The sequence below is a fragment of the Blautia sp. JLR.GB0024 genome (genome assembly GCF_037000545.1).
Taxonomy (GTDB): Bacteria; Bacillota; Clostridia; order Lachnospirales; family Lachnospiraceae; genus Blautia; species Blautia celeris.
The window spans coordinates 57,672-115,342 of record NZ_JBANBF010000002.1; the positions used below are offsets into that span (position 1 = coordinate 57,672).

At 46.6% G+C, this 57,671-nt stretch carries 39 protein-coding genes (2 of these 39 cut by a window edge); 35 read left to right on the plus strand and 4 right to left on the minus strand.

From position 1 onward, the window contains the following. From V8Q34_RS04570 to V8Q34_RS04590, 5 genes are all read left to right on the plus strand, one after another. Nucleotides 1–689: the 3' portion of a hypothetical protein gene (locus tag V8Q34_RS04570; protein ID WP_335834931.1), read on the plus strand. It extends 313 nt beyond the left edge of the window; the window shows 689 of its 1,002 coding nt (coding positions 314–1,002); its start codon lies off the left edge, out of view; it ends in the stop codon at nt 687–689. 92 nt (nt 690–781) lie between these two features. Continuing rightward, nucleotides 782–982 carry a hypothetical protein gene (locus V8Q34_RS04575; RefSeq protein ID WP_148392044.1) on the plus strand — a complete coding sequence of 67 codons (201 nt, stop codon included), beginning with the start codon at nt 782–784 and terminating at the stop codon, nt 980–982. Nucleotides 983–1,019: 37 nt separating this feature from the next. Next, nucleotides 1,020–2,651: a CTP synthase gene (locus tag V8Q34_RS04580; protein ID WP_148392043.1), complete on the plus strand. Its 1,632-nt coding sequence runs from the start codon at nt 1,020–1,022 to the stop codon at nt 2,649–2,651. Further along, nucleotides 2,638–7,179 (plus strand): glutamate synthase large subunit, encoded by a 4,542-nt coding sequence (gene gltB / locus V8Q34_RS04585; RefSeq protein WP_335834932.1) that lies wholly within the window; start codon nt 2,638–2,640, stop codon nt 7,177–7,179. Before V8Q34_RS04580 ends, gltB begins: the two co-directional genes overlap by 14 nt. A gap of 3 nt (nt 7,180–7,182) precedes the next feature. Next, nucleotides 7,183–8,667, plus strand: a complete 1,485-nt coding sequence (locus V8Q34_RS04590; RefSeq protein WP_335834933.1) for a glutamate synthase subunit beta — start codon at nt 7,183–7,185, stop codon at nt 8,665–8,667. A 149-nt stretch (nt 8,668–8,816) separates the two neighbouring features. Here the strand turns inward: V8Q34_RS04590 and V8Q34_RS04595 are convergent, their stop codons facing one another. Then, complete coding sequence (locus V8Q34_RS04595; protein ID WP_335834934.1) at nt 8,817–10,082, minus strand: uroporphyrinogen decarboxylase family protein; 1,266 nt, start codon at nt 10,080–10,082, stop codon at nt 8,817–8,819. Between the two features lie 210 nt (nt 10,083–10,292). Here V8Q34_RS04595 and recQ point away from each other — a divergent pair, with 210 nt between their 5' ends. The 25 genes from recQ (at nt 10,293) to V8Q34_RS04720 (ending at nt 47,735) form a co-directional block, all read left to right on the plus strand. Next, nucleotides 10,293–12,611 (plus strand): DNA helicase RecQ, encoded by a 2,319-nt coding sequence (recQ, locus tag V8Q34_RS04600; protein WP_227209895.1) that lies wholly within the window; start codon nt 10,293–10,295, stop codon nt 12,609–12,611. A gap of 349 nt (nt 12,612–12,960) precedes the next feature. Continuing rightward, on the plus strand, nt 12,961–13,386 hold the full coding sequence (locus V8Q34_RS04605; protein ID WP_052099338.1) for a prepilin-type N-terminal cleavage/methylation domain-containing protein: 426 nt from the start codon (nt 12,961–12,963) through the stop codon (nt 13,384–13,386). Nucleotides 13,387–13,547: 161 nt separating this feature from the next. Then, nucleotides 13,548–13,862 (plus strand): hypothetical protein, encoded by a 315-nt coding sequence (locus V8Q34_RS04610; protein WP_033140688.1) that lies wholly within the window; start codon nt 13,548–13,550, stop codon nt 13,860–13,862. Between the two features lie 167 nt (nt 13,863–14,029). Then, entirely contained in the window at nt 14,030–14,809 is a 780-nt protein-coding gene (locus tag V8Q34_RS04615) for a prepilin peptidase (protein ID WP_033140687.1), read from the plus strand. Nucleotides 14,810–14,824: 15 nt separating this feature from the next. Further along, a complete protein-coding gene (locus tag V8Q34_RS04620) occupies nt 14,825–16,024 on the plus strand; it encodes a type II secretion system F family protein (RefSeq protein WP_033140686.1) in 1,200 nt (399 codons plus the stop codon). Between the two features lie 14 nt (nt 16,025–16,038). Then, nucleotides 16,039–17,517, plus strand: a complete 1,479-nt coding sequence (locus V8Q34_RS04625) for a hypothetical protein (protein WP_335834935.1) — start codon at nt 16,039–16,041, stop codon at nt 17,515–17,517. Further along, a complete protein-coding gene (locus tag V8Q34_RS04630; RefSeq protein ID WP_148392037.1) occupies nt 17,514–18,215 on the plus strand; it encodes a hypothetical protein in 702 nt (233 codons plus the stop codon). The genes V8Q34_RS04625 and V8Q34_RS04630 overlap by 4 nt, the downstream gene beginning before the upstream one ends. Nucleotides 18,216–18,226: 11 nt before the next feature. Continuing rightward, a complete protein-coding gene (locus V8Q34_RS04635; RefSeq protein WP_207727852.1) occupies nt 18,227–19,912 on the plus strand; it encodes a GspE/PulE family protein in 1,686 nt (561 codons plus the stop codon). Nucleotides 19,913–19,923: 11 nt separating this feature from the next. Further along, nucleotides 19,924–20,988 (plus strand): type IV pilus twitching motility protein PilT, encoded by a 1,065-nt coding sequence (locus V8Q34_RS04640; protein ID WP_278308736.1) that lies wholly within the window; start codon nt 19,924–19,926, stop codon nt 20,986–20,988. An 83-nt stretch (nt 20,989–21,071) separates the two neighbouring features. Then, entirely contained in the window at nt 21,072–33,056 is an 11,985-nt protein-coding gene (locus V8Q34_RS04645) for a prepilin-type N-terminal cleavage/methylation domain-containing protein (protein ID WP_335834936.1), read from the plus strand. A gap of 24 nt (nt 33,057–33,080) precedes the next feature. Beyond that, nucleotides 33,081–33,749, plus strand: coding sequence for a hypothetical protein (locus V8Q34_RS04650; protein ID WP_335834937.1), 669 nt, complete (start codon nt 33,081–33,083; stop codon nt 33,747–33,749). After that, nucleotides 33,712–34,083: a hypothetical protein gene (locus V8Q34_RS04655; RefSeq protein WP_256139765.1), complete on the plus strand. Its 372-nt coding sequence runs from the start codon at nt 33,712–33,714 to the stop codon at nt 34,081–34,083. The genes V8Q34_RS04650 and V8Q34_RS04655 overlap by 38 nt, the downstream gene beginning before the upstream one ends. 36 nt (nt 34,084–34,119) lie before the next feature. Next, nucleotides 34,120–35,295 carry a pilus assembly FimT family protein gene (locus tag V8Q34_RS04660; RefSeq protein ID WP_335834938.1) on the plus strand — a complete coding sequence of 392 codons (1,176 nt, stop codon included), beginning with the start codon at nt 34,120–34,122 and terminating at the stop codon, nt 35,293–35,295. A gap of 206 nt (nt 35,296–35,501) precedes the next feature. Next, a complete protein-coding gene (gene glnA, locus V8Q34_RS04665) occupies nt 35,502–36,833 on the plus strand; it encodes a type I glutamate--ammonia ligase (protein ID WP_103732294.1) in 1,332 nt (443 codons plus the stop codon). An 18-nt stretch (nt 36,834–36,851) separates the two neighbouring features. Further along, nucleotides 36,852–37,403, plus strand: coding sequence for an ANTAR domain-containing response regulator (locus V8Q34_RS04670; RefSeq protein WP_103732295.1), 552 nt, complete (start codon nt 36,852–36,854; stop codon nt 37,401–37,403). Between the two features lie 47 nt (nt 37,404–37,450). Then, nucleotides 37,451–38,665, plus strand: coding sequence for an LL-diaminopimelate aminotransferase (locus V8Q34_RS04675; protein ID WP_298076404.1), 1,215 nt, complete (start codon nt 37,451–37,453; stop codon nt 38,663–38,665). An 84-nt stretch (nt 38,666–38,749) separates the two neighbouring features. After that, nucleotides 38,750–40,081, plus strand: coding sequence for an aspartate--tRNA(Asn) ligase (aspS, locus tag V8Q34_RS04680; protein ID WP_335834939.1), 1,332 nt, complete (start codon nt 38,750–38,752; stop codon nt 40,079–40,081). 18 nt (nt 40,082–40,099) lie between these two features. After that, on the plus strand, nt 40,100–40,396 hold the full coding sequence (gene gatC / locus V8Q34_RS04685) for an Asp-tRNA(Asn)/Glu-tRNA(Gln) amidotransferase subunit GatC (protein ID WP_033140675.1): 297 nt from the start codon (nt 40,100–40,102) through the stop codon (nt 40,394–40,396). 13 nt (nt 40,397–40,409) lie between these two features. Continuing rightward, complete coding sequence (gatA, locus tag V8Q34_RS04690; RefSeq protein WP_335834940.1) at nt 40,410–41,879, plus strand: Asp-tRNA(Asn)/Glu-tRNA(Gln) amidotransferase subunit GatA; 1,470 nt, start codon at nt 40,410–40,412, stop codon at nt 41,877–41,879. After that, entirely contained in the window at nt 41,879–43,345 is a 1,467-nt protein-coding gene (gatB, locus tag V8Q34_RS04695; RefSeq protein WP_335834941.1) for an Asp-tRNA(Asn)/Glu-tRNA(Gln) amidotransferase subunit GatB, read from the plus strand. Before gatA ends, gatB begins: the two co-directional genes overlap by 1 nt. 156 nt (nt 43,346–43,501) lie before the next feature. Further along, nucleotides 43,502–44,284, plus strand: a complete 783-nt coding sequence (locus tag V8Q34_RS04700) for an RNA polymerase subunit sigma-70 (RefSeq protein ID WP_148392031.1) — start codon at nt 43,502–43,504, stop codon at nt 44,282–44,284. Between the two features lie 15 nt (nt 44,285–44,299). Continuing rightward, nucleotides 44,300–44,965 carry an MBL fold metallo-hydrolase gene (locus V8Q34_RS04705; RefSeq protein WP_335834942.1) on the plus strand — a complete coding sequence of 222 codons (666 nt, stop codon included), beginning with the start codon at nt 44,300–44,302 and terminating at the stop codon, nt 44,963–44,965. A gap of 136 nt (nt 44,966–45,101) precedes the next feature. Next, nucleotides 45,102–46,973 carry an ATP-dependent zinc metalloprotease FtsH gene (gene ftsH / locus V8Q34_RS04710; protein WP_335834943.1) on the plus strand — a complete coding sequence of 624 codons (1,872 nt, stop codon included), beginning with the start codon at nt 45,102–45,104 and terminating at the stop codon, nt 46,971–46,973. Nucleotides 46,974–46,996: 23 nt separating this feature from the next. Beyond that, nucleotides 46,997–47,338, plus strand: coding sequence for a nucleotidyltransferase domain-containing protein (locus V8Q34_RS04715; protein WP_103732289.1), 342 nt, complete (start codon nt 46,997–46,999; stop codon nt 47,336–47,338). Continuing rightward, nucleotides 47,325–47,735, plus strand: a complete 411-nt coding sequence (locus tag V8Q34_RS04720) for a HEPN domain-containing protein (RefSeq protein ID WP_033140669.1) — start codon at nt 47,325–47,327, stop codon at nt 47,733–47,735. Before V8Q34_RS04715 ends, V8Q34_RS04720 begins: the two co-directional genes overlap by 14 nt. Before the next feature lie 151 nt (nt 47,736–47,886). Here V8Q34_RS04720 and V8Q34_RS04725 read toward each other — a convergent pair whose 3' ends face one another. After that, a complete protein-coding gene (locus tag V8Q34_RS04725; protein WP_103732288.1) occupies nt 47,887–49,218 on the minus strand; it encodes a uracil-xanthine permease family protein in 1,332 nt (443 codons plus the stop codon). Between the two features lie 287 nt (nt 49,219–49,505). Between V8Q34_RS04725 and V8Q34_RS04730 the strand changes: the two genes are divergently transcribed. Further along, nucleotides 49,506–50,462 carry a 3'-5' exonuclease gene (locus tag V8Q34_RS04730; RefSeq protein ID WP_033140667.1) on the plus strand — a complete coding sequence of 319 codons (957 nt, stop codon included), beginning with the start codon at nt 49,506–49,508 and terminating at the stop codon, nt 50,460–50,462. Nucleotides 50,463–50,537: 75 nt separating this feature from the next. On the opposite strand, the gene V8Q34_RS04735 is transcribed toward V8Q34_RS04730, so the two are convergent. Together V8Q34_RS04735 and V8Q34_RS04740 are read right to left on the minus strand one after the other, a co-directional pair. Further along, on the minus strand, nt 50,538–52,055 hold the full coding sequence (locus tag V8Q34_RS04735; RefSeq protein WP_186971030.1) for a response regulator: 1,518 nt from the start codon (nt 52,053–52,055) through the stop codon (nt 50,538–50,540). 20 nt (nt 52,056–52,075) lie between these two features. Beyond that, nucleotides 52,076–53,818 (minus strand): cache domain-containing sensor histidine kinase, encoded by a 1,743-nt coding sequence (locus V8Q34_RS04740; protein ID WP_335834944.1) that lies wholly within the window; start codon nt 53,816–53,818, stop codon nt 52,076–52,078. Between the two features lie 294 nt (nt 53,819–54,112). On the opposite strand from V8Q34_RS04740, the gene V8Q34_RS04745 reads away from it, so the two are divergent. The 4 genes from V8Q34_RS04745 to V8Q34_RS04760 all read left to right on the plus strand — a co-directional run. Further along, nucleotides 54,113–55,441 carry an ABC transporter substrate-binding protein gene (locus V8Q34_RS04745; protein ID WP_033140665.1) on the plus strand — a complete coding sequence of 443 codons (1,329 nt, stop codon included), beginning with the start codon at nt 54,113–54,115 and terminating at the stop codon, nt 55,439–55,441. A gap of 82 nt (nt 55,442–55,523) precedes the next feature. Next, nucleotides 55,524–56,411, plus strand: coding sequence for a carbohydrate ABC transporter permease (locus tag V8Q34_RS04750; RefSeq protein ID WP_335834945.1), 888 nt, complete (start codon nt 55,524–55,526; stop codon nt 56,409–56,411). After that, nucleotides 56,412–57,254 carry a carbohydrate ABC transporter permease gene (locus V8Q34_RS04755; protein WP_018595299.1) on the plus strand — a complete coding sequence of 281 codons (843 nt, stop codon included), beginning with the start codon at nt 56,412–56,414 and terminating at the stop codon, nt 57,252–57,254. Nucleotides 57,255–57,258: 4 nt separating this feature from the next. Continuing rightward, on the plus strand, nt 57,259–57,671 hold the 5' portion of the coding sequence (locus V8Q34_RS04760) for a glycoside hydrolase family 65 protein (RefSeq protein ID WP_335834946.1). 1,927 nt of this gene lie beyond the right edge of the window; only the first 413 of its 2,340 coding nucleotides appear in the window; the start codon lies at nt 57,259–57,261; its stop codon lies beyond the right edge, outside the window.

Genomic DNA, 57,671 nt, shown 5'->3' on the forward strand with positions numbered 1-57,671 from the left:
ATGCAATGGATTATACAAGGCAGGTAGAGCGTATGGTAAAAAAGAGAAGAGAGGAGGGAAAGCTGGAAAAGGGAGCAGAGTATCTATCCGGAATGAAGAGGGAAGACAGGCTGCTGCCGGTGATCACGATTGTATTTTATTATGGGGAGGAACAGAGCTGGGATGGGCCGCTGTGTCTTCATGATATGCTGGATATTCCGCCGGAGCTGGAACCGTGGGCAGCGTGTATCCAGGATTACCGGGTTAACCTGGTATGCAGCGGTACGGTGGAGAGCAGTCATTTCAGGACCGGACTTCGGGAGGTCTTTGAACTGCTTCCGCTTCTGAAGGATAAAGAAGGGATGAAAAAATTCCTGGAGACCAGAAAAAGGGAGTTCATGCATCTGGATGCAAAAAAAGGCTGGCTGGCGTCAAAGTTTCTGAATGTTCCTGCTTTGAAGGATTTAAAAGAAAATGAGAAGGGAGAGGTTAATATGTGTACTGCAATTGAGGAGATGCTGGAGGAAAGAGAAACGCAGGGAATTGAGAGGGGAATTGAGAGGGGTATTGAGCAGGGAGAAATACGAGTGAATCAGTTGATTGAAGTATTGCTGCGGCAGTCAGAACGGGATGAGGCTTATAAGCAAATCAAGAGGGCTGTTACGGATCGGGATTATCAGAAGAAGCTGTTTGATAAATATGGTATATAGGAGGATTTATATCCGGACCCACACGGGCTGTATGTCAAAAGGCATCTGCAAAATGAGAGGAGGCTGCAGAAAAGTCCTCCGGAGACCCTCTGATGAAAAAAAATAATTTGGGGATTTACAAACGCGGAGAAATGAGATATAGTAATTCCATAATTTTTGCAGTGTTTCATTTGAAGCAGGCAAAAAGGAATGGAAGAAGTAAAAAGCATATTGGAAAAATAACGACAATGGCGTCGGTAAACCTTATATATCAAGGTTACCGGCGCCTTTTTGATGTGTGGAAAATGTTGTAATTATTCCATAAGTCAGGCAACGCAGGAGGAAAATGTGATGGCAGTAAAGTATGTATTTGTTACAGGCGGCGTGGTGTCGGGATTGGGAAAGGGGATTACAGCGGCGTCGCTTGGGCGGCTTTTAAAGGCCAGAGGATATCAGGTGACCATGCAGAAATTTGACCCCTACATCAATGTGGACCCCGGTACTATGAATCCGATCCAGCATGGGGAGGTTTTCGTAACAGATGATGGGACAGAAACGGATCTGGACCTGGGACATTATGAACGGTTTATAGATGAAAGTCTGGATAAGAACTCCAATGTGACCACGGGTAAGATATACTGGTCGGTTCTGCATAAGGAACGCCACGGAGATTACGGCGGCGGGACAGTGCAGGTGATTCCTCATATCACCAATGAGATAAAGGGATGCTTCTACCGAGCTAAGACACCGGATGAAGAGAGAATCGCTATCATTGAGGTGGGAGGAACGGCAGGTGATATTGAGAGCCAGCCTTTTTTGGAGGCAATCCGGCAGTTCCAGCATGATGTGGGACATGAGAACGCGGTTTTGATCCATGTTACCCTGATTCCCTATTTGAAGGCTTCCGGGGAGCTGAAGACAAAACCTACCCAGGCAAGCGTGAAGGAGCTTCAGGGTATGGGACTGCAGCCGGATATTCTGGTGTGCCGGTCAGAATATCCTATTTCCCGGGAAATCAAAGATAAAATTGCGCTGTTCTGTAATGTACCGGGAAGTCATGTACTGCAGAACCTGGATGTGGAATATCTCTATGAAGCACCTCTGGCAATGGAAAAAGAAAATCTGGCTCAGGTGGTTTGTGAATGTCTGCGCCTGCCCTGCCCTGAACCTGATCTGGATGACTGGAAAGCCATGGTTGAAGACCTGCGGCATCCGAATACAGAGGTTGAGATAGCCATTGCAGGTAAATATATACAGCTTCATGACGCCTATTTAAGTGTTGCGGAGGCGTTAAAGCACGGTGGTATCGCAGGGCATGCCAGCGTGAAGATCCGTTGGGTGGATTCTGAAGATATCACGGAGAACAGTTGTGAAGAACTGCTGGGCGGTGTGGATGGAATCCTGGTTCCGGGCGGTTTTGGAACCAGGGGGACAGAAGGAAAAATACTGACAGTGAAATATGCCAGAGAGAACAAGATTCCCTTTTTGGGAATCTGTCTGGGAATGCAGACCGCGATCATTGAATTTGCCAGAAATGTGCTCGGTTATCATGATGCCAACAGCATGGAGCTGAATCCTGATACCCTGCATCCGGTCATTGCGCTCATGCCGGAACAAAACGGAGTGGAGGACCTGGGCGGGACCCTGAGACTTGGGTCTTACCCCTGCAGGCTGAAAATAGGAACAAAATCCTATTCCCTGTATGGGAAGGAGGAAATCACAGAGCGCCACAGACACCGCTATGAGGTAAACAATGACTACAGGGAGAGGCTGGAGGAGAAGGGAATGACATTGGCAGGCCTTTCACCTGACGGAAGGATCGTGGAGATGATTGAGATCACGGACCATCCATTTTTTATCGGAACACAGGGACACCCCGAATTAAAATCCAGACCGAATCATGCGCATCCCCTTTTTGCGGGACTTGTGTGTGCGGCTGTTGAATATAAGAAAGCAGAGGGATTTGACTATGAGAAAAGATGAAGGACTGTATCGGCAGCAATTTGAACACGACAACTGCGGTATCGGAGCCGTAGTGAACAGTAAAGGTGTTAAGAGCCACAAAACCGTGGAAAATGCATTGAAGATTGTGGAAAACCTGGAGCACAGGGCAGGAAAGGACGCAGAGGGAAAGACCGGTGACGGCGTCGGTATTCTGCTTCAGATTTCTCACAAATTCTTTGAAAAAGCCTGCAAAAAAGAGGGGATTGCGATTGGAGGAGAACGGGAATACGGAATTGCCATGCTGTTCTTCCCCCAGGATGAACTGAAATGCAACCAGGCAAAGAAAATGTTTGAGATCATTGTGGAGAAGGAGGGGCTGGAGTTTCTGGGATACCGCAAAGTGCCTGTATGTTCCCGGGTCCTGGGTCACAAGGCACTGGAGTGCATGCCGAATATAGTGCAGGCATTTATTAAAAAACCGGATCATGTGGAGAAAGGGCTTCCTTTTGACAGAAAACTATATATTGCCCGCCGTGTGTTTGAGCAGAGCAATGACAATACATACGTGGTGTCCATGTCCAGCAGGACCATTGTGTATAAGGGCATGTTTCTGGTAAATCAGCTTCGCACATTTTTCTCGGATCTGCAGGATACGGATTACGAATCAGCCATTGCCATGGTGCATTCACGTTTCAGTACCAATACTAACCCGAGCTGGGAGCGGGCACATCCGAACCGGTTTATTGTGCATAACGGAGAGATCAACACAATCCGCGGAAATGCTGATAAAATGCTGGCAAGAGAGGAGACCATGGCGTCAGATTATCTGAAGAATCAGCTCCACAAGGTGCTTCCGGTGGTGGACACCAGAGGATCTGACTCTGCCATGCTGGATAATACACTGGAATTTCTTGTGATGAACGGCATGGATCTGCCGCTGGCAGTCATGGTGGCTATTCCTGAACCCTGGGCTAACAATAATACGCTTTCCCAGGAGAGAAGGGATTTTTACCAGTATTATGCCACCATGATGGAGCCGTGGGACGGTCCGGCTTCTATCCTCTTTTCCGATGGCGATGTGATGGGCGCCGTTCTTGACAGAAACGGGCTTCGCCCGTCCAGATATTATATTACAAAAAACGGGGATGTTATTCTCTCCTCAGAAGTGGGGGTCATGCCTGTGCCGGAGGAGGAGATCGTACTGAAGGAACGTCTACATCCCGGCAAAATTCTGCTGGTCGATACGAGAAAGGGACAGATTTTCAGCGATGATGAAATAAAGGAGATTTATGCAAAAAAACAACCTTACGGTGAGTGGCTGGACAGTAACCTGGTGGAACTGCACGACCTGAAGATTCCCAACATCCGGGTGGAGGAGTATGAAGGGGAAGAGCTCACCAGAATGCAGAAGGCATTTGGATATACTTATGAGGACTACAGAAAATCTATTTACAGCATGGCCCTGAATGGTTCTGAGGGAATCGCGGCAATGGGAACAGATACACCACTTGCTGTGCTCTCGCAGAAGCATCAGCCTCTGTTTAACTATTTCAAACAATTGTTTGCACAGGTGACAAATCCGCCAATTGACGCTATTCGTGAAGAAATTGTCACCAGCACCACCGTATATGTGGGAAAAGACGGAAACCTGCTGAAGGAGCAGCCGGAAAACTGCCAGGTATTGAAGGTTAACAATCCGATTCTGACCAATACAGATATGCTGAAGATCAAAAACATGAAGGTGGACGGCTTCAAGGTAGCAGTGGTGCCGATCACGTATTATAAAAGCACCCGTCTGGACAGAGCCATTGACAGGCTGTTTGTGGAGGTGGATAAGGCGTACAAGGATGGTGCCAATATACTGGTTCTCTCGGACAGAGGAATTGATGAGAATCATATGCCGATTCCGTCACTTCTGGCAGTCTCCGCAGTGCATCAGTATCTGGTAAAGACAAAGAAGAGAACATCCCTTGCCATTATTCTGGAATCCGGTGAGCCGAGAGAGGTGCATCATTTCGCAGCACTTCTGGGGTATGGAGCATGTGCGGTCAACCCCTATCTGGCACAGGATACCATAAAGGAGCTGATCAATGATAAGCTTCTGGATAAAGATTATTATGCGGCTGTGGATGACTATAACAATGCCATTCTGCATGGGATTGTCAAGATCGCTTCCAAGATGGGTATTTCCACCATTCAGTCTTATCAGGGATCTAAGATATTTGAGGCGATTGGTATATCAGAGGAAGTGATCGGGAAGTATTTTGCAGGGACTGTGAGCCGCGTGGGCGGAATCACGCTGAAGGATATTGCAGATGATGTGGAGGTGCGCCATTCCAAAGCGTTTGACCCGCTGGGACTGCCAACGAATCTGGAGCTGGAGAGCATGGGAATCCATAAGATGAGGAGTGAGGGGGAGAAGCACCGCTATGATCCCCAGACCATCCATATGCTGCAGGAATCCACAAAACGCGGTGATTACGAAATGTTCAGACAGTATACGGAACTGGTAGACAGGGAACAGAGCGGATATCTGCGGAGTCTGATGGACTTTCGGTATCCGGAAAAGGGAATTCCCCTTGAGGAAGTGGAAAGTGTTGACGATATCGTAAAACGCTTTAAGACAGGTGCAATGTCCTATGGATCTATTTCCGAGGAGGCACATGAGACTCTTGCTGTTGCCATGAATATGCTGCATGGCAAATCCAACACCGGTGAGGGCGGAGAGAGTGATGAGCGTCTGGACAGTGCGGGAAGTGCTGTGGACCGCTGTTCCGCGATCAAACAGGTGGCATCCGGGCGTTTTGGCGTTACCAGCCGTTATCTGGTAAGTGCAAAGGAGATTCAGATTAAAATGGCGCAGGGAGCAAAGCCCGGCGAGGGAGGACACCTGCCTGCAAGGAAAGTCTATCCCTGGATTGCAAAGACCAGGCATTCCACACCCGGCGTAAGCCTTATCTCTCCCCCGCCGCATCATGATATCTATTCCATTGAGGATCTGGCAGAGCTTATCTATGACTTGAAAAATGCCAATAAATATGCCAGGATATCCGTGAAACTGGTGTCTGAGGCAGGTGTGGGAACCGTGGCAGCAGGTGTGGCAAAAGCCGGTGCGCAGGTGATCCTGATCTCCGGATACGACGGCGGTACCGGAGCAGCGCCGCAGAGTTCTATCCATAATGCAGGGCTTCCCTGGGAGCTTGGTCTTGCTGAGACTCATCAGACACTTCTTAAAAACGGGCTTCGCAGCCGGGTTGTGATCGAGACGGACGGCAAGCTGATGAGCGGTCGTGATGTGGCAGTGGCAGCACTGCTGGGCGCGGAGGAGTTTGGATTTGCAACTGCCCCCCTGGTGACCATGGGATGTGTCATGATGCGTGTCTGCAATCTGGATACATGCCCTGTCGGTGTGGCTACACAGAACCCGGAGCTGAGGAAACGTTTTAAGGGCAGACCGGAATACGTGGTAAACTTTATGCGTTTTATAGCAGAGGAACTGCGGGAGTACATGGCAAAACTGGGTGTCCGTACACTGGATGAAATGGTAGGACGCACGGACCTGCTGAAAGTGAAGGAGAATGCCGAGAATCCAAAGGCTTCTCAAATTGATTTAAGTGCAATTTTGAATAATCCGTATATGAAAAAAGGCGCAAAGGTCACATTTGATCCGGCACAGGTGTATGACTTTAAGCTGGAAGAGACAAAGGATGAAAAGGTGCTGCTGAAAAAGCTGGGAAAAGCGGTTGAGAAAGGTGAGAAAGCCGGTGTGGAGATCCAGGTGACCAACACGGACAGGGCATTTGGAACTATTCTGGGTGCGGAGATCACAAGGCAGCATAAGGACGGGCTTCCCGAGGATACCATAACTGTTTCCTGTAATGGAGCCGGAGGGCAGAGCTTTGGAGCATTTATTCCAAAAGGACTTACCCTGACGCTGTGCGGGGACTGTAATGACTACATGGGCAAGGGTCTGTCCGGTGGAAAAATTGTACTGTATCCGCCGAAAAAAAGAAACTATAAGGCAGATGAAAATATTATTACCGGTAATGTTGCACTCTATGGGGCGACCAGCGGAACTGCTTATATCGGCGGTGTGGCAGGGGAACGTTTTGCGGTCCGAAACTCAGGCGCCTGTGCTGTAGTAGAGGGCGTGGGAGAGCACGGCTGTGAATATATGACCGGTGGACGTGTGGTCGTGCTGGGAAAAACGGGCAAGAACTTTGCTGCAGGAATGAGCGGTGGTATTGCCTATGTGCTGGACGAGAAAAATGATCTGTACAAAAATTTGAATAAAGAAATGATTTCCATTGAAAAGGTGGAGACAAAGCCGGATATTCAGGAGCTGCACCATATGATCAAAGCTCATGTGGAGGCTACCGGCTCCGGGAAGGGACAGGAAGTGCTGGCGCATTTTCAGGAGTATCTGCCTAAATTCAAAAAGATCATTCCGGATGACTATAAAAAGATGACCACTCTGGCTGCGAGAATGGAAGAGCAGGGTATGTCGCCGGAACAGGCAAAACTGGAAGCGTTTAACGAGAATTTTAGTCAGAAAGGGGCAGAGTAAGTCATGGGAAAGCCTACAGGATTTTTAGAATATAACAGAGAAAATGCCCGGATGGAGGAGTCAAAAGAGAGGATTAAGCATTTCAGAGAATTTAAAAAATATCTGTCCAGAGAAGAACAGCAGAAACAGGGGGCGCGCTGCATGGAGTGCGGCATTCCCTTCTGTCAGTCAGGTGCTATATTGGGAGGTATGGCTTCCGGGTGTCCGCTGCACAATATGGTGCCTGAGACAAATGATCTGGTATATACGGGAAACTGGGAACAGGCATATCTGCGCCTTTCAAAAACACATAGTTTTCCGGAATTTACGTCCAGAGTATGCCCTGCGCTGTGTGAGGCTGCATGCACCTGTAACCTCAACGGGGAGCCTGTGGGGACTAAGGAAAATGAACACGCCATCATTGAGACGGCATATGAAATGGGATGGGTAAAGCCACAAATTCCAAAAGTGAGGACAGGAAAAAAGGTGGCTGTCATCGGAAGCGGGCCCTCGGGTCTGGCGGCTGCGCAGCAGCTCAACCGGAGAGGACATCAGGTGACTGTGTTTGAAAGGAACGACAGAATCGGAGGGCTGCTGCGCTACGGCATTCCGAACATGAAGCTGGATAAGTCTGTAATTGACAGAAGAGTGAGGCTGATGGAGGAAGAGGGCGTTGTCTTCAAAACGGGCGTGGATGCAGGGAAGGATATTAAGGCGTCCGAGCTGCAAAAAGAGTATGACAGGGTTGTGCTCTGCTGCGGGGCTTCCAACCCCAGGGATATAAAAGTTCCGGGAAGAGATGCGGGTAATATTTATTTTGCGGTGGATTTTCTTACTTCCGTGACAAAGAGTCTGCTGGATTCTGATTTAAGGGATAATAAGTTTATATCTGCAAAGGGAAAACATGTGCTGGTGATCGGCGGCGGCGACACGGGAAATGACTGCGTGGGAACAGCCATCCGTCTGGGTGCCAAATCTGTGACACAGCTTGAAATGATGCCAAAGGCGCCTGATACAAGGGCTGATAGCAATCCCTGGCCCCAGTGGCCCCGCGTCTGTAAGACGGATTACGGACAGCAGGAGGCGATCGCTGTGTTCGGGCATGACCCCAGGATATATCAGACAACAGTGACGGAGTTCCTTAAGGATGAAAAAGGGGATGTGCAGAAGGCTGTGACCGTTAAGCTGGAGAGTAAGAGAGATGAGAAGACAGGCCGCATGAATATGGTTCCTGTTAAGGGGACAGAGGAGGTAATCGAGGCACAGCTTGTCCTGATCGCAGCGGGATTTCTGGGGAGCCAGAAGTATGTGACGGAAGCCTTTCGCGTGTCTGTGAACGAGAGGAGCAATGTGGCCACAAAGCCGGGCGAGTATGAGACCAGTATACCCGGTATATTCACTGCGGGGGATATGCACAGGGGGCAGTCCCTGGTCGTCTGGGCTATCCGGGAAGGACGGAAGGCAGCGGAGGCAGTGGATGCCTCGCTGATGGGGTATTCTAATCTGTAGATAGTATGTAAATGATTTTGTGAAACGCCGCACCGGGAACGGCAGTATACCCGGTGCGGCATTATATTTCTGCAGACTGCTGATTTTCTCATTTTTTTATTGTATCAGTGGGCCTGCTGTGTTATGATAAATGCATCTGAAAGGATGTTTTACTTCTTGCCGTAGGTAAGTACGGTGTCATACATCGCTTCTATATTTTCGCGTTTCGCATTGTCAATACTTCCATTTGTATCAAAAATATACCCGCCGCCTGGGGCACAGGTGTCTATGAGTGATTTGCAGGCGTCAATGACCTGTTGCCTGGTTCCGTGTTCCAGCAGATAAATGGACATGTTGCCGGAGATGCATGCTATGCTGCCCAGAACCTTTTTCGCCTGTGCCATATCCACACTCTCAAAGTGATAAATAACCTTGCCGGCCGGAACGTCCGCAAGCTGTTCCAGGCGGCTGTTGTATTTTCCTTCTGTGTAGATAAAAGGCGTGACACCCATATCTATGAGGGCGAGCATGATTTTTTTCAGCGGATTCCAGTAAAGTTTTTCATATTGTTTGGGGCTCATGAATCCGTCCATGCCTTTGTGGAGCGGGAAGAAGACACGTTTTACAGGGAGAGGAGCAGTTTTAAAATACCCGTAGGAGGCTATCTGTATGTCTGCCAGCATATCACAGGCCTTTTCTATCATGTCCGGGCATTCAATCTGGTCCGTGAGCGCTCCCAGGGTTCCCCTGTAATAATCCCCGATAATATCAAAGGGAGCTTCCCCGACTCCTGTCATCATAGGAGGGATTCCCATGGCTGCAATCCGGGCTGAGAGGGCATTGCTGGCCGCAGCAGCTTTTGCATCCTCTTCCCCAATCTTCGCCAGAATGGAAAACGCCTCCTGTACATCCGGGGAATAGAAGGAAGCCAGGGGTGTGGTGCTCAGTACAATGGAAGGAACAAAGTGAATGCCGGAAAGGCCCTTCAGATTGGGAAACGCGCGCGGGATGTATTTGCGCAGGGTAAATCCCATAAAATCATTGATAAACTCCGGATATTCATCCTGAGACATATATTCGTGTTCGATCACCTGATGGGTGGAAAAGTCAGGCACTCTTGTTCCGGGCCTTCCGGGCCAGTCAATCATGGTGGAACCGGCAAGTTCGTTGGACCTGCCGCTGGTGAATGCCAGGTGGATGTCTGCATCGGGCTGGAAATCCTGATAGAAGCGGAGGATACACTGAGATGCTTTTTCGTAGTCATACATGCTGTCACGGAAGGTGCCGCCATAGAGGAAATAGGGAAGTGCGCTGTTGAAGGGGGCGAATGGAACCCTGTCACCTTCCTGCAGTGCAATGGCATCGTCTACCCTTTTGATACGTTCCCGGAACAAGTCCTGAGGGTTTTGTGATGATGAGGGTGTTTCATTAGTCATAGAGACTCCTTTCCCACATTTTATCTGCTTTTTGTGGAAAACCATGTCCATTTGGCAGTAGAATGTGTATAAACAGGTTCCGTGCAAAGTTTATAACTTTATTATAATAAATTGTATGGAAAAGTAAATGGAAACAGGCGTTTTTGCTTGCATTTTTATCGGCTGAATGATATGGTTTGCGGGCATGTACAGATAACAGGAGGATACAGTATGGATAAATATCAGATACTGAAAAAATATTTTGGTTACGATACATTTCGGGAGGGGCAGGAGCCGTTGATCGACAGTATTTTGTCCGGAAGGGACGTACTTGGGATATTGCCGACAGGTGCCGGAAAATCACTCATATATCAGATTCCGGCTATGCTTATGGATGGCATTACGTTGGTGATCTCGCCTCTGATCTCTTTAATGAAGGACCAGGTGGGGTCTCTGAATCAGGCGGGGATTCATGCGGCCTTTCTGAATAGTTCACTGACAACTGGCCAGTATTATAAGGCACTTGAGCTTGCCAGGCAGGGGAGATATCCCATTATTTATGTGGCACCGGAGAGGCTGGTGACAGAGGAATTTCTGGATTTTGCCCTTCATGCAAAGATAGCTATGGTGGCTGTTGATGAGGCGCACTGCGTTTCCCAGTGGGGGCAGGATTTTCGACCAAGTTATCTGAAGATCGTAGAGTTTATTAAGAAACTGCCCAAAAGGCCGGTGGTGAGTGCCTTTACTGCTACAGCCACCAGGGAGGTGCGGGATGATATTATGGATATTCTGCTGTTGGAAAATCCGGAGGTTCTGACCACGGGATTTGACAGGCCAAACCTGTATTTTGGAGTGCAGTCTCCGAAGGATAAGTATGGAGTGCTGAAAAATTATCTGGAGATGCATCCGGGAGAATGCGGCATTGTGTACTGTCTCACCAGAAAAGGGGTGGAGGAGGTGTGCGGGAAACTTAAGGAAGATGGATTTTCCGTTACACGGTACCATGCAGGCCTTGGGGACGCGGAGAGAAAGAAGAACCAGGACGATTTTATATATGACAGGTATCAGATCATTGTGGCGACAAACGCGTTTGGTATGGGAATTGACAAGTCAAACGTGAGATTTGTAGTGCATTACAATATGCCGAAGAACATGGAGAGCTATTATCAGGAGGCAGGACGTGCCGGGCGTGACGGGGAGCCGGCGGAATGCATTTTACTCTATGGGGGACAGGATGTTGTGACAAACCAGCTCTTTATTGACAACAGCCAGGAGAACCAGGAGCTGGACCCGGTGGCCCGGGAGCTGGTGGCAGAGCGGGACAGGGAGAGGCTTCGTAAAATGACATATTATTGTTTTACCAATGAGTGTCTCCGGGATTACATACTGCGGTATTTTGGGGAGTATGGGGAAAATTACTGTGGGAACTGTTCCAATTGTCTGAGCCAGTTCGAGACCGTGGATGTGACGGAGATTGCCAGAGCGCTTGTCGGATGTGTAAAAAGCAGCAGGCAGAGATATGGGGTAAACGTTATTATTGACACTGTACACGGTGCGAATACGGCAAAGATCAGGAATTACAGGATGAATGAAAATCCCAATTACGGGGAACTGGCAAAAGTGCCGTCATATAAATTGAGACAGGTTATAAATTATCTGCTGCTGAATGAGTTCCTCACGGTTACCAATGATGAGTATGCGATCGTGAAGCTGACGGCAAAATCGGAAGAGGTTCTGGGTGATGAGGCGCAGATCACTATGAAAATGGCAAAGGAACAGGAGCATCAGGCAAAGGAGAAGAAGGAGAAAAAGAGCAGAAAAGGAATTGCAGCCGGGCTTGCCGGAGCTGATTTTACCGAGGCAGACGAACAGCTCTTCGAGGTGCTGCGCAGTCTTAGGATGGAGATAGCAAGGGAGGAGAAGGTGCCGCCTTATATTGTCTTCTCTGACAAAACATTGACGCATATGTGTATTGTAAAACCAAGAACCAGGAGTGCAATGCTGACGGTTACCGGCGTTGGAGAATTTAAATATGAAAAGTACGGGGAGCGTTTTGTGGCATGTATCAGGGAGCATGTGCCGGATGACGGCGAAAATGAAGATGTGACAGGGGCAGGAATTGTTGGAGAGGAAGCGGGAATCTTTATAGAAAATGGTATGAATGATGAGGGGAAAGGTACTGGGAAAAATAAGGGGAAGGCAAAAGGAAAACAGGAATTTTCTCTGACAAAAGATATGGAGCAGGCGTTTCCGTTTGCCGATAAGATGACACTCAGCGAGCTGGTTGCTAAGTTGAATGAACTGCGTGATGAAAGCACCATGAAGCGTCTGACAAATAAGGCAGTGCAGCAGAAGCTGCTGGATGAAGGATATCTGGAGACATTTGGATTCCGGGGGATTCCCATGCAGCGTGCTTCTGAGAAAGGAAAAGAAACCGGGATCACTGCCGAGAGACGTGTAAGTGAAAAGGGAAATGAATATGATGTGCTGTATTATTCTGCGGAGGCACAGAAAACATTGCTGGAGATGATAAAGAATGGGTTAAAGTAAGGGGTAAAAATACGTCTTTTGTGAGTGGTTAGGGAATTTAATTAAGTTTGTTTAACCTCTTTCGCAAACAAATGACATGAAAGTATAAGAAATAAAGTGAATATTACAAATTTGCAAAAATTAAGAAATAATTAATTTGATTGTTAATGGTTTTGTTGACAAAAGTAGTCAAAAATTATATAATAAATTAATGCAGAAGTTCAGGTAATTGCGGCATATAAGCAGCATTTAACACAATATATATAGTACAGCCAGTTAATGCAGTTTTGCTGTTTTATCCGCGGATTTCACCCATAGTAAGGTGCAAGGTATGTGGGTGGCAAATAAAAAAAGATGGAGGGATTCACGGATGTTGAAAAGGTTGAGAGAAAATCGAAAGAGTAAAAAGGGTTTTACTCTGGTGGAATTGATTGTTGTTATTGTTATTATTTTGGTTTTGGCGGCGGTTATGGTGCCGAGTGTTTTGAAGTATGTTGATAAAGCTAATCAAGCTAATACTAAATCTGATGCAGCAACTATACTAGTTGATGTTCAGGCACAGATAGCAGATGCTTATTCAGCAACAACTGTGGCTACACCAGGAGAATTAAAATCCAATGGTGTAGTAGTTGAAAAAGCAACTACGCTAATAGCTGCTAAAGGGACGAAAGCAGCAACATATAATGAAACTAATGGAGATCTTGAATCATTTTCTTATCGTGATACTAATCATTGGATTCAGTGGAGTAAAGAAAAGGGTTGGTCTGAAGTAGATAAGGCGTTGCCAACAACGTAAAATAAAAAAGGGGGTTTCATAATTAACAAATGCACACAGATTATGAAACACTCACCCAAAAACTAAATTTCCGCAGACTACTAAAAATTTCCCTACTAACGCTCCTAATCAGCATAGCTGTTCTTGCACCAGCGCTATGGTATTGGGAACAATCGATTCAAATGCGGTCTGCATTTAGAAGCGCCAAAAATGTGCTCCTGAACACAGAATTGCTCTCCATCCAATATAGTGGTTTGGAGGAGCCGCTTTTAGACAGTTCCCGTGAAAGCGGTATGTCAAAGGAAGCGGAAGAGGAAGTGAAGAGTTATTCCGGAGTGGAAGGTGAGATTCATCTCATCTCCTGGGATAAGGCCAAATGCCGTGTGCTGAGCATGACATATCAGGAGGGAAAGTATTTAGTTATCTACGAAGCAGATGACAAGGATTCCGGAACATGGACAATTTACCGGAAGACCCGACAATATGAAAATCAATAACAGGAGGGGATTTCGTTTGGTATAAACCAGGTGAAATCCCTTTTTGTCATTTACAGGCATATAGATGCGATTTTGTTCGGAATTGTCTTTTTAGGAGGATGAATATTGATGTACAATAAAAATAACTTCGTCCTTCTAAAAAAATAATTTGGAACAAAGAGGCTGATATGGACGTATATAATAGTTATCCGGCAATGATTGCCGTAGTGATATTCTTTATGGGAACCTGCATATTTTCTTTTCTGAACGTGATCATCTACCGTGTTCCCAGAAAAATGGATTTTGTCAAAGGACATTCCTTCTGTCCTTCCTGCCGTCACCAGTTGGGGGCTTTGGATCTGATTCCTCTGTTCAGTTATATTTTCCTGGGCGGAAAGTGCCGTTACTGTAAGAAGAAAATAGGTGCCAGGGATACGCTCATTGAACTGTTCGGCGGCGCGGCGGCCCTGTTCTGCGGCTGGTATTATAAGGAAAAACCGGCTGCCGGATTGACCGTGTTCCTGTTTTTCTGTATTCTGACTGTAGTGACATTTATGGATATGGACACCATGGAAATAGAGGACGGGTGCTGGATTGCCGTATACATACTGGCAGCGGCAGCCTGTTTTACAATGCCGGAAACATCTCTTATCTCAAGGCTTATAGGAATTGTCTGTGTAAGCGTCCCCATGCTTCTTCTGACTTTAGCCATACCGGGAGCTTTCGGCGGCGGAGATATGAAGCTGATGGGTGCCTGCGGCGCGTTTCTGGGGTGGAAGATCACACTGATATCCACAGTGCTGGCTGTATTGGCTGGTGGAATATGGGGAATCTGGCTGCTGATAGGTAAGAAAAAGGACAGGAAGGACCATTTTGCATTCGGCCCGTTTCTGTGTATGGGAATGGCTGTGGGAGTTTTGTATGGGGAACAGATTATTTCCTGGTATCTTGGATTTTTAATTCTGTAAATGGGAGGCCGCGTTATGGCACAATACAAATATAAGGCAAGAACTTTAGAGGGCAAGGTAATAAAAGGTATCATGACCGTGGCGGATGACACGGAGCTTCAGCAGAAACTGCATGAGCAGGATGCCTTTCTGCTGTCCGCCAAAGCTGTTAAGAGTTCAAAGGGGATGCGGCAGTTTAAGCCAAAGGTTCTGGCGGATTTCTCCAGACAGATGGGGACTCTGATTGCGTCCGGTGTTACTCTGGTCAGGGCTTTGAATATTATGGCGAACGGCGAATCCGTAAAGCCCAAGGAGAGAGGCGTCTATGAGGATATCCTTAGACAGATTCGCCAGGGTATTGCCCTTTCCGATGCTATGGAGGCACAAAACGGGGCATTTCCGCCTCTGATGATATATATGTATCGTTCCGCAGAGACCAGCGGTAATCTGGATAAAGTCTCCATGCAGATGGCGGAGCACTACGAGAAAAGCCACAAGCTCAACGCCAAGATTTCCAGCTCCATGACATACCCCAAAATACTGGGGGTTATGGTGGTGGCAGTTGTTCTGATCTTGACCAAATTCGTTCTGCCCCAATTTGCAGAGCTGTTCGCCCAGATGGATGAACTTCCCTTATCCACCAGGATACTGATGGGATTCAGTGACCTTCTGCAGGAACACTGGATTCTGGTATTGATAGCTGTGATCCTCCTGGTGGTCGGAGTCAGAGCGCTGATGCTCATTCCGAAAGTGCGTATGAAATGGCATAGATTCAAGCTCTGGGTGCCTCTGTTCGGAAAGCTTCAGAAGACAATCTGTACGTCCAGATTTGCCAGAACTTTAAGTTCCCTGTATTCCGCAGGTATCCCTATTGTATCGGCACTGCAGATTGCCAGAAAGACAATCGGAAATGATTACATAGATGCCCAGTTCGACCAGGTGATCCCCTTTGTGCGGGCAGGAAATAATCTGAGTGACGGCCTGGACCTGATTGATGGATTTGTAAGAAAATTATCGGATTCCATAAGAGTGGGTGAGGAGACAGGAAGCCTGGATTCCATGCTTTCCTTTACTGCGGATTCCATGGAATACGATGCAGATATGGCTATAAGCAAAATGGTCTCTTATGTGGAGCCCATCATGCTCCTGATCATGGGTGTAGTTGTGGCATTTGTTATGGTTTCCGTATTCAGTGCCCTTTACGGTTCTTATGACTCCATTGCAGGCATGTCTTAGAAAGGGGAAACAAAATGCTGACAGTCTATTTATCAAACAAATATATCAGAATCGTCACAGGCGAATCCACCTCCGGAAAGGTCAATATCCGGGGGATGTACTATACAATAGATACCACAGGATGCCTGGTAAACGGCTCCATTGTGGATGAAGAAGCCCTGCTGGATATTCTGAAGGAACAGTGGGAAATGCAGAACCTGCCGAAAAAGGATGTGTATCTGGTGCTGGACAGCAGCCAGTTCAATTCCAAAGTTGTTCAGGTTCCGGTGATGAATGAAAAGAAAATGATGGAATATCTGAGCCGTGAATTTACGGATGTGGGGAGAATCTCCAATCCTGTTTACGGCTATTTCCCGTTGAACGGGACGGATAAAAAAGCGAAGATCAGACAGATATTTGCCATGACAGTGCCCAGGGACTATGCCCTGCAGTTCTCTCAGCTTTTCGCAAAGCTGGGGGTAAAGCTTTCAGGCATTGAATGTGCCAATGGAGCCATGATAAGGCTTCTGGAAAAAATGGTACAGTTAAAGGGGAAGACCTGTATTGTCCAGTTTGTGGATGAGATGAACCTGACCAATGCGCTGCTGGTAGATGGAAAATATGAGACCTTTAACAAAAAACGTCTCTTCTCAGAACCGGGAACTCCGGGATACGCAGTGGAGACTGCCAGGGCAGCCAACAACCTGATGCAGTTCGCAAAAGCTCAGAATATCCCCCAGAAAATTACGGACGTGTACATTGCCGGACTGACAGATGAGGATTATGCGGTCTATGAGGACGGGATTGCCCAGATCAACCCGGAACTGGGCGTGGAACAGTTGGAGACGGGCGGAAGTTTTGTCTACTCAAAGACGGATGACCCGTATATCAGCTTCGCAAATTTTGCGCTGGCCATAGGCGGTATGCTGAAAACGGACCCCAAGGGCAATATTATCACCCAGCTAAAATATACGCCGGAACAGATAGAAAAGAGAAAAGCGAGAAGAAAGATCACCATACCTGTGGGAGCCGTTGTGGGTGTGCTGGTACTGGCGTCCCTGATTTTTCTGGTGAGAAAGATCATGCTGGGCAGTGAACTGAAGGCGCTGGAGGAATACAATCAAAGGGAATCCGTACTTGAGGCCTGTGAGGAATATGATGCGGCTCAGGAGAGAATGTCCGCCATTTCTGCCATTCATACAGGCATGGAATCTCTGGGAGATGAGATTGGTGAGTATCCCCTTGTGGACAGCTCTGTAGAAGCTGTGATCACATCCTGCGCGGAAGGGCTTGTCTCCGCGGAGATCAGTTCTTATGATTCCACCACAGGAATTCTAAGCTTTAATACCAGTGCCGGGAATGTAGAGCAGATCAACCGGTTCATTGAACTTCTCATGGAGGAGGAGATATTTGCGTCTGTGGATTACACGGGATATTCACAGAACCAGGACGGAGACTGGAGTGTAAATGTAAACTGCACCATGGCTCCGGTACAGGGGGAGGCGGAAGAATGACACTGAAAGTGACGGAGAGAGATAAAAAAATTCTGATCGTGCTGGGAATTGTTCTCGTTATCCTTGGCCTGACAATCGGCGTTCTTATGCCGCTTGCGGAGGATACCCAGGAACTCAGTGAGAAGATCACAGAGGCAGAGATAGAGAAACAGGAAAAAGAGATGAAGGTGGTCTCGCTGCCGGGAATCAGAACCAGGGAGGAGCAGTCCCAGAAAGACCTTACAGCTATGCAGGACAAATACTACCCGGTGATGAAGAGTGTGGAGATTGACCGTATGATGACCAATACTGCAGTGAACTGCGGCATTCAGGTCACCAATATGGACATTAAAATGCCGGATTTTACTGCTTACACCACGCTTCCCAATTACTCGGATCTTGTATACGGAACAGAGCAGGAAAACAGTGAAAATACCGCATTTGACGGCATGTATACAGCCAGCCTGACCATGAATATGACCGGTTCCAGAGAGAACCTGCAGGCCATGCTGGATGTGACGGTCAGCCAGAACCCCAGACAGAGAGTAACGGATTTTTCATGGCAGAAGAATCAAAAAGAGGGCAGCAGCGAATATACATTAAGTATGTCAGTTGAAATATATATGTACGAGGACGTTGAGACGTATGTGCAGAAACAGCTTTTAGGCGCTGTTCTTGGAGATGCGGAGGCAGAAGAGAGCAGTGAGACTGAGGAATAGTAGGAGTTAGCATGGACAATAATATCAGAAATGTTCGTATCGGAGATGTTTTAAAAGAATATGGATATGTCACAGAAGAACAGATAGATGCGGCACTGGCCTATCAGAAGGAACACAAGGGAGTGAGGCTGGGAGCTGCCCTGACAGATATGGGATTTATTTCAGAGGAGCAGCTTTTGGAGGCGCTTTCCACACTTCTGCAGGCGCGTATTATTGATATTTCCACCATAGAGGTGGATGTGGAGGCAGTACAGAAGATTCCGAGGCAGCTTGCGGAAAAATACGATATGCTGGCTGTAAAACAGGCCGAGGGCGTGCTGACCATTGTATTAAATGACCCGCTGAACTTCTACGCTATTGAGGATATCCGGCAGCTCACAGGCATGCAGCTTGAAATCTGTTTAAGCGGACTTTCCAGCCTCAGAAATGCCATAGGATACTATTACAGTGAGGTGGAAGCCAGAAAAGCAGCCAGTGTGGCGAACGAACAATTTGAGGATCTGGCACTCACGGATGAATTTAATATTGAGGAGGAGGGGGATGACGATACACCGATCATCAACCTGCTCAGCCGGCTGATCGACAGGGCGTATAATACCAATGCATCGGATATTCATATTGAGCCGTTTGAGGATAAGACCACGGTTCGTATGCGTATCGACGGTGTCATTGTTGAGTTTGTGACTCTGCAGAAAAACCTTCATGCTTCTCTGATCGCCAGGATTAAGATTCTGGGAAATATGGATATTGCAGAGAGAAGGATTCCGCAGGACGGGCATTTCCGTATGAAGGTTGCAGGGGAATATGTGAATATCCGTGTTTCCGTGATCCCTACCGTATTTGGGGAGAAGGCAGTGCTTCGTCTTCTGGCGAACAATTCCAACATTGATTATCCGGAGACCTTCGGTATGCATGAGGAGGATTATAAGAAGCTGAAATCCATGCTGGGGTCACCAAACGGGATCATTTATTTTACAGGCCCGACAGGGTCAGGCAAGACAACGACCCTTTATATGATACTTTCGGAGCTGTCAAAACGGGCGGTGAATATTTCAACCATAGAGGACCCGGTGGAGAAGAATCTTCCGAAGATCAATCAGATGCAGGTAAATAATCAGGCAGGACTGACATTTGAGGCAGGGCTTCGGGCGCTGCTTCGTCAGGACCCGGATATTATCATGGTCGGTGAGACCAGGGATGTGGAGACGGCATCTATTTCCGTGCGTTCGGCCATCACAGGACATCTGGTATTTTCCACTTTACATACAAATGACGCGTCATCCTCTGTCATCCGTCTGGAGGACATGGGACTGCAGCCCTATATGGTGGCAAACTCCCTGGTTGGTATTATAGCCCAGAGGCTTATGCGAAAAGTATGCCCCGACTGCGGGGAGGAGAGCATTCCCACAGCGGAGGAGAGGAGAATACTGGGAACGGATATTAAAAAAATCATGCACCCAAAGGGCTGTCCCCAGTGTAATTATACAGGTTACAAAGGCAGGGTTGCAATACATGAGGTTCTCATGATAGACAGACAGGTGCGGCAGATGATCATGGACGGTGCCTCCGCGGAGGCAATCCAGGATTACGCTGTGGAGAACCAGAATATGAAGACACTGAAGGATGCCGGCCTTAAGATGGTGGAGGACGGAGTCAGCAGTGTGGAAGAGTTGAGAAAAGTGGCTTACTATAAATAGCAGAAATGAAAATGGAGGATAAAAGAATGTACGACCTGAATCAGCTGATCATGATGGGAAGGGAAGAGAAGGCTTCTGACCTTCATATTTCTGCGGGAATGCCGCTTATGATGCGTGTCCACGGTAAACTGGAGCAGACATTGGTCCAGCCGGATGAACAGGAGACAGAGGTTATGCTGTACGGGCTTCTGGATGAAAACCAGAAGACACGTCTGGCAGAAGGGTATGATATTGATTTTGCCCTGGAGACACCGGACCACAACAGGCAGAGGGTCAATGTTTTCAGGCAGCAGGGAAAGATTGCCGCCACGATCCGTCTGCTGAACAGTCACATTCCCACATTGGAAGAACTGCATATGCCGAAGCTTCTGTACAAACTGGCTGAGGAGCCCAGGGGGCTGATTCTGGTCACAGGACCTACGGGCAGCGGTAAGTCTACCACACTGGCCGCTATGATCGAACATATCAACCAGACCAGGGCAGAACATGTGATCACGATTGAGGACCCTATCGAGTACACGTATCAGAGCAAAATGGCCCTGATCCATCAGAGGGAGACGGGAAGAGATGTTGTGGATTTTGCCTCTGCACTGCGCAGTGCGCTGCGTGAGGACCCGGATATTATCCTTGTGGGTGAGATGCGTGATTATGAGACCATTATGGCAGCGCTTACTGCCGCTGAGACAGGACATCTGGTTCTGTCTACGCTCCATACAACAGGTGCGGCGCAGACCATTGAGCGTGTCATTGACGCCTGTCCGGCAGGCAGCCAGAACCAGGTAAGAACGCAGCTTGCCGGTGTTTTGAAAGGGGTTATCACACAGTGTCTTATGCCTGTGGATGACGGGACAGGAAGGATTGCGGGAACCGAGATCCTGCTGGGCACAGATGCCATCACGAACCTGATCCGTGAGAATAAGAGCCACCAGATGGGAAGTATGATGCAGTCCGGCGGTGCTACAGGAATGCATACGCTGAATATGGATTTGATGAGACTGGTGCGTGAAGGATATATAAAGAAAGAATCAGCGCTTCAGTATACGAATGATAAGAGGGATTTGGAACAGTATTTCTAGAGCGTGTTTCAGACGTATTTCTGCACATGTGGTTCCCGGTGAAGACAGCGGGGGCGGGTTGGAATAAGGAATGAGTGGATTATATGGAAAAAGGGGTATTGCACGGGAATATTGATAAAAACAGAAAAGGCGGGAATAAAAACCAGGGTGGATATACGCTGGTTGAACTTATTGTGGTCATTTGCATTGTGCTGATACTGGCTGGAGGGGCAGTGTTTGGTGTGATGACGTGGATACGGTGGTCGCAGTTTAAGGAGCAGAATGAGTATGCGAAGACGCTTTTCAGTGCGGCGCAGAATCAGTTGACAGAGTACAGTGAGAATGGACGTCTTGATAAATTCCGGAGAGTGCTGGCCTCAGACGGCGGCTATAAAAACAAGGTTAATGTAAAAGATTTGTTTTACAGTGAAGAGGAAGGCAGTGAAGCCTATGAGAAGAGACTGGATCTTCTCTGGCCTGCAAGTGCCGGCAAGACAGACAAGGAAAAATACAGAGGTGAAATCTGTTATCTGAAGGGCAACGGGGAAACCTATAAGCAATATCAGGAGTATAAGGCCGGAAAGGGAGAAAAACCGGATGAGGAGATTCTTGCGCTTTACGACATGCTTCTGCCTTATGTATATGACTCGTCTATTTTAAATGCAGCAGTCTGCGTAGAGTTTACTCCGGAAGAAGGTCAGGTTTTTTCTGTTTTATATAGTAATCAAAACGATGATTTTGAATATAACAGCAGTAATCATGCAAAAAGGGGAACTGTAGATATCACCAACCGTGAGACGAGTGTGAGAAAAGAGCGGATGGTAGGGTATTACGGTGTGGATTCCCTGGCCGTTGCAACTACGCCTAAGGCGGAACAGCCGTCAATCAAAAAGGTAAAGCTTAACAATGAGGGGACCCTTAACCTTTCCTTTATGGTAACGAATAAAGATGGAAATGCTGTCACGAATATGGATTACACAATCCTGGTGCTTGACAAAGATACAGACAATGATAAGGAAACACAGCGGCTTAAAATTGTACTGGATGGCAGAAAACTTACCAAAAAAGAGAATACAACGGAACCTATAACATGCAGTGTGACCCGGTATGATACTGACGGGAAAGAGTGGACTACCAGTGATTACCCCATGCTTGCCTGGCTGGAGAATGAAAACACGGTACGTCTGATTCTGGACGCCGCAGATTTAAGTGCTGCCACCTATTATTATAATGAGCTTTATGGCAGCTACCAGGATAACCCGAAGACGACCCCGATTTTAGATAATCTGAAAAATACATATAGCTTTCACAGATTCTGCGTGGATACAGAAAACATACTCTGTAAAGTGAAGGGAGTAGGAAAAGATTATAAGCCTACGGCTGTGAGAAAAAGCAATGTATCCCATACATATTTTGGGGAATATACAAAAAAAAGCAGCAGTGGGACTGACAAGGTCACATATACACTTAAAAATGCACGACATCTTTATAACGTACGCTATGTGGAGGATTTTACTCCTAAAAAAGCTGTGAGTGGTGCAGCGGACAGGGAGTGTACATATCAGCTTGCAGAGAACATAAACTGGCAGAAATTTATTAAGGACGGATATCTGTACGATACAGATAATATTTACAAAAAGAAGGATTGGAATTCTCTCACGGCACAAGTGGCGCCTGTCAAGGATACAGCCACGCCTTTTCCGTCAGTTGGGATCTTGAAAAGCACATCTGTTTTAGAAGGTGCAGATGAGAAGACCAATACGATCAGCGGACTGATCATAAAGGAAGATGCGAACAGCAGCACAGCTGTTTATGGTACTGAGATTAATAATGGCAAAGACGGCAAGAGTACAATACAGTATATAAAAAATGGTCCGGCTGGTTTGTTTGTAAAGAACGAAGGTAAGATCACCAATATGGTACTGGACCAAATCTCAGTGGAGGGAAGTGCTTCTGTCGGTGCTTTCTGCGGAGAAAACAAAGGCACTCTTGTGGATTTAACGGTTGCCAATTCGGATGCAAAAAATATGCCAAGCACTGTAGTGGGCAAAACAGATGTAGGAGGCATCGCAGGAAAAGATACAGGGTCTTTGCAGATGCAGTATAAAAATCTGGTAAATCGCGCATCTGTCAGAGGTGTAACTTATGTAGGCGGTATAATCGGGCAGTTGAAAGTGGAGAAGGACGATAAGACTGCTCTTATAGAATGGTGCAAAAATTATGGTGCAGTGGAAGCTGCGCCTGTTAACCTTGAGAAAAACCAGGATAAAAAGAAAATGCAGGAAATGCTTTCTCAGGCGAAATATATCGGAGGAATCGTGGGATTATGCAGCAACAAAACGAATAAGGCCGATAATCTGCAGGTGAGCAACTGTGTCAGTTCTCCTCAATATTTACAAGAAGACATGGAAGAGCTTTTTGCAGCAGATGAAAAGCTTCTGGAAAAGCTCAATGGCGTCTATGTGGGCGGCATTGCAGGATATAATGAAAACAGTAAGATCATCAATTGTAACACGGAACAGGAAAAAAACAAAGAAGGTTATATATTTGGTTATCAGTATGTGGGGGGAATTGTAGGGTTCAATGAGAGCCTTGCAGAGGCAAACCTGGATGGTAAGGATGAAAGTAACCGAGGGGAAAAGAACACCAACGAAGCGAATGTGATCGGCTGTGATTATGTGGGAGGAATCTGCGGAATCAACGCGGCACGAAGCGGGGAAGATAACGAGTTTCATGTAGCAAATCCGGATTATACTCGAAACGAGGAAAAGATTGTAGCGAACTGGATAAATGAAGGTATTGTTGCGGGGTATGGGAACTACGTGGGAGGTATTACGGGACTGAACACAGGTATTGTGGAGAACTGCAGCAGTGAGGTAGCTGCTGATGATACCGCAAGGAATATTACAGATGCGGCCAGTCTGAAGGGAGATTATGTAGGCGGCATTGCGGGATATAATAACGGTAAGATAACATCAGGTACCGTTTCCGATTATCTGAATACAACCATTCGTATGGTATGCTACATAACAGGCAGGAATTACGTGGGCGGAATCGTGGGTTACAATGACGTGGACGCGTCTGTGGAAAATTATGAACTGGAAGGCGGATTTATCAAGGGTACGGGTGTCTTTGTCGGAGGATATGCCGGATTTAATTCCTCTGTTGAACTGCTCAGAGATAATACGTTGAAATCCAATCCCAATGAGGTGACCGGCGGCTATTGTGTCAGCGGTACCATTGGAGGGAATATTATTTCTACAGATGACCGGATCAGCACAGAGTTTACAACAGATAATTTCCTGGGCAAGGTTTATGCAACAGCGTTTACCGGCGGTTTTATTGGGTATAACAGAATTCTGCCTGATTATGATGAGGATGCGATAAGTTATATTAGAGATTTAGCTGCCCTAATAGCACAAGCTGTTTCAGGAGAAAAGAGTCTCAGCCAAAATGTCGAATATATTGATGAGAGTGATAGAGACGCCGAAGGAAATACAAGCGATGGCATGTTGACAATAGAAGGAGTCCAGGAACATGAGACGGAACAATCTATGCGTTTCGGAAGTTTGACCGGGCAAATCTATGTAGGCGGAGTTATAGGCTATAATTCCATTCATACACCATTGACCATAAAGAATGTAATAAATAAAACTCCTATAACAGCAGAAGATGCCATTGTAAACAATAAAGAATCCAAGAATGGAGAGCAGGATGACTTCCTATATTCCTATGCAGGTGGTGTGATTGGAAGAGCTGGAAATTTAGTAGAGATTGATAATTGCCGTAACATGGATGTGGGAGATGTTGTGACCCAGGGCACTTATCTGGGCGGCATTTGTGAAGTCAACGAAGGCCTGATCAAGAACTGCAGTGTGTCCAGTATCGGAACTGCAGGGCGCAGCTATGTGGGTGGAATTACAGGGTTTAATAAGGGAGAAATAAAAAACTGTTCTTTTACAAACAAAACCATAACCGGAAATGATTATGTAGGGGGAATAGCTGCCCAGAATTACGGAACCATAAGCGGCACCTGGTTATTCGGTGGAATCGTTAATGCATCCGGTTCTTATGTAGGGGGAATTGCAGGGGCAAACAGTGCAGAAGGGAGCATAATACTCATACAAGACGGTGATTCCGTATCTGATACGAGTATGGCAACTGCAAACGCCGAAATCAAAGCTGGCGGGACTTACGTCGGTGGTATTACTGGTTATAACGCCGGTCAAATTCAGAATAAAAGGAATGTTAATGATAGTGAAGATTTTGAATTCTTCACATTTACAGGCAGTATAATAGGCGATAAAATGGCAGGCGGATTTGTGGGGGAGAGTGTAAGTGAAAATCAGGTTATACAGAATGTGAAAAATGCTGCCATTGTAGTTGCCGGGAACGGAAATGCCGGGGGAATAGTTGGGATAACTTCAGGCGGGATTGACAATTGCTGGAACGCCGGGAATATTTCTGCAGCAAGTGAAGGTGATGCAGGTGGAATTGTGTCTGTAAATTATTCAGATATTAAGAACTGTTCAAATACAGGAACTGTTTCTGCAGCAAATGGCATGTGCGGAGGAATCACAGGAGAAAACAGCGGTATTATAGAGGATTCTTTTGTACTGGCAGGAAATGAAACGCTTATTTTTGAAGGTATGAAATGTGCCGGAGGAATTTCAGGTATTAATAAGGGTACCATATCCGCATGCAAGATTACCGGAAATCAGGGAATGCCCGTTATAATATCCAATACGGTAAACAGCAAAGTCAGTGATGTGGGTGCGGTGACCGGAATTAACTATGGTAATATATTGCTGACAGAAGACGCCGTGGTCTTATGTGAAGTGAAAACCTACACCTCAGGAAGCAGCATAGGCGGTATTGCCGGAAGTAATTTAGGAACAATTGCAAATTCAGGCATCAAAGATATTGAAAGTAATTCGGCAGTGGTCCGTGATACAAAGATCGGTTTTGCAGGAACAAATGCAAATTATGCCAATATTGGCGGTGCTGCAGGAGTAAATGATGGCAGTATAAATCGTTGTAATATTTCTGCAGATATAACAGGAGACCTGGGAACAACTGACACTGGATATGGAGGTATAGCAGGTGTAAATAACAGCAGTATATCAAAATGTGCCTACAGCGGAAATCTTCTTACCAATGGCTCAGCAGATAATATTGTAAATCTGGGAGGTATTGCCGGAAGAAATAACGCAGGCGGAAGTATCAGCAATTCCTATGTTGGATTCCGTGATAATACCCTGATTGAGACGGATAAAGACGCAAAAAAAAGCGGCGTCGGCTATGCAGGAGGGATTGCAGGTTGGAATGACGGGTATGTGGCAGGCTGTGATAATTACTCCAATTCAACGAAGAATGTGCAGATAAATAACCGAAGCGGCCACACCGGCGGCATTGTGGGATACCAGACCAGCGGCGCGGCAGCTACGGGAAGCAGTGAGAAGCATATACTGTCTACAGGAGAAAACTGGAGTGTGAAAACAACAGCGTACTCCAATGATTTCGGAGTCGGCGGTATTATCGGGTACAGTGCCTCCGGTGTCAGTATGCAACATGTGACCAATTATGCGGCAGTAGTGGCAGGAGGAAATTCAGAGAATGTTACAGCAGGGGGGCTGATAGGGCGTTTGGAAAATAAAGACAGCAGTTCTATGACTGTCAGCGATTTTTACAACTATGGAAATATAAGCGGTAAGCTGAGTGCAGGAGGAATCGGCCGGTTAAAGTATAAGGGAATCACTATGTCCAACTGTACCAACTATGGTAATATCCAGTCTAATGGCTCTGCAGCGGCGGGTATCATTGCAACATTTTATCAGACGGACCAAGGTGCAGCCGTGGTGTTTGATTCCTGCAAAAATTATGGAAATATCAGTGCCGGAAGTAATGCCGGTGGAATAGTGGGGTATGCCCATGATACAGCAGGAAATATCAAAGGAATCTATACAGACTGCGTGAATGAAGGGTGTATAACAGGTGGTACGGCAGGAGGAATACTCGGGAACGGAGATAAGCAGGATGCCAGTTTTTACCGATGCAGAAATTATGGAAACAATGGAAACACCAACTCAAAAATGGTTGGAATTGTAAATAAGAAGTATACGTCTATGTTTGACTGCATCAGTATAGGTGATTCCAAGAATGTGGCAAATAGTTCATCAGGAAATATTACGGACTCTTACTATCTCGGAACAGGTGAACTGGAACCACCGCCAGTAGATGATAAGACAGTGTACATCAGTGAGGTATCGTCAAATTCTGCAATCAATAACTATCCGTCAGATAATCTTTGGAAAGAGATGGACGGAGAGGCTGCTGGTCAAAGAAGATTTAAATTTAGTAAAGTGAATAATAATAAGTTAACATTTAATTTCTACAAGGGATATCCTTTGACTAATTTTGGAGTATATTGGGCTAATGATGATACGAATGCAAACCCCAATATAGTCAGACAATATAAATTTAAAATATCCTGTAATAATGGGGCTTACTATTTGGGTCGGGATGGTAAATGGATCGCAGGAGAGAATAACGGCTACGAGTTCATCGCTTATGGACAGAATAAACCAAATGCATCCTACTGGAGCACAAACTTAGATGGAAATACCATCATAAAAAATATTAGATTTGAATTTACAAGAATTATGGACGGTACAATAAAAGAGGGGGTTTTTAATGCTGAGGGCACTGAGAAAAATTATATCTGTGTTTACGCAGTAAGTGCATCCCAAGGAGATACAAGCGAAAATGGCTTTACTTCAACAGTGGATAGCTATCTTGAGAGTCTGAAAGGATATATCTCTGCTAAAACAAAACTGGAAGAGTGTCAGAAGGAAGAACAGGCTGCAAAAGATGAATGGGGTAGAATGCAGGAGTATCTGAAGGACTGGACGGTTCAATCCACAACGCTGGACGGGAAAAAGGTACTGGAGGAAAATGGGACGTATATATTTAATAATTTAAGTAAGGACGTCAGCGGGCAGGACAGAAAAAGATATATCTTAGATAATAGATCCGGAGGAAATGGATTTTTGATAAAACTGTCACCGCCTGAATCTGGTGCGGAAAAAATAGACAGTCTGAAAATCCTGTGGGCAGGAAGCAGTAGTTTAGAGGACGACTATAATAGCGCCAAAGCAGAAGTACGCCAGTATTCTTACAAGGTAAAAATTAATTACAAAGACGGGACCTTTTCCGGAGATTCAGATAGTGACAGAATAAGCCATGGAGATTTCTACGATCCCAGCAAAGAAGTGGACCTTTCCGATTTACTGACTAAAGAAAAAGAAGTTTCTTCAATAGAAATTATGATTTCAAAAGTGACCGGGAATAATAATGTCAAAAAAGGATTTGCATGTCTTTGGTATGTGGCACTCGGAAACACCGATTTTGTGGGAGAAGGGAACTTTACTGAGGAGAAGTATCAAGAGGCAAAAACCCAATATGAGGAGAAGGCAGCAGCCAGACAGAAAGCACAGGATGATTTCAATAAAGCATCCGAAGATCTTGAGAAAAGTCCAATATTTACAGGAAGTATAAAGAATGCCGGTCTGTGCAGTAAAAAATCAGAGACGGAAGATTCTGGAAAAGAGGATTCTCTTTTAGGATATAAGTCAATCGTTATCCAGAATGAGGATGGAACATATGAAATAAAAGGAAGTGAAGCTGTTTCCGAATCGCCGTTTAATATTACTGGTTTGAAACTTAACCCTGCCAGTGGATGGAATGATAAATCTTCGGATAAATCTCAAAACAGATATAAAGTGTACGAAGAAGTAGACCCTAAAATAGTGGAGTATTATCTTAATAAAACGCCGGAAAATCCCGATGATATAAAGGGCATCAGCATAGATAATACAGGGGGTGAACTGAAGATTACATGGGGCCATACCGGCAGGAAATACTATGCCGATCAGTTTGTATTTAGGGTGACAGATAAAAACAATGCGATTGTATCTGATACATTTAATAAACCGGAGGAAATTTCTTATGGGATAGAAAAGAAAACCATCAGAGTTCCTGAAGAATGGGTTGGATGCAAAATAGAAGTCTATATCAGGTCAATAGGCCGTTCCTATGTTGAGACAGAATATACCGAGGAAAAATATGGACCGGAAGTTATTGGGGTTATCCAAAAAGGAGCTTCTGCATGGGCAGGCAGCAGCAGAGAACTGCTCATGCCGCAGGCTGCACCGAAGATACATCTGGAATTGGGAGCCTATGATGTGAATGGAAAGGCAGGCTGGGATAAATTTGTTGCAGTTCTGGAGAATAAGGATGATTACAAGGATGACAAAGCAACAAAGATAAAGTTAACTATATTGAATAAAAATATAACGATTGATACTGAAAAAGGCATTTCAGAAGGCTTTGTCATTTCGAGCAATGGCAACCAGGTAATGACCTCATACGCTGAAGCAGTACCAGGTAAGTATGAAAAATCTACATCTGTATCTGTACAGTCGGCAATTTACGGTTGGGAGGCATTAAAAGATAATGACTATGTGAAAACAACCTTTCATGACTTTTATGGTGATCGTCCGGGAAACCTTTATAATCAGGTGATGATGGAGAAAATAGGAGATGTTACAGAACTGTACATGAATTCCGAGCTTCTTGTAAATGCTCCATTTGATTTAGAGAATGAAGAAATATTCCATTGCAATTTGACCCTGGCTTCCGGCAATTCCCATGTTGCAAGTAATGGAGTGGAAATGACCAGTAAGCTGAATCATCTTCCGGATAATTTATTGGACTATGACAGTATTACGGTTCGTACTTACCCATGGCGCAGCCAGTCCGACGTATGCTGGTATGGACATCAGGTTGCAGAAAATATAACAGAAGAGGAATTGCTCCGGTATATTAAAGACAGAAATTCAGAAGATAAGAGTCTCTGTCTCAGAGACACTTCCAGAAATAATGAACCTGTTTTCGGCGAGGATGGCCTTGCAAATGGATATATACTGCGGCGGGATACAGACGGAAAATACGAAATCATTTACAGCAGTATCCTGGCATACGGTGATGAGCAGCATTACCTGAAACAGGTAGATCAGAAGAAGTACACCGTAGACCAGAATGCATGTAAAGTAACCGCTGGATCATATTCTCGTGATATACAGCCAAAGCCCGTTATAGAGAACATCATACCGCTTCAGGAAGACGGGGTAAATTATGTATTTACCTGGGATGTCGGTATTGGAGAGCAGGATGCGGTATACGACATTACATTAAAGGGTTATATCTCTAAGGAAGACAAAACAGGAGTTCTGCTTGGTACATCCACAGTAGATAAGAATACTCCCGGCAGTTATCAGGAATCGGAGAAAAGCTGGAGTGTCTCATTTGAAGACAAAGAGAGGACCTGGAATTATCCGAGAGTGAGTATAAGTATTGTTCGTGCAGGCACAGCCAATGCAGTCAGTGGGTCAACGATAAAGTTCCCTTCTGGTTCTGAAATGGAATTTGCAGTTCCGTTAAGGCTTTCCCAGATCTCAAAACCAGTCCTCCAGCTCCACACAAAGGAGGAGGGAACGGAGAAGAATTCTTTATTGTATGACACAGTCTGGAATGCCGTTCCGAAAGAAGAGCGTCCTTATACAGCCGCGTATGAAGTCTGCGTACAGCGGGCAGAAGGTGATGAAGGTGCGGTCAGCAGCTATACGGAAAAAGCAGGATTAGATGCCGCACTTGAAACAGCCGGGAAACTTTATGGAAAGAAACCGGAAGTAGATGTTACAGAAGGGGAACAGGAAAAAGTCTATAGCTGGGTGGAGAATGTTGACGGCAATAAAGTTGAAAAAACCATGGCTCTTATCTGGACTACAGAGGGCACCTATACATTAACAAAAAATCTTACGGAAATCTGGACATTTGCTTCAGATGACGAAATGAGAGACAGCGATACATGGAGCAGAATACTTGATTTGAATGACTATGAAAGAGGTGAAATGATAACTGTTTCCGTACGGGCATGTGCGGACGAGACAACAACAGAATACCGTGACGGAATAGACGGTGTAGCCAGAGAACTTACACTTCCGAATCGTCTGACAGTGCCGGATACAGCAAATCTGACTGCATCACCGGAGTATTTGCCTCATGAGGATGGAGTAAGAGATACGTTTGTCACTCTTCAGGAGTTTATCAGAGACGGAGTCACCTTGTCTATGTCAGATACAGGAGAGAATTATTACAGAGGAAAATACCAGATAGCAGCAGCAGTATTTGACGAGAGAGAGGCAGACGATGTGAGCGTAATGCCTGCCGGTGATGCGCCTTCAGAAGAGGATGCGGGAGGATACTGGAATTCCGGTGCAGTGGCAACACTGAAGGGCAAGGCAGCAGAGACTGCTATGACAGGAGATTTTGCAGACAGTACTTATACACTGGAAAATATCGACCCCGCATATGCCGGAAAATGGCTGAAGATCGCGCTTAGAAGTGTTTCAGACAGCAATATCAGTTCCTGGTGGTCAGACGAGGATGATACAACGGAGAATACGGTGAACTATCAATGGATCCGCATACCGCGTATCAGAGTGGAAGAACCTAAAATAACGGAAGGTGCAGCATCTGTCTATTATGATCTTACCAGTGGGAATTGTACACTGGAGTCAGTGCCGGAGTATGTTCCTGCCGTGCAGACAGAGCTGGATTTCAAACTGCAAAGTTATTCAGATGGTTACAGGATTCAGCGTATCCGCAAGGCCAAGGAATCGAACACAGATGAACTGAATGCTTACCGATATGATGCGGACTGGATCTATCTGGAGGACGACAATAACGGCGGTTATAATATTTTCTGCAGTACATCTGCAGATACACCGCTGGATATACGGTCTGACGGGGAAGAACCTGTATGCAGGGAAGATGAGACTGCAGTGTTTGTGCAGAATATTCAGGCAGGAGACACAGCTGTACTGCCTGTAAAAGAAGAGACAGTACAGAACATACTGGATAAGCCGGTATCCACACAGATGATTCTCTCCTGGATGCCGAAGGAGGAGGAAAAGGAAGCTTACTTCCGTTTGATTCTTCCGGATGCGGAGACGATCATGGACTATGGAGATGAAGCCAATCTGTTTACTTCACAGGCATCTGTCCAGGCAGTCATACTGGGAGATGACCCGGAACAGGAGCGGCTGGCAGGTTATGAGAGTTCTGAAATTTCCAGTTGGTACAGGTATAAGCCGACTCAGATTGAGCAGGCAACCGCAGTCACAACGCTTTATGATTATTCTGACGCTGTTGAGGTGCAGAGTGGTGTATCTATAGAGGCTTCTTTATGGAAAGACACCGCCTATAAGCTGACTGAAAAGACAGCAGACGGATACAGTATATATCAGATTAAAATTCTGGACAGTGATCAGGAGAGGGTGCTGGATCTTCGTAACCTCAGCGCTTATTATGATATAAGCAGTGAGACAAATATTCTGGCTCTGAAGGATGCAGTTTATGCACAATATGCAGGAAAATGGATCTCATTCAGGGAGGCCAGGGTTACAGAGGCCAATGGTGGAAATATCAGCAGATGGAGTGACTGGACAGTGCCCATAGTGCTGCCGAAGCTGATAGTCGAAAGTCCTGAGGTGACAGAAACTACGGCGCAGGCAGAATATATCCTGCATCGAACACAGGGAGATGATGTGCCGAAGCAGTTTGATGCCAGACAGTATAGCTGGTTATGCGAGAGAGGGATTCATGACAAAATAGAGGGATATCAGATACAGATCGGGCAGGGAGAGGATTCTTTCTATGCAGAGATTAAAAGAGATGAAGACAATATCTGGTATTACACCAGTCCCGCTGGCGAACAGATTGCTGTGACGGATACTCTTACTTTACTTCAGACAGAGAGTACGGTACAGGAAGGTGCGGAAACGTATACATTGTCAGCCGAAGTGATACTGAATCTGACACAGACAGAAAATGGCTGGCAGTTTACTGTGACAGTACCTGTACAAGAGATAAGTGTGAAGGAAGAGAACAACCGACTTAGTTTTACATTCGACTGTAATATGATTTTAGAGCCAATTCCGGTAAACGATAATTACGAAACAAATTAATGCAGAACGAAGAGGAAATCAGATATGAGAAAAAAATCTTTAAAAAACAAAGAGGGATCCGCAATGCTCATTGCAATAGCTATTATGGCTGTATTGGTCATGCTCGGGCTGGCTTTGCTTCTGGTTTCCTTTTCTCTTCATGCAACGGCAAACCGAGAGCATGATGCGGCTCAGTGTAAGGAGATAGTCCAGACACTGAGCCGGGAATTGGAACGGCAGATAACAATCACAAGAGAGGATGCCTATGAGAAGGGAGCAGCCGAGAAGTACCCTTTCTGGTTCTACATACGTGATAATGTGTGGCGGGAGGAAAAATGGCCTCCTTATGGCGAAGCAGAATACCTGAATGACCGTGCATTACGCCGTCTGCAGCTTGGGCAGAATAGTTCTGAGACCGGTGAAGTGGTAGAGAATGCGGCTGAATTACTGGAAAATACATATGTGGAAGCATACTGGACAAGGGAAGATAAGCTGGCGGACAAAGGAGAGGGGACTACTTTGGTGGTGACAGTTTCCTGCTCGGCCGGCAAATCTGAGAGTTCCATGACAAAGACCTATGTATTAAGCGTTGAAGAGATAGAAGGCAAAGCGCTCTCCGATGGGGAATTTGTACCAAAGAATCCAAAGATAGATGAAAAAGAAGGGTGGCAGTGGGATGAGGGAGATGAACTGCAGGAAGATTCAGGAGAATAAAGACGGCTCCACGATGATTGAAACACTGGTTGCCTTTCTGGTTGTTGTACTGGTGATTCTCATGTTTTCCAAGGTAGTATCTGTATCTTCGCAGGTACTGAACCGCACGCGGCAGATTATGAAGGAGAATGAAGCATTTAACGCGGAATATTATAAACTGGACAGTTCCGGCAAGGGAACCCGGCGTACCCCGGTGAAAAGTGATGTTATCCTTTTTGAAGCAGATGAGGACGGGAAAAAAACAGGAGAAGAAATATCTCTTGGTAAAGATTCGGGTATGCAGTATTATACAGATGGGAAAAGATACATGTATTCGTTTAAGGTAGCTGAGTAACGGTTCCGCGCAGATAACAAGAGGGGTTCTGGTAATATGAAATGTAATAAGGACAAAAAAGAGTACAGAAAAATACTTAACAGCAGACAGGGTGTCACGTTAATTGAACTTATAGTTACGTTCGCACTTATTAGTCTGTTTGTCATTCTTACCAGCCAAGCTATCTCATCTGCTATGAATGTATATTATCATATTCAGGGGATTAATATGGGCCGTCAGGTATCGGACACCCTGATGGATAAAATAACAGGCCAGATTTCAGGTGCACAGGCTACAGTAAATAAAAAAGAAACAAATGTTATTATTTCAAATGGTGAATATACAGAAAAAGAGAGTAAGAATGAAGACTCCTCATACTTATCTGTAGCAGAGGGTGAAAAGGGGACCATGGTTGATTTCTATAACCAGGGAAACAGCCATGTGACCATTAAAACAAAGGCGTTTAAGGATGAGTCTCCGGATGAAAAAAAACTTGTTATTTACTATTACCCGGTACGTGCATATGAGGAAGTTGACTGGGAATTTGACCAGAAAATGTATATGGGATACAGTATAAAAGATTTATCTTTTTCATGGGCAGACAGGAGTGAATATCCTGAAAATATTATGAAAGTAGAGCTGACGATTTCCGGGAAATACGGGGATTATTCTACTGTCAGGTATGTAGAGTGCTATAATCTGGACAGCGGAAGTGAGTCGGAAGAACCGCCGTCTGGTGGTGGTGATGATGGAAAAGATGATGGAAAAGACGATGACGAGGATTACGAGGATGGAAACGGATCTATTCATCTGAAAAAAAACGGTAAAGATGTTCTAAATATAAAAGCAGGGAAAAAGAAGTACAAAGATTACTATCAAGAATTTTTAGATAATGGTAAAAAGGTATTTACGCTGCCGGCAGGTGTATTTAAAACCGGAGGCGAATACTATATCATCCCTAAACCTGTAGAAATATATGCTGATGATATGCCCGATAGTTTAGAGAAATTTATAACGCGGTATGGAAAAGATAAATGTTTGTATGTGAAGAAGAATGCTGAGATCTATACTACTGATAATTGGGATAATAGAGTAACACCGGGTTTGGGAGACATTTATTTTTATAATAACCGGTATTATCTATGCTACAATCAGGGTCCGACAAAAGATCCGGTTACAAATGTGGGGGCTTGGGCGGATATCACTGATTTTGTGAAAATAGGTAATAAATAATAGTTTCCCATATTGACAACCCCAACAACCCTTGCTATAATACCAACCATAAATAAAAGAACAAGGGCGTTCTTATTCGGAGGGTACTCTGGATAAACACGCCCTTTTTTCGTACCCAAAATTACACAACCACCCGCCCCCGCCTTCTACCAGGCGCCGGCCCCCGGGTTTCACCTTATCATCCTATCAAGAGAGGAGATACCACAATGCAAAATTACACCAGGGAAGCAATCCTGCGCATGGCGGAGGAAGAGGACGTGGAGTTCATTCGCCTGCAGTTCACCGACATGTTCGGAACATTGAAAAACATTGCAATCCCATCCAGCAAGCTGGAAAAAGCCATGGATAACCGCTGCGTCATTGACGCGTCTTCCATCGGCGGCTTTATCCGGAATGAGGAGGCAGACATGTATCTGCATCCCGATCTATCCACGTTTACAATCCTGCCGTGGCGGCCGCAGCAGGGAAAAGTTGCCCGTTTCATATGTGATATTTATCAGGAAGACGGTACACCCTATAAAGAAAGCCCGCGTTTCATTCTCAGCCGCGTTGCGGCCAAAGCTGCAGATATGGGCTATTCTCTGATGGTAAACCCGGAATGTGAGTTTTTCCTTTTTCACACAGATGACAACGGCATGCCCACAACCACAACACATGAAAAGGCCGGATACATGGATTTAAGTCCCGTGGATCTGGGTGAGAATGCCAGACGTGATATGGTGCTGACCCTTGAGGAGATGGGATATGAAATCGAATCTTCCCATCACGAAATATCCCCCGGACAGCATGAGATTGACTTCCAGTTCTCCGACGCATCGGAGACAGCTGATAAAGTAATGACCTTTAAGGTGGCTGTGAGAACCATAGCCAAACGCCACGGCCTCCATGCCACTTTCATGCCGAAACCCAAAGCAGGCGCCAATGGCTCCGGCATGCATGTAAACATGTATCTTATGAAAGACGGAAGAAATATTTTCTCAGACCCGGAAGATGAGCTTGGACTGAGCAGGGAGGGGTATTCTTTCCTGGCAGGAATCTTTGCACATATCAAAGGTATGACAGCCCTCTGCAACCCTCTTGTGAATTCCTATAAAAGACTGGCACCGGGATTTGAGGCGCCTTCAGACATTACCTGGTCGTCCAGGCAGCGTACTGCGCTGGTGAGGGTTCAGACCCAGCGGGAAGAGGGGGCAAGGCTGGAATTGAGAAGCCCCGATTCTGCCTCCAACCCTTACCTGGTATTCGCGCTGTGTCTGGCAGCGGGGCTGGAGGGAATGGAAAAGAATCTGCAGGCGCCAAAAGAACTGAAAGAAAATATCCGTAAACTCTCCAGGGAGGAGAAGGAAAATGCAGGCATTGATACCCTGCCGGAAAACCTGAGTGAGGCGCTGGAGGAATTTAACAAGGACCCGCTCATGAGAGCCGTACTTGGTGAAACTTTTACAAAGTGTTATGTGAAGGCGAAGAAGAAGGAGTGGAAGAGCTACATGGAACAGGTTTCTGAATGGGAGATCGAACAGTATCTGTACCGTGTATAGAGGAACAGGAGGCAGTGCATGAGCATCATCATTATTGTTTTGCCAAAATCGGAAGATGCAAAGAAAATACGGAAAATCCTCATGGAGCATGGATTTGAAAATACCGTAGCATGTACAACTGCCGCTCAGGCTTTGATGGAAATAAATAAGTACCCGGCAGGGCTGGTCATCAGTGGTTATAAACTGCCGGATATGTATTATCGGGAACTGGCTGGCTCCCTGCCCAGGTTTTTTGAAATGCTGCTCATAGGCTCTGCAAATGTGGTAAGTTCCGCTGAGTCAGGAATCATGGCAGTCACCATGCCGATTCGCATTTACGAGCTGGTAAATACTGTAGAAATGCTGCTTTACCAGCTTGAGCGAAGGCTGAAAAGGGAAAAGAAGAAGCCCAAAGCCCGCAGCCAGCGGGACCAGAACTATATTACCAACGCAAAACTCCTTCTGATGGACAGAAACCATCTCACAGAGGAGGAAGCGTACCGTTATATACAGAAATGCAGCATGGACAGTGCCACCAGCATGGTGGAGACAGCACAGATGATACTGACACTTATCTACGACGAAGTATAGTAACTGTTCAGCAGTCTGAACAGTTAAGTATAAAGGAGAAATGTGATATGTTTACGATCAATGATAATTATTTGAAGCTTCAGGGAAGCTATCTGTTTTCCAACATAGCGAAAAAGGTAGCTGACTATCAGCAGAAAAATCCAAATGCGGACATTATCCGACTGGGAATCGGTGATGTGACACAGCCCCTGGCGCCGGCAATTATCCGGGCTCTTCACAGCGCAGTGGATGATATGGCAAATGCGGAGACCTTCCATGGCTATGCGCCGGACAAAGGATATGATTTTCTGAGAAATGCCATAGCTGACAATGACTACCGAAACCGGGGCTGCGATATCGAAGCGGATGAGATATTTGTATCCGACGGCGCAAAGTGTGACTCCGGAAATATCCAGGAGATTTTCGGGCTGGACAATAAGATTGCTGTGTGCGACCCTGTGTATCCGGTATACGTGGACACCAATGTGATGGCAGGCAGAACAGGAAATTATAATCCAAACGCGCAGAATTATGACGGCATGATCTATATGCCCTGTGTGGAAGAGAATAACTTCGTTCCGGAGCTTCCGAAAGAGACACCAGATATTATTTATCTGTGTTTTCCCAATAATCCCACAGGCGCAGGTATTACAAGAGCGGAACTTCAGGAATGGGTAGATTATGCAAACCGCGTCGGCGCAGTGATCATTTATGATGCGGCATATGAAGCATATATAACAGAACAAGACGTACCGCACAGTGTGTACGAATGTAAAGGTGCCAGGCATTGTGCCATCGAACTTCACAGTTTTTCAAAAAATGCCGGGTTTACCGGTGTCCGTCTCGGATACACAGTAGTGCCCAAAGACTTAAAATGCGGCAGTGTGTCCCTGCATGACCTCTGGTCCAGAAGACACGGAACAAAATATAACGGCGCTCCCTATATTGTGCAGCGTGCAGGGGAGGCCGTCTATTCACCGGAGGGAAAAGAGCAGCTCAGGTCCCAGGTGGATTATTATATGAAAAACGCGAAGGTGATCTACGAGGGCCTGAAAAATGCAGGATACTCTGTATCCGGCGGCATCAATGCCCCGTATGTGTGGCTGAAGACACCGGGCAGGTTAAGCTCCTGGGAGTTCTTTGATGAACTTCTCCGTAAAGCAAACGTGGTTGGAACACCGGGCAGTGGTTTTGGTGCACATGGAGAAGGCTACTTCAGATTATCAGCCTTCGGAACCTATGAAAATACAGTGAAAGCGATTGAACGGATCACAAAGATGTGATCAAGAATATCCTGTCCCGAGGTATCTGGATTTTTCTGGATATCCCCGGGACTTTTTTATTTCTGGAAAAAGGAGAGATGTGATATGGAATTTGTGGAAGGCATCAGAGAAAAGGATACCCTGGAGCTTACGGAACTGCTGAAAAAGCAGGAGACAGACGGTGAAATCCTGGTGGAGGGAACCGTGCACAGCATTCGCAAAATGGGTGAGATCGCGTTTGTAATACTGAGAAAAAGAGAAGGCCTGCTGCAGACTGTCTGGGAGGAGGGAAAGACAAATATATCAATTTCGGATTTAAAAGAAGGAGACTGTATCCGGGCCGCAGGCACAATACGCAGAGAAGCGCGTGCGCCTCATCAGAAGGAACTCCGCCTGTGTGCAGTCCGAATACTTTCATCACCTGCAGCGCCCCTTCCCCTTGCCATAGACAAGTGGAAGCTGAATACCTCCCTGGAGACAAAACTGAACCTGCGTCCCATATCACTGCGGAATATAAAAGAGCGTGCCCGTTTTAAGATCCAGGAGGGCGTGTGCAGGGGATTCCGTGAATTTTTATATACTCGGGGATTTACAGAAGTACACACACCGAAAATCGGAGCCAAGGGGGCAGAGGGCGGCTCCAACCTGTTTAAACTCAGTTATTTCCATAAACCTGCAGTTCTGGAACAGAGTCCGCAGTTTTATAAACAGATGATGGTGGGGGTTTTTGATCGGGTATTTGAAACCGGCCCGGTGTTCCGAGCGGAGAAACACAATACAAGGCGGCATTTGAACGAATATACCAGCCTGGATTTTGAGATGGGGTATATTGATGGTTTTATGGATATCTGTGCCATGGAGACCGGATTTCTGCAGTACACAATGGAATTGCTGAAAAGGGAGTATGCGGAAGAATTGAAGATTCTGGGGGTGAATCTGCCGGAGACAAGGAAGATTCCTACCGTTCGTTTTTCCCAGGCAAAGGAGCTGGCAGCAGAAAAATACGGAAGGAAGATTAAGAATCCTTTTGACCTGGAGCCAGAGGAGGAAGCGCTGATCGGACAGTATTTTCAGGAGGAATACGGTGCGGATTTTGTATTTGTTACGCATTACCCATCGAAAAAAAGACCGTTTTATGCCATGGATGACCCGGAAGATGAACGTTTTACCCTTAGCTTTGACCTTTTGTTCAGAGGACTGGAAGTGACAACAGGCGGACAGAGGATTCATGATTTCCATATGCTCACAGAAAAAATGGAGAAAAGGGGGATGAGCCAGGAGGGAATGGAGCAGTATCTGGATACATTCAAGTACGGCATGCCGCCCCACGGAGGCCTGGGCATCGGTCTGGAAAGGCTCACTATGCAGCTTTTAGGCGAAGATAATGTAAGAGAGGCCTGCCTGTTTCCGAGAGATATGAACCGCCTGGAACCGTAGAGAGAAGGAGAAAAGATTATGGCAAAACAGATCATAGATGACACAGTCATGGAAAATATAGAGATTCTGGCAAAGCTGGCCCTAACCTGCGAAGAACGGGAAAAGGCCAGAGAAAAAATGCAGGAAATGCTGGATTATATAGATAAATTAAACGAGCTGAATACGGAAGAAACGGAACCTCTTGCCCATACGTTTCCTGTGGAAAATGTGTTCCGGGAAGACGTTGTGACAAACGGTAACAGCCGGGACGCTATGCTCGCCAACGCGCCCAAAAGCAAAGACGGCCAGTATCAGGTCCCCAAAACTGTGCAGTAAGGAGGATAGACAAATGGAAATCAGAGAAATGACAGCTCTTACCCTTGGCTGTGCCATAAAAAGCCGTCAGGTAGGGGTCCGGGAAGCGGTAAAAGCCTGCCTGGATGAGATTGAAAAAAAGGACAGTACGCTCCACGCTTTTCTGGAGATAGATGAGAAGAAAATATATGACAGGGTAAAAGAGGTGGAAAACGGCATAAAAGCAGGGAAATACACAGGCCCTCTGGCTGGTGTTCCCATTGCGGTGAAGGATAATATCTGCACCAGAAACAGAAAAACTACCTGTGCTTCCAGAATTCTGGAAAATTTTATTCCTCCGTACGATGCGGAGGCTGTCCGCAGAATAGAAAGTGCAGGAATGATTGTTATGGGTAAAACCAATATGGACGAATTTGCCATGGGAAGTACCTCTGAGACATCTGCATACGGTATTACCAGAAACCCCTGGGATACTGAAAAAGTACCGGGGGGCTCCTCAGGAGGTTCCTGTGCGGCAGTGGCGGCAGATGAAGTGTTTGCAGCATTGGGAAGTGATACGGGAGGCTCCATCCGGCAGCCTGCCTCCTACTGCGGTGTGGTCGGCATGAAGCCCACATACGGTACCGTATCCAGATACGGACTTATAGCTTATGCCTCGTCCCTGGACCAGATAGGTCCTGTGGGAAAAGATGTCTCTGACTGCGCGGCACTGCTGGAAGCGTCTGCGGGATATGACGCTAAGGACAGCACGTCTGTGCTGCGCAAGGACCTGCAGTTTACCCGGTATTTGAGGCAGGACCTGCATGGTGTGAAAATCGGTATCCCCAAAGAGTATCTGTCAGAGGGACTTGACGAGGACGTGAAAAAATCACTGGCGGACGCAGTGCAGTTAATGACAAAAAATGGCGCTGTAGTGGAATTCTTCACCCTGGGACTGGTAGATTATGTGATTCCGGCCTATTATATTATTGCCTCTGCGGAGGCCAGTTCTAACCTGGCCCGTTTTGACGGCGTGAAATACGGTTACAGGGCAGAGGAGTTTGAAGGGCTTCACGATATGTACAAAAAAACAAGGGCGGAAGGATTCGGGGAGGAAGTCAGGCGCCGGATACTGCTTGGCTCTTTTGTACTGAGCTCAGGATATTACGATGCGTATTATCTGAAGGCGCTGAAGGTAAAAGCCATGATAAAGAAAGCATTTGACGATGCATTTTTAAAATACGATATGCTGATCGCTCCCGCAGCTCCATCCACGGCACCCGCTGTGGGAAGCAGCCTTGCTGATCCGCTGAAAATGTACCTGAGTGATGTCTATACTGCAGGTGTCAATCTTGCAGGCCTCCCTGCCATAAGTGTTCCCTGCGGCCTGGACAGCAGCGGTATGCCTGTGGGACTGCAGTTTATCGGGGATTGTTTTCAGGAAAAGAAGATCATACAGGCAGCATATGCTTATGAGAAAATCAGGGGAGAGTTCCCGAAAGCATACGGAAAGGGGGTAAAATAATGGCTAAGCGATATGAAACAGTCATTGGCCTGGAGGTTCACGTGGAGCTTGCCACAGCCACAAAAATATTCTGCGGCTGTTCCGCAAAATTCGGAGGAGCACCCAACACCCATACCTGCCCCGTATGTACCGGAATGCCCGGCTCTCTCCCGGTTCTGAACAGACAGGTGGTTGATTATGCACTGGCCCTTGGAATGGCTGCCAACTGCCGGATAAACCAAACCTGTAAATTTGACAGAAAGAATTATTTCTATCCTGACAATCCCCAGAACTACCAGATTTCCCAGCTCTATCTTCCCATCTGCCATGACGGATTTCTGGAAATCAGGACTGCATCAGGGAAAAAGAAGATCAGGATTCATGAGATGCATATGGAGGAAGATGCCGGTAAGCTGATTCATGATGAGTGGGAAGACTGTTCCCTTGTGGACTACAACAGAAGCGGTGTCCCTCTGGTTGAGATCGTATCCGAACCGGACATGAGAAATGCGGAGGAGGTTATTGCCTATCTGGAAAAGCTGCGTTTGATCTGTCAGTACCTGGGCGTTTCAGACTGCAAGCTGCAGGAAGGCTCCATGCGTGCGGATGTGAATCTGTCTGTCATGGAGGCAGGAAGCGGAAAACTGGGAACCAGGACGGAGATGAAGAATTTAAATTCCTTCAAAGCTATCGCCAGGGCGATTGAAGGGGAACGGGAACGGCAGATTGAACTTTTGGAAGAGGGAAAATGTGTGCAGCAGGAGACAAGGCGGTGGGATGACAATAAAGAAATTTCCTATGCCATGCGTTCCAAAGAGGATGCAAAGGATTACAGATATTTTCCGGACCCTGACCTGCCCCCGGTAGTGATCAGCGGGGAGTGGCTGGCACGGATAAAAGAGCGTCAGCCGGAGCTTCAGGAAGAAAAGGCAGAACGCTATGAGAAAGAGTTTGGCCTCTCAGCCTATGACGCCTCTCTTTTAACACAGTCAAGGCATTTGGCAGATTTGTATGAACAGACAGTCAGCCTGCTTCAGCAGAAGGAGGTTGCCGGTGCTCCGAAAAAGGCAGCCAACTGGTTTATCGGTGAAACTCTGAGACTGTTAAAAGACAGGGGAATGGAGACGGAAGACCTGCATTTTACACCCGGACATCTGGCAGATTTGATCGTGGTCTGCGAGAGAGGGGAAGTGAATAATCAGACCGCAAAAAAGGTGTTTGGGCGGATTTTTGATGAGGATGTGGAGCCTGTTTCTTATATTGAGGAAAATGGGCTGAAAACCGTTGTGGATACAGGAGTACTGGAGAGTATCGTGGAAAAGATCCTTGCATCAAACCCGAAAACCGTGGAGGAGTACCAAAGTGGAAAAACAAAAGTTCTCGGCTTTCTGGTGGGCCAGGTTATGAAGGAGATGAAAGGAAAAGCAGACCCGCAGACGGTGAACCGGCTGCTGATGGAAAAACTGCAGCGCGGCCCTTCGCTATAAGACTTTACAAGTTTTTTCTAATCAATTATACTGTTTTTAAGACAATCCCCGGCAGTGAGCTCGTCTGCCGGGGATTTGTAATGGAACAGTTTGGTTGATGCATCTATTCAGAGAATGATTCGAGTCTTTGGATGGTGATAAAATAAGGAGGCAGATATGGAGATTAAGGAATTTCAGGCGAAGCTCAGTGAAGCACTGGGATTGGCAGTGGAAAATGGAAAGAAAATACATGCAGATACAGTGGAAGGGATTTTCGCAGGCAACGGCCTGACAGAAGGCCAGATGCAGAAAGTGTATGAATATTTGGCTATACAGGGAATCCAGGTAGACGGAAGAGGACCGGGAAGCGCAGCGGCAGACGGCCAAACCGGCAGCGAAGCACCCGTCACAACAGCCGCCGGTATCCCGGCAGACAGCGAAGCAGTACCTCTCACCCAGGAGGAAACAGAGTATCTGGAAGAATACGAGAACACGCTGAAGGATATTCCTCCCGAAAAGCCGGGAGAAAGGGAAATCCTTTTTGAAAAGGCTCTGAAACAGGAAGAGTCAGCAAAAAAGCGCCTGGCCGAATTATACATGACAGAAGTGGTGAAAACAGCCAGAGAGCTGAAGCAAGAGGAGATTTTCATCGGAGATATGATTGCCGAAGGGAACATCGGTCTTCTGACAGCTATCGAAATGCTGCATGAAGCAGGAGATTATCACACCTTTTTGTGTGGCGAGATCAGAAATGCAATGCTTCTTATGGTGGAAGAGCAGACAGACCAGAAGCAGAGGGATGACATTCTCGTGGAAAAGGTCCGTGACCTGGAGACAAAAATAAAAGAGCTTCTGGAGGACGATGATGTCAAATACAGTGTAGACGAACTGGCCGCGTTCCTGGACATGGACGTGGAGGAAATCCAGGCCGTACTGCGCCTGACCGGTGAGGATAAATAGCACGGAGGTGCCCATATGGATATCACAAAGTATGAAGAAGGTTTTTACATTCTGGATGACGGCAGAGTGCGGGAATTCCTAATTACAGATGAGGAGGAAGCCCTGCTCATAGATACGGGCTTTGCTGACTCCCGGACCGCGGAAGAAGCGGCAAAGCTGACAAACCTGCCGCTGAAAGCAGTTCTCACTCACGGAGATATGGACCACGCCGGAGGCCTGTCAGATTTTCATGAATGCTGGGTACATGCCGGGGATGCGCATATGATTCCACAGAATATATCTGTTCATGAACTACAGGAAGGTGAGCATATCACTGCCGGCAATTATGATTTTGAGATCATTCACATACCGGGACACACTTACGGAAGTATCGCTTTGCTGGACCGGGACAAAAGGCTTCTCCTTCCCGGTGATACAGTTCAGAAATCAGGTCCTATTTTCATGTTTGGTGAAAACAGAAACCTGGATCTGTATATAGAAAGCCTTAAAAAACTGCTGGGGTATGCAGACTGGGCGGAAGTGATCCTTCCATCCCATCACGGCTGCCCTGTTTCCCGGGAATATATCTCTTACTGTCTGGAAGATGCCATGGAACTGAGAAAAGGAACTTTGGAGGGAAAAGACCATCCCAGTCTGCCCTGCAGAAGCTACAGAGGAAAATGGACGGAGTTTTACTTCTGATATAGGGAGCGGGTTTGGCAATTCATATATTTTTAATAGAATAAACAGACCTTCTTCATTGAATAATTGTCTGAAAAGTGGCATACTTAAAACAGAGATTTCCTGACAAGAGCAGGGGGTCACGGAGGAAAAATATATGGAAGTAAAAGACAAAAAACCAAAAAAACCAATCATGTTTTACTATGCTATCGTCATAGTTGTTCTGATTCTTCTGAACACGCTGCTGGTTCCTTCTATTGCGGAGAGAAGCATTAAGGAAGTCAGGTATGACCAGTTCCTGAGCGATTTAAAAGGCAGCAGGATAGATGAGGTAAGCCTTGATGATGATACGATTTATTATACGATAAAGAGCGGTGAGAAAACCCAGGTTTACAAGACCGGAAGGATTAATGACCAGCAGGAAGTGGAGCGTCTGGACAATGCGAAAGTGAAGTTCGGCAAAGAGATTCCTAAAAAACAATCTCCCATCCTGACATTCCTTCTCTCCTGGATCATCCCGATCGCCATTTTCTTATTCATCGGCAACTGGCTGAGCAAGAAAATGATGAGTGGTATGGGCGGCGGAGCCGGAGCCATGAGCTTTGGCAAGAGTAATGCCAAGATCTATGTGAAATCTTCCACAGGCATCCGGTTTACCGATGTAGCAGGTGAGGATGAGGCAAAGGATCTGCTTACAGAGATTGTGGATTATCTGCACAATCCCGACCAGTACCGGGAAATCGGTGCATCCATGCCAAAGGGAGCCCTTTTGGTAGGCCCTCCGGGAACCGGTAAGACACTTCTGGCAAAGGCTGTGGCCGGCGAGGCCAACGTACCGTTTTTCTCCATTTCCGGTTCAGAGTTCGTGGAGATGTTCGTCGGTATGGGCGCGGCGAAAGTACGTGACTTGTTTAAGCAGGCAAATGAAAAAGCACCGTGTATCGTATTTATTGATGAGATTGATACTATTGGTAAGAAGCGTGACGGAAACATCAGCGGCAATGACGAGCGGGAACAGACCCTGAACCAGCTTCTGACGGAGATGGACGGTTTCGACGGATCAAAGGGTGTTGTGATCCTGGCGGCAACCAACCGTCCGGATTCCCTGGACCCGGCGCTGCTTCGTCCGGGACGTTTTGACAGGCGTATTCCGGTAGAACTTCCTGACTTACAGGGACGTGAGGAGATACTGAAAGTACACGCAAAGAAGATCAAGATATCCGACAATGTGGATTTCCGCGAGATCGCCAAGGCTGCATCCGGGGCATCCGGAGCCGAACTGGCGAACATTGTGAATGAAGCGGCACTGCGGGCTGTCCGCGACAGAAGAAAATTTGCCACGCAGGCAGATATGGAGGAGAGCATTGAGGTAGTCATTGCTGGTTACCAGAAGAAGAACCGTGTGCTCTCCGAGAAAGAGAAACTTATTGTGTCCTACCACGAGATCGGACATGCGCTGGTTGCAGCCATGCAGACGGATTCCGCACCTGTCCATAAGATCACCATTATACCGAGGACATCCGGCGCTCTTGGCTACACCATGCAGGTGGAGGACGGGGAACATTTCCTTATGTCCAAGGAAGAACTGGAGAATAAAATTGCTACCTTCACAGGAGGACGCGCGGCAGAGGAGCTGATTTTCCACTCTGTCACAACCGGCGCATCCAATGATATAGAACAGGCAACGAAGCTGGCCCGTGGCATGATCACCAGGTTCGGTATGAGCGATGAGTTCGATATGGTTGCCATGGAAAATGTGACGAATCAGTACCTGGGCGGTGATTCCTCCCTGTCCTGCTCCTTCGAGACCCAGACCATGATTGATAAAAAGGTGGTAGAGCTGGTCAGAACACAGCATGAAAAGGCATATAAGATCCTGAAAGACAATATCGGCAAGCTCCATGAGCTGGCAAAATACCTCTTTGAAAATGAGACTATAACAGGGGAAGAGTTCATGAAAATCTTAAGTACCCCGCTGCCTCAGATTCAGGAGAATCAGGAACCGCAGGCAATAGAAACAGCGGAATAGATGTTTTGTCAAGGAGGTGTAAAATGTTAGATGCAATGGAAAGACGGCTGAAGCAATATACAGAAGAGATTGCAAAGATATATGGCAAGCACCTGAAGTCTGTTATTCTATATGGATCTTATGCGAGAGGAGATTATACGGAGGATTCAGATATTGATATCATGATTCTGCTGGATTTGACAGATATGGAGATTAAAAGTTATAGACATGATTTATCCGATATGACGTATGACTTTAATATGGATTATGATTTGGATATTAAACCTATGGCAAAGAACGAGGATCATTTTAAAAAGTGGTTAAATGTGTATCCTTTTTATGCCAATGTGGAAAGAGAAGGAGTGAAGCTGTTTGATGCAGCATAACGGAAATGGGACCAGAGAAGATTTGGTCTTGTATCGCATTGAAACTGCAAAAAGTGATATCAATTCTGCGAAGATTCTGCTTGAAGCGGGCGAATTTCGAGGCGCTAATAATAGAGCGTATTATGGAATCTATCATGGGATCTCAGCTATTCATGCTCTAGATGGAAATGTTTACAAGAGGCATAAAGATGCGCTTGCAAATTTTAACAAAAATTATATTAAAACAGAGGTTTTTCCAAAGACCCTGGGCAGAAAAATAGCAGAAGCTGAAGAAATACGTCACGCCAGTGATTATGACGATTTTTATATTGCAACAAGAGAAGAAGCGGAAGAGCAGATTCTTACTGCAGAGGAACTGATTGACTGTATAGAAAAGTTTGTCAGAGAAAAATTCTAAACGCAGGAAACCGGCCTTCGCCGTTTATACCCGGAGCAGCATATCTGCTTCCGTGGATATAACGGCAAGGGCCGGTTTTTATTGTCGATTCGTAACTGTTGGGCCAGGTCTGCGCATTTACTGCGCTGACCGTGCATAAGGGCAGTTACGTTTATTCTTCTTTCGGCAGTATGATATTCAGCAGTATAGCGATCAGCGTTGCCAGTACCACCGGGCTTTTGCCGAAGATCATAGTCACCCAGCTCGGAAACGTAGCCAGTGCTGCGGATGCCTGTGAGATTCCCATTCCAAGGGCAGCCGCCAGGCCGACGATGGAGGTGTTTCTGTAGTTCATATCCTCAGAGGTGATCAGCTTCATACCTGTCATTGCAATGGACGCGAAGACAGATACCGTAGCGCCGCCGAGGACGCACTGGGGAATCGTGGTGAGCAGCGCGGAGAATTTGGGTATCAGTCCGGCTACGCCCAGGATAATGGCTGCCAGTCCCAGTACGCACCGGTTTACAACCTTTGTGGTTGCCACGATACCTACGTTCTGGCTGTAAGTAGCTGTGGGAAGGCCGCCGAATACGGCACCGATGATATTCATGACACCATAGCCCACAATACCGCCCTGCAGCTCCTTGTCACTGGGTTCTCTTCCGAGACCGCCCACTGTGGTTGCCGTGAAGTCACCGATCGCCTGAACGGAGTTGATGGCAAAAAGAAGGCCGATCGCCACACAGGAAGATACCTCGAAATTGATTCCGAAATGCATAACCTGCGGAAGCTGGAATACGCTGGCAGAGGCCACGCTGCTGAAGCTTACCATGCCGAAAAAGGCTGAGACCACGTATCCCGCAACCATTCCGATCAGGATGGAAGCCAGTTTTACGATCCCTTTACCAAAATGGTTCAATACAGTTACAATGACGAGCGTAAAGATCGCCACAGCCCAGTTCTGCCAGGAACCATAAGTCTCGCTGCTGGTGCCCCCCGCCATATAGTTGATGGCTGTAGGGTACAGGGAGAGGCCGATGGTGAACACAACGGTCCCGGTGATCAGAGGCGGGAAAAACACCCTGATCTTCCTTACAAGCAGTCCGACTATGATGGCCACACAGCCGCCCACGATCTGGGATCCCAGTATGGTGGCGACGCCGTAGCCCTCTGCAATGGCCTGCATACTGGGCACATAGGCAAAGCTGACGCCCATGATGACCGGCAGGGAGGAGCCGATGTGGAATCCGCTCTTGCTGCCCAGCGGGAAAAGCTGGAGCAGGGTGGAGATTGCGGACACAAAAAGAGCAGCCTGGATGAGGATCACCTTGTCTCCCTGAGACATGCCTCCGCCGCTGACGGCTCCTGAAACAATGATGGCTGGTGTGACACAGCCGACGATCATGGCGACCACATGCTGCAGCGCCAGCGGCAGTACCTGACGAAACGCGGGAATGCCTTCCAGTTCAAAGATACTTCCTTTACCGATTTCCATTCCTTTCATTATGTAATTACCCCCATTTGATTTTCCGAAACATCTTGGCCCCATGGTCAAACTGCTGTCCCCGGAAACATTTTATGAAACACGGTATGTTAGATTACTATAATATTAGCAAATCAGCAGGATATAGTCAATGAAAATTACAAAAATTTTTAGATAATCTAAAATTTTTTGTATAACATGAATGAGAATGCCATGTTGCACCTTACAGAGAATAATGGTAAAATCAAAAAAGATGAAAAACCACGGGCTGCCGGGAACGAATATAAAGAGAGCTGCAGGACTTAATTATGAACTATATTGTATTTGATTTGGAATGGAATCAGTGCCCCTATGGTAAGGACAGGGAGAATAAAAGGCTGCCCTTTGAGATTATTGAGATAGGAGCCGTGAAGCTGGATGAGAACAGGAAAATGACAGACCAGTTCCATGAGATCGTCAAGCCTTCTGTGTACCACAGGCTGCACTACCGCACAAAAGAAATATTGCATATTGATAAGCAGACACTGGAAAACGGTGTTCCGTTCTCCAAGGCAATCCGCAGATTCCTGAAATGGTGCGGGGAAGATGTGATGTTCTGCACCTGGGGCCCCTCTGATCTGGTGGAGCTGCAGCGCAATATGAAATACTACAGGCTGACCTATCTGCTGGAAGGCCCGCTCCGCTACTACGATGTGCAGAAGCTGTTCGGAATCTCCTGTGAGGGTGACAAGACCAGCCGCTCCCTGGAATATGCCATTGATCACATGAAACTGGATAAAGGGGAAAATTTTCACCGGGCGCTCAATGACGCTGTCTACACCGCTGAAATCTTCGCCCGTCTGCCTATGGACACAGTGAGAAAGTTTTTCTCCATTGACTGCTATCAGAACCCCAAGTCAAAGAGTGAGGAGATCCATACGGTATTTGATGATTATTCCAAATACATTTCCAGGGAATTTCCCACAAAAGAGGATGCCATGAAGGACCGGGAGGTGGTCAGTACCCGCTGCTTCTTCTGCGGAAAGACCGCGAAAAAGAAAATACGCTGGTTTTCTCTTAATCCAAAGACCCACATGTGCCTGGCCTACTGTCCGGAACATGGATATTTCCGGGGTAAGGCAAGACTGAAAAGGACAGATGAGGGAAAGTATTATGTGGTCAAGACAGTGAAGCAGATCAGTGAGGAAGAAGCTGAGGAAGTAAGGATGAAGAGGGACGCGCTGAGAAAGAAAAGGCGTGCAAAGAGACACCAGGATTATTATTAGAGAGAAAAACCCCATCGGAAAGCTGCCGGTAACCGACAGCCTTCCGATGGGGTTTTATGCAGGATGGGGCCAGCCTCATCCCCGGAATTCTTTAGGGGTCATCCCCACATACTTTTTAAATATGGCGGAGAAGTAAGCCGGATCATTGAATCCCACCTGTTCCGCAATCTCGTAAGTCAGTATGGATCTGTCCGAGAGAAGTTCCTTTGCCCGCTCGATCCGTTTCAGGTTGATGAAATCCGTTATGGTATGTCCGGTCTCCTTCTTGAAAGTCCGGCTCAGATAGGAGGGATTCACATGCACATGTCCGGCAAGCTGCTCCAGGGTGATAGGCTCCTTTAGATTTTCTGTTATGTAGGCAATGGAGTCTTTTACGGTTTTGCTGTAGCTTATTTCAGAGGCCAGGAGTGTTTCCCTCAGAATCTGGAGCAGGCTTTTCACAATACTTTCCAGCTCGAAAATATTGGATGAATTCTCAATGGAATGCAGCAGGTTGTTATCCGGCATTTCCAGGCCCTTTTCCAGCAGAATGTGGGTGCCGGTGTAATAAATGTGGATACAGAGGTTCTTCACATCACTGGATTTGGCAAAATTACTCTGCAGTTTGATAAAAATACTGTTTAAAATCTGTTCCGCCACGTCGAAATCCAGGCTGATGATGGCATTTTCCAGCTCATAGACAGACAGTGTCTCCCCGGCGGAGAGGGTATAATCCTCAGCGGTTCCCTGCTCCTGGTAAAAGGCAATGTTGTCCTGGGAGTAGAAGTTCAGCGTCAGCGCCCGGATGGATTCAAAGACCGCCACAGAATATTCCCCCGGGCTTGTGTGGTGGCTGCTGATGCCGATGGTCAGTTTCTGTTCATAGAAGGAATCCGCCATGGCTGTGATGTCACGGCAGTTCTGCAGCAGCTCCCGGGGAACGGCAGGGCATCTGCCGGTGCAGGCAGGGTAAAAATAGATGGCAATGATCAGGTTGTTATATCGGTAGCAGTAACTGTTTGATTTAAGCTTGATTATGATCTCCTTCAGGGCGGATATATTTCCGGCATAAGGTATAAACTGAAAGGCAGCTACATAATAGCTTTCCAGGGATATATTATATTCTTTCAGCCTGGCTGCCAGTGTGTCGGAGTAGGAGGCATCTGTGAGCTCCTGGAGAAGCTGGTCTATCATGAAGGCTACATCAGACTTCTTTGCCGTGTTTTTCTGCCTGGAGGCTATGATCTTCTTCTGCGCGCTCTGTACAGAGGCCACGACCTGTTCTATGGAGATCGGCTTGAGCAGAAAATCGCTTACGTTGTATTTGATGGCAGTTTTGGCGTACTCGAAGTCAGCATATCCGGTCAGGATTATGACCTTGATTTCCGGATAATGCTCCATCACATATTTGGCCAGGTCAAGGCCGTCGGATTCCGGCATGCGGATATCCGTTATAATAATATCTACCGGATTCTCTTTCAGTTTTTCAATGGCTTCCAGCCCGTCACTGGCGGTGTCCTGGATAATGCAGTCAATGGCTTCCCAGTTCACCACCTGGGTAAGTCCTTTTCTTATGGTGGTTTCGTCATCCACGATCATCAGGTGAAATATCATAATGTGTTTCCTCCGTACAGCTAATCAACTATTAATGGAAGTTTAAAAGAAATTGTGGTGCATACGTTCAACGTGCTTGTTATCTTCAGATGAGCCATTTCCCCAAAAAGGAGATACAGGCGCCTGTCCAGGTTGCGCAGCCCGATGTGGGTGTGTGATTCGTCTGAAGACGGACGGATATCGCAGATGTCGGGGATGGTCTCAAAACCGATTCCGTTGTCCGCCACAAGGATTTCCATGCAGTCCTTATGTTTGATCACATTGACCACCAGCTTTCCCTTGCCTTTTTTCGGCTCCAGGCCGTGGACAATGGAGTTCTCAACAAGGGGCTGGATACAGAAGCAGGGGACTTTGTAGTGCAGCAGGGAAGAGTCGGCCTGTATTTCCACGGATATTTTTTCCTCAAAACGCATTTTCTGCAGGTAGGTATAGAATTTCACATAGCGCAGTTCATCTTCCAGTTTCACATAGGTGAAATCCTTGGACACCACATTGGCCTTCAGCAGTTCTCCCAGGGAGATGACCATCTGGTATATCTCAGGATTGTTGGTCATCTGGGCTTTCCAGGCTATAGTGTTCAGGGTGTTGAACATAAAGTGCGGGTCCATCTGTGACTGCAGTGCTTTGATCTCCGCGTTTTTCAGCAGGAGCTGCTTCTCCAGATTATCTTTATAGTAAGTGTCCAGTTTATCCAGCATATGGTTGAAGGCATCCGCCAGGTTGTTGAACTCCGAATACATCTCCAGAGGCGGGAGGCGGTCCCTTTTGCCCTCGGCGATCTTATTGATCTGATAGATCATATTGTCAATGGGTCTTGTGACTGCGCGGCTGATGATGATGGAAATACACAGCACCAGTGTGACAATGACAGACAGAACCAGCATGTAAGTCCTGAGTGTGTCATTGAGCTTTTCCAGCACCTGATTCCTGGGCGCGGCGACCACGGAGGTCATGTCCAGATTGGGCAGCTTCTCCGCTGCAGTCAGATAGGACTGTCCGCCGGCATCTATTTCTTCCAGATACGTTTCATTATTCAGAAAATCCAGTTTCCCGGAGATCTCATCCGCGCAGGGCAGACTCTGGCTGTCGGTGATCAGATTGATCTCATCATTGTACAGATAGATGAACCACTCCCGGTCAATGCCTGCGTTGTAGAAATCGATCAGGGTGTTTTTATTTACATTGATAATAATGGTAGCCACATACTCACCGGTATAGGAACTGAAAATATTTCTGACAAAATAGAGTACGGACGGTGTGGAGTCCTCCATCTTTATGTTCAGATTGGGGTCTGAGGTGGAGATGGACTGCAGGATATCCTGATTTGCCTTGATATTTACGGTTCCCGGCCCGGATGTGGCAAGGTAATATTCGGAGGGGCTTTGAAAAATGCAGACGCCGTTAATATAGTTCTGTTCCCACATATAAGTATTGATTAGAAGGAAACTCATCTGCTTTTCGATATCCAGCTTATTGCGGGAATCATCCACGGAAGGCTCTATGGCTTCTCTTATAATGGTGTTGGAGACAAAGAGCGCGTTCACATAGTCCAGATTGTTCACCTGGTCTGTGATGTTCTGGTTGACCTGGGAGAGCTCCTTCATGACCTGTTGTTTCTGGTTTTCAATCAGTATGTTGGCAGTTTTTTTATAAAAGAAGATTCCGCTCAAGATCAGGGAAACAGCCAGTATGACGGTTATCACCAGGGTGATGTACATTCTCAACGTGCCTTTTTTGTTATTGATAAACAGGGGAATTGCCATAAAACATCTTCTTTCTGTAAGATTATTATTTAATATTATATCATAAACCACCCCGGTATTTTCGTGCTCCTGTAAAATGAGCAAAAATTTACAAGAATAGGTAAAAAATATTATAGATTAGCAGAAAGTAGTAGATTTTCTGTAATGATAGCAGATATGATGACAAGAAAGAGTAAAAAATAATGATGGAACGGGTAATTGTAGTCTATTCAGAAAAATCAGAAAATTTTATATAATTTTTACATCAGGAAGCTGAGTAAAAAACGAGTTCAGCGAAAAAAGGAGGAACTGTTTATGAGAAAGAAACTGGTAAGCGTGCTGCTGTGTGCAGGTATGATCGCATCTATGGCAGCCGGATGCGGCAGTAATGAGGGCGGAAACAGCAAACAGGAAGAGACAAAGTCATCCGATGGTAAAGTGGTGCTCAACGTGATCAATTACCACGTAGGTACAGACTATGCGGCTGAATATTATGATTACCTCTTCACGGAATTCCAGAAGACAGAAGAGGGCAAGAATGTAGAATTCAAATTCGAGGAGATTCCCACAACAGATGCATACAACCAGAAGATCAAGCTGCTGATCTCCAGCGGTGACCTTCCGGACATTGTATTCAACGGTGGAAACAATATCATCAATCTGGCCGTGGAGTCAGGAAAGGTTCAGGATCTGACATCGTATTTTGAGGAAGACCCGGAGTGGAAAGCCCAGTTTGATGAGAGTTCACTGGAATTTAACTCTGTGGACGGCAAGATTTACGGTGTTCCTGTGTCAAAGGAGATTTCCTATATCTATTATAACAAGGATTTATTTGAGCAGGCAGGCCTGGAAGCTCCTGATGTGGCGTATGAGACCTGGGATGACTTCTTCAAGGCATGTGATACCCTGAAAGAAAAAGGAATCACTCCTCTCGGAATGGATACCGCGGACCTGGGATGGCTGACAAACCTGTGGTACAGCGGACTGATCGGAACTGCAGGGGATACCGGCAATGAGTTCATGAATGCCATGTATCCTACAGATTATAATACTCCTGAGGTTGAAAAAGCCACCACAGATTTACAGAAAATGCTGGCTGAATACACCACAGCAGATGCAGTGGGCGGCAAATACGATACCATGGCAACTCATTTCTTCAACAGTGAAGTTGCAATGTTCCCCAACGGACCGTGGATGATCCCGGATATCAGAAGTGAAGAGAAAGCACCGGCAGGCTTCTACGACAAGGTGGGCATTATGCTCCTTCCGGAATACGGTATGGAAATGGTTCCCACACCGGGCGATATGGTGGGCGCAAAAGACCCAGAGAAAATCGAAGCGGCAGTTGCATTCCTGAAATTTGAGACATCCATTGAAAACCAGTTAAAGGGACTGGAAATGGCCGGCCTTCAGCCCGTATCCAGCCAGGTTGAAATCCCGGATTCCCTGAAGGATTCCGATCCTCTTATGGCGGAAGTCCTTGAGATCCAGCCGAAGGCAAAATGGACATATGGACAGAACCAGGCGTACTGGTACCAGAATGTTATTGACACATTCTCCACAGAACTTCCGGAGCTTGCCTATGCAAATATCACCCCTGAAGAATTCTGTACAAAACTTTCCGAAGCAGCACAGAAAAATTAACAGGAAATAAATAGCTTAAAATGGGGTTGTTGTACAAAATCTTACAAGGTACAGCAGCCCCATTTTCAGAAAGGGGATAACTATGAGCACAAAGAATAAAAAAGTATGGATTGCACTGTTTATTGTGCCGTGCATGATTTTATTCGTATTGATCTATGCAGCACCCATCGTTACGGTTCTGTACACGTCCTTATGTGAGTATACGGTTTCCACAAGCCCGGTACTGAAAGGACTGGAAAACTTTAAAACCATTTTCCGGGACAAGGATTTCCTGGAATCCATCAAGAATACCCTGGTATGGGTGGTTCTGCAGAGTACCTTCCATGTGTCTCTGGGATTTATCATGGCGCTTGTACTGCGCAGAAAACCCAAAGGCTGGAAGTTTGTCAGAACAGCCTATATGATACCGAATATCATTCCCACAGCAGCCACTGGTGTTATGTTCACACTGCTTCTGAACCCAACCTTCGGCGTGCTGAAATCCGTATACGGCATTTTCGGCCTGGATGCCGCTCAGATCCCCAACCTGTTCGGCAATTCCAAGTTCGCCTTCTGGACAGTGACCTGCACCTGGATTCTGTACTCAGGTTTCAACACCATTATATTCCTGGCAGAGATGGGCGCTGTGGACACAGCCATCTATGAGGCTGCCAGAGTGGACGGGGCAAAGCCGTGGCAGATGGACCGCTATATCACCATCCCCCTTATGAAGAATATCTTCGGTACCTGCGTAGTGCTGGCATCTGTGGCCATGGTATCTCAGTTCGATATCATCTATGTGACCACAAAGGGCGGACCGGGCAACTCAACTTTGAACCTGCCCACTTATCTGTACAAAGTAGCGACTCTGGAAAATAACTACGGCAAGGCCAACGCAGTGGGTGTGATCCAGATTGCCCTGGGACTGGTTCTGGTAGTCTTCATCCAGGCATTGTTCCGGGAGAAAAAAATGAAACAGGAGGGGAAATAAATGTATCACGAGTCAAAAGTGAAAAAAGGCCTTCTGGGCATACCGAAATATATCTTTATGCTGTTCTTCGTTCTGATCGCCGTAGGCCCCATGATCTGGGCTTTCCTAAGCTCCTTCAAGACTTATGCGGAGATCAATTCCTCCGCCATTGCGCTGCCGAAGAGCCTGAATCTGCAGAACTATAAAGACGCCTTCAAGTACGCGCCTATTGCAAAGTATTTCCTGAACAGTGTGCTGATCGTGGGTATCAGTGTTCTGGTGACGGTCTGCGTGGTTGCCATGTGCGCCTATGTGGTTTCCAGGTTCCGTTTCAAACTGAAGACAGTGATTGTGCTTATGATCTCCGCATCCCTGATGCTTCCGGCACAGGCTATCTCCCAGCCGCTTTTTGCTATTTTCAAAGCGCTCGGAATCTTCGATACAAAGCTGGGGCTGATCCTGGTGTATTCCGCAATGGGGATTCCCATGTCCTTCTTTGTCATGGTGAGTTATTATGAGACGATCTCCACTGCGCTGGAAGAGTCTGCTTATATAGACGGAGCTACATTTTTACAGACATTTCTGCATATTATCCTGCCGCTGGCGAAGCCGGGCCTTGTGACCATTGCGCTGCTGCAGTTTATCAATACCTGGAATGAGTTTTATTTTGCTCTTATGCTCACAAGCGGTGACAGCGCCAGGACCGTGCCCATTGCCCTGAACTATTATATGGGAACCTTTGCGAACAACTATTCTGCGCTGTTTGCGGCAGTGGTCATGACGGTTATGCCGACGATCTTAGTGTTTATTATCCTGCAGAGGCAGGTTATGGAAAGCCTGACAGCAGGTGCAGTGAAAGGATAAATGTATGGATACCAACAAAAAACCAATTTACCCGGTGGAGCCCTGGAACATTACGGAGACTGAGTTCAGGGTTGAGAATAACTACAGAAATGAGACTACATTCGCCCTGTCAAACGGATATATCGGCACAAGGGGAACCTTTGAGGAAGCCTATGATTTTGACATTGATACAGGGCTGGAAGGAAACTTTATCAACGGGTTTTATGAGAGCGAGGAGATCCGCTACGGGGAGGCCAATTTCGGTTCCCCTCTCCACAGCCAGTCTCTTTTAAATCTGCCCAACGCAAAGAAGATCAGGCTGTACGCAGGCGGGGAGGAATTCCATATACAGAAAGGCACGGTCAGTGATTACAGCCGTGTGCTGCGCATGCGTGACGGAATTCTGGAGAGAAATCTGGTCTATACCACGCCCGGCGG

Bases quoted from the DNA above. Each gene is read 5' to 3' on its own strand.
- V8Q34_RS04575 (WP_148392044.1), top strand. From the start codon at position 782: ATGAAAAAAAATAATTTGGGGATTTACAAACGCGGAGAAATGAGATAT.
- V8Q34_RS04580 (WP_148392043.1), top strand. From the start codon at position 1,020: ATGGCAGTAAAGTATGTATTTGTTACAGGCGGCGTGGTGTCGGGATTG.
- gltB (WP_335834932.1), top strand. From the start codon at position 2,638: ATGAGAAAAGATGAAGGACTGTATCGGCAGCAATTTGAACACGACAAC.
- V8Q34_RS04590 (WP_335834933.1), top strand. From the start codon at position 7,183: ATGGGAAAGCCTACAGGATTTTTAGAATATAACAGAGAAAATGCCCGG.
- V8Q34_RS04595 (WP_335834934.1), bottom strand. From the start codon at position 10,082: ATGACTAATGAAACACCCTCATCATCACAAAACCCTCAGGACTTGTTC.
- recQ (WP_227209895.1), top strand. From the start codon at position 10,293: ATGGATAAATATCAGATACTGAAAAAATATTTTGGTTACGATACATTT.
- V8Q34_RS04605 (WP_052099338.1), top strand. From the start codon at position 12,961: ATGTTGAAAAGGTTGAGAGAAAATCGAAAGAGTAAAAAGGGTTTTACT.
- V8Q34_RS04610 (WP_033140688.1), top strand. From the start codon at position 13,548: ATGCGGTCTGCATTTAGAAGCGCCAAAAATGTGCTCCTGAACACAGAA.
- V8Q34_RS04615 (WP_033140687.1), top strand. From the start codon at position 14,030: ATGGACGTATATAATAGTTATCCGGCAATGATTGCCGTAGTGATATTC.
- V8Q34_RS04620 (WP_033140686.1), top strand. From the start codon at position 14,825: ATGGCACAATACAAATATAAGGCAAGAACTTTAGAGGGCAAGGTAATA.
- V8Q34_RS04625 (WP_335834935.1), top strand. From the start codon at position 16,039: ATGCTGACAGTCTATTTATCAAACAAATATATCAGAATCGTCACAGGC.
- V8Q34_RS04630 (WP_148392037.1), top strand. From the start codon at position 17,514: ATGACACTGAAAGTGACGGAGAGAGATAAAAAAATTCTGATCGTGCTG.
- V8Q34_RS04635 (WP_207727852.1), top strand. From the start codon at position 18,227: ATGGACAATAATATCAGAAATGTTCGTATCGGAGATGTTTTAAAAGAA.
- V8Q34_RS04640 (WP_278308736.1), top strand. From the start codon at position 19,924: ATGGAGGATAAAAGAATGTACGACCTGAATCAGCTGATCATGATGGGA.
- V8Q34_RS04645 (WP_335834936.1), top strand. From the start codon at position 21,072: ATGGAAAAAGGGGTATTGCACGGGAATATTGATAAAAACAGAAAAGGC.
- V8Q34_RS04650 (WP_335834937.1), top strand. From the start codon at position 33,081: ATGAGAAAAAAATCTTTAAAAAACAAAGAGGGATCCGCAATGCTCATT.
- V8Q34_RS04655 (WP_256139765.1), top strand. From the start codon at position 33,712: ATGAGGGAGATGAACTGCAGGAAGATTCAGGAGAATAAAGACGGCTCC.
- V8Q34_RS04660 (WP_335834938.1), top strand. From the start codon at position 34,120: ATGAAATGTAATAAGGACAAAAAAGAGTACAGAAAAATACTTAACAGC.
- glnA (WP_103732294.1), top strand. From the start codon at position 35,502: ATGCAAAATTACACCAGGGAAGCAATCCTGCGCATGGCGGAGGAAGAG.
- V8Q34_RS04670 (WP_103732295.1), top strand. From the start codon at position 36,852: ATGAGCATCATCATTATTGTTTTGCCAAAATCGGAAGATGCAAAGAAA.
- V8Q34_RS04675 (WP_298076404.1), top strand. From the start codon at position 37,451: ATGTTTACGATCAATGATAATTATTTGAAGCTTCAGGGAAGCTATCTG.
- aspS (WP_335834939.1), top strand. From the start codon at position 38,750: ATGGAATTTGTGGAAGGCATCAGAGAAAAGGATACCCTGGAGCTTACG.
- gatC (WP_033140675.1), top strand. From the start codon at position 40,100: ATGGCAAAACAGATCATAGATGACACAGTCATGGAAAATATAGAGATT.
- gatA (WP_335834940.1), top strand. From the start codon at position 40,410: ATGGAAATCAGAGAAATGACAGCTCTTACCCTTGGCTGTGCCATAAAA.
- gatB (WP_335834941.1), top strand. From the start codon at position 41,879: ATGGCTAAGCGATATGAAACAGTCATTGGCCTGGAGGTTCACGTGGAG.
- V8Q34_RS04700 (WP_148392031.1), top strand. From the start codon at position 43,502: ATGGAGATTAAGGAATTTCAGGCGAAGCTCAGTGAAGCACTGGGATTG.
- V8Q34_RS04705 (WP_335834942.1), top strand. From the start codon at position 44,300: ATGGATATCACAAAGTATGAAGAAGGTTTTTACATTCTGGATGACGGC.
- ftsH (WP_335834943.1), top strand. From the start codon at position 45,102: ATGGAAGTAAAAGACAAAAAACCAAAAAAACCAATCATGTTTTACTAT.
- V8Q34_RS04715 (WP_103732289.1), top strand. From the start codon at position 46,997: ATGTTAGATGCAATGGAAAGACGGCTGAAGCAATATACAGAAGAGATT.
- V8Q34_RS04725 (WP_103732288.1), bottom strand. From the start codon at position 49,218: ATGAAAGGAATGGAAATCGGTAAAGGAAGTATCTTTGAACTGGAAGGC.
- V8Q34_RS04730 (WP_033140667.1), top strand. From the start codon at position 49,506: ATGAACTATATTGTATTTGATTTGGAATGGAATCAGTGCCCCTATGGT.
- V8Q34_RS04735 (WP_186971030.1), bottom strand. From the start codon at position 52,055: ATGATATTTCACCTGATGATCGTGGATGACGAAACCACCATAAGAAAA.
- V8Q34_RS04740 (WP_335834944.1), bottom strand. From the start codon at position 53,818: ATGGCAATTCCCCTGTTTATCAATAACAAAAAAGGCACGTTGAGAATG.
- V8Q34_RS04745 (WP_033140665.1), top strand. From the start codon at position 54,113: ATGAGAAAGAAACTGGTAAGCGTGCTGCTGTGTGCAGGTATGATCGCA.
- V8Q34_RS04750 (WP_335834945.1), top strand. From the start codon at position 55,524: ATGAGCACAAAGAATAAAAAAGTATGGATTGCACTGTTTATTGTGCCG.
- V8Q34_RS04755 (WP_018595299.1), top strand. From the start codon at position 56,412: ATGTATCACGAGTCAAAAGTGAAAAAAGGCCTTCTGGGCATACCGAAA.